We start from the raw sequence: 56,306 nt of genomic DNA, 5'->3' as shown, positions 1-56,306 counted from the left end.
GACCGAACGGTCCGGGGGCGCCCCTGTGTCGTGCGCGGTGGACGCGGCGGTCAGAGACGGACCTGCACGGCGCGCGCCAGCCGGTCGTGCAGGCCGCGGCCGTCGCGGTCCCAGATGAGCGCCGGGACGACCAGGGCCAGCAGCAGGGTACGGATCACGACCCGGCCGAAGCCGAGGCGGCCACCGTCCTCCGCGATCACCCGGAGCCCCACGATCCGCTTGCCGGGGGTGAAGCCGACGGTGCCGACGGTCAGGACGGCCAGGACCACGAAGAGCCCCAGGGTCCAGTTGCCCGCCGCGGCCAGGTCACCGCCCGTGATCAGCCCGTACGCGATCAGCTGGCAGCCGGTCCAGTCGATGGCCACGGCGCCCAGCCGGCGTCCGAACCGGGCGACGGAGCCGGGCCCAGCCTGGGGGAGGCCGAGCCGCTGACCCGGGTAGCCGAAGTCGACGCCCATGTCCTCGGCGGCCGCGCGGGGGCCCGAGAGCCACGATCCGATTGCTTGCCTGTTGTCCACCCGAACACGGTACCCGTGCGGCTCCACGGCGCTTCCGCGGGACCCTGGTTAACTTGTGCGAAACAAATGGGTCATGCTTGAGAAATCCCGTCTGCTTATGGTCGGGTCAGCGTGCGACACCGCACTGACGCACCACGAGCTATAAAACCCGTCCCTGCCCCGGGGCCGGGAGTAGGAGGAGTTGGATGTTCCAGAACGCCGACGAAGTGAAGCAGTACATCGAGGAGAACGACGTCAAGTTCGTTGACGTCCGCTTCTGCGACCTGCCTGGTGTGATGCAGCACTTCACCATCCCGGGGCGCGCGTTCGACCCGAACGAGGAGCTGGCCTTCGACGGCTCCTCGATCCGCGGCTTCCAGGCGATCCACGAGTCCGACATGGCGCTGCGCGCCGACATCTCCACCGCGCGCCTGGACCCGTTCCGCAAGGACAAGACGCTCAACATCAACTTCTTCATCCACGACCCGATCACGGGCGAGGCGTACAGCCGCGACCCGCGCAACATCGCGAAGAAGGCCGAGGCGTACCTCGCCTCCACCGGCATCGCCGACACCGCGTACTTCGGCCCCGAGGCCGAGTTCTACGTGTTCGACAGCGTGCGCTTCGCGACCACCGCGAACGAGAGCTTCTACCACATCGACTCCGAGGCCGGCGCCTGGAACACCGGGTCCGAGGAGAACAATCGCGGCTACAAGGTCCGCTACAAGGGCGGCTACTTCCCCGTCGCCCCGGTCGACCACTTCGCCGACCTGCGCGCCGAGATCTCCCTCGAACTGGACGCCCAGGGCCTCCAGGTCGAGCGCCAGCACCACGAGGTCGGCACCGGTGGCCAGGCCGAGATCAACTACAAGTTCAACACGCTGCTCGCCGCGGCCGACGACCTGATGCTCTTCAAGTACATCGTGAAGAACGTCGCCTGGCGCAACGGCAAGACCGCGACGTTCATGCCGAAGCCGATCTTCGGCGACAACGGCTCGGGCATGCACGTGCACCAGTCGCTGTGGGCCAACGGCGACCCGCTGTTCTACGACGAGACCGGCTACGCGGGCCTCTCGGACACCGCCCGCTACTACATCGGCGGCATCCTCAAGCACGCCCCGTCGCTGCTGGCGTTCACCAACCCGACGGTGAACTCCTACCACCGCCTGGTGCCGGGCTTCGAGGCGCCGGTCAACATGGTGTATTCGCAGCGCAACCGCTCCGCCGCCATGCGCATCCCGATCACGGGCTCGAACCCGAAGGCCAAGCGCGTCGAGTTCCGCGCCCCGGACCCGTCGTCCAACCCGTACCTCGCCTTCGCGGCGCTGCTGCTCGCGGGCCTCGACGGCGTCAAGAACAAGATCGAGCCGATGGAGCCGATCGACAAGGACCTCTACGAGCTCTCGCCCGACGAGCACGCGAGCGTCCCGCAGGTCCCGACCAGCCTCGAGGACGTGCTCAAGGCCCTGGAAGCCGACCACGAGTACCTCCTGGCCGGCGGTGTCTTCACCCCGGACCTGATCGAGACGTGGATCGACTACAAGCGCACGCACGAGATCGCCCCGATCGCGCAGCGCCCGCACCCGCACGAGTTCGAGCTGTACTTCGACCTCTAGAAAATCCGGGTCGTGCCTGGTGAAAGGCCCCCCGCCGCTCTCTTCGGAGTGCGGCGGGGGGCCTTTCCGCTTTGACAGGGGGTGGGGACCGGGCGAGGGTTGAAATGACCTAAAAGCCTGATAAGCGAGATACGTGCGGAGGTGCATGAACATGCGCCGTAGGATCGTTGCGGCAGCCATGGCAGGGGCCGCGGGAATCGCGATGGGTGTGCTGCCCCTCGCCAGCGCCTCGGCTTCGACCGTCACCGGAGGGGGAGGCGGCGGCGGGAACGGTGGCTACGACTGCTACCGCTACCCCTCCCACCGCTCGGACGCCCGGTGGGACGCCTGTTGCAACCACGACTGGCGCGACCGGCCCAGCTGGTGCTGGGACCAGGGCGGTGTCGGCGGGTACAACGACAACTGGCGTGACTCCCACTGGAACGACTCCAACTGGCGCGACGACGCGAACTGGAACTCGGGCCGGTACGACTACGACTCCGGCCGTCACGACAGCGGGAACTGGAACAACGACAACGGGAACTGGAACAACGACCGCGGCGACTGGAACAACGGGGGCGGCGGTGGCGGCGGCAACTGGAACAACAACGACGGCGGCGGCTGGAACGGTGGCGGCGGCGGGGGCGGCGGCGACTGGAACAACGGCGGCGGCGGGGGCGGCGACGGCGGCAACTGGAACGGCGGCGGCGGCGGGGGCGGCGACGGCGGCGGCAACTGGGGCGGCGGCGACGGCGGCGGTGGGGGCGGCAACTGGGGCGGCGGCGGCGGAGGTGGCGGCGGGCGCTGACCTCAGCGCAGCAGCAGCGGCATAGCGCCCGTGAGGTCGCGCAGGCAGCGGACGGCGAGTTCGGCCGGAGAGCCGGGCCCCGAGACCGGGGCGTCGGTGGCCGACCACAGCTCCAGGGAGATGCGGATCGCGTCCGTTGCCGCCGCGGCGAGGAGCCGTACCCCCAGGGCGTCCGAGCCCGGGCCGGCCAGCCGGGCCACCACGGGGACCAGCTGCTCCTCGGAATCCTGGTTCACCCGGTACCAGACCGCCCTCAGCGCCTCGTCGGACTCCGCCGCGCGGAGCAGGCCGCGGGTGACCTCCAGGCCCTCCCCGACGGCCTGGGGGTCGTTCAGCGACCGGGTGACGGCCCGTTCCAGGGCCTCCCCGAGCGGAGTGCCGGGATCCTCCTCGGAGAGCAGGGCGCGCCAGGCGTCGCCGCCGCCCGCGAGCAGGGGGGCCACCGCCTCCTGCTTGTTGCGGAAGTACCGGTAGAACGTGCGCAGGGCCACCCCGGCGCGGTGGGCGATGTCCTCGGCGGTGGTGCCGTCCGGGCCGTGCTCGGCGAAGAGTTCGCAGGCGGCGCGGGCGATGTCGAGCTGGGTGGCGGCCTTGCGGCGCTCGGTCAGCGACTGGGCTCCGGGGCCGGCCTGGAAAGAGTACGGACGAGGGGATCTCACGGGGTGAAGCGTACCTGCCGCACGCCACGATGATTGCATTTCTTGTCACTATGGCAAAACGTGTCATCAGCTCGTACGCTCACCCCCATGAACCGTTACGAAGGACGTCGCGTCCTCATCACGGGCGGTGGCTCCGGCATCGGCCAGGCCACCGTCCACCGCATCCTCTCCGAGGGCGGCAGGGTCCACACGGTGGACGTCAACGAGGCCGGCCTGACGGCCACCGCCGACCGTGCCGCGGCCGACGGCCACACGGACCGCCTCACCACGGCCGTCCTCGACATATCCGACGAGAACGCGGTCCGGCGGGGCGTGGCCGCGGCGGCCGACGCCCTCGGCGGGATCGACGTCCTCGTGAACGCCGCCGGCATCCTGCGCTCCGCGCACACCCGGCACACCACGCTCGAACTGTGGAACACGGTCATCGGGATCAACCTGACCGGCACGTTCCTGATGATCCGCGAGGCCCTTCCGGCGCTGCTCGCGGGCGACCAGCCGGTCGTGGTGAACTTCAGCTCCACCTCCGCGTCCTTCGCCCACCCCTACATGACCGCCTACGCGGCCAGCAAGGGCGGCATCCAGTCCATGACCCACGCGCTGGCCGCCGAGTACAGCAAGCAGGGCCTGCGCTTCGTCTCCGTCGCACCCGGGTCCATCGAGAGCGGCATGACCACCGGGACCGGCCCCGGCCTGCCCGAGGACACCGACTGGTCCCTCTTCGCCAAGCTCGCCCCGGCCCTCGGCCAGGGCTTCGCCGGGCCGCAGACCGTGGCCGGCGTCGTCGCCATGCTCGGCTCGGAGGACGGCGCCTTCATCACCGGTACGGAGATCCGCATCGACGGCGGCACCCACTACTGACCCCCTGAGCACCCCGGCCGGCCCACCCGGCCGGCCACCCACCCTGATCGGCGCCGCCGGTCAGCCCCTGAAGCGGTCCCAGAGCCGGGGGAAGCGCTCCGCGAGCACGGCTTCGTCCTCGAAGTCCAGCGGGGTGCCCTCCGGCTCTGCCGGCTGGAGCGGGACCCCCAGTTCCGGCGTGACCGCACCGGTCAGCTGCTCGTACGCCTCGTCGGCCGCGTACCCCAGCTCCTCGCCGTCCCCGTCGATCTCCTCGTCGAACTCGCCCAGCAGCTCCGCCAGCTGGTCCGGGTCGTGCACCCCGCCCTCGAAGACCTCCCGGCCCTGCCCGATGAGCCAGCAGCGGAAGTAGTCGAAGGCGTCGTCGCTGGCCCCGTCGAGCAGGACCCAGGCGGCGCCCCACAGGTCCCAGGTATAGGCCCGGTTGTAGCGCGACTCGAAGTGCCGCGCGAAGTCCACGACGGAGTCGGGATCGAGTTGCGCCAGCCGCTCCACGAGCAGCTCGGCGTGCTCCTCGGGGTCGCCCTCGGCGGCCTCGCGGGTACGGTCGACGATCTCCCAGAACTCCGTCTCGTCCATCACGGCTCAAGCATCACGGCTCCGCCCCCGCGCCGCCACCGCGCACGGCGTGAAAAGGCCGGTGTCCGCCCCCCGGGAGGGTCGGACACCGGCCTCTTCACGACACGGTGTTCCTACGGCGCGCCACCGCGCCGGCCGCGCGGCCTCAGAGGCCGTAGCGCTCCCGGGCCTCCTTGACGGCGGACGCGGGCACCTCGCCGCGGCGGGCGAGCTGGGCCAGCGCGGCCACCACGATCGACTGGGCGTCGACACCGAAGTGGCGGCGGGCGCCCTCACGGGTGTCGGAGAGGCCGAAGCCGTCCGTGCCCAGCGAGGTCCAGTCCTGCTCCACCCACTGGCTGATCTGGTCCGGAACCTGGCGCATCCAGTCGGAGACGGCCAGCACCGGGCTGGTCACGCCCTCCAGCGCACGGGTCACGTACGGGGTGCGCACCTCGCCGCGCAGCAGCGCCTCGTCACACTCCAGCGCGTCGCGGCGCAGCTCGCCCCACGAGGTGGCGGACCAGACGTCGGCGGCCACGTTCCAGTCGGCGGCGAGGAGCTTCTGCGCCTCCAGCACCCAGTGGATCGCCGTACCGGAGGCCATCAGCTGGATCTTCGGGGAGCCGGCGGCCGGAGCCGCGTCCGCCAGGTCGGCCGCCGTGTTGAAGCGGTACAGGCCGCGCAGGATGCCTTCCTCGACGCCCTCGGGCATCGGGGGCTGCACCTTCGGCTCGTTGTAGACCGTCAGGTAGTAGAAGACGTCCTCAGGCTGCTCGCCGTACATCCGGCGCAGACCGTCCTTGACGATCACCGCGATCTCGTACGCGAAGGCCGGGTCGTAGTTGAGCGACGCCGGGTTCGTGGACGCGATCAGGTGCGAGTGGCCGTCCGCGTGCTGGAGGCCCTCACCGGTCAGCGTGGTGCGGCCGGCGGTGGCGCCGACGATGAAGCCCTTGCCGAGCTGGTCGGCGAGCTGCCACATCTGGTCGGCGGTGCGCTGCCAGCCGAACATCGAGTAGAAGATGTAGAAGGGGATCATCGGCTCGCCGTGCGTCGCGTACGACGTACAGGCGGCGATGAAGTCGGCCATGGCGCCGGCCTCGGTGATCCCCTCGTTGAGGATCTGGCCGTCCTTGGCTTCCTTGTAGTACATGAGCTGGTCGCGGTCGACCGGCTCGTACGTCTGGCCCAGCGGCGAGTAGATGCCGGCCGACGGGAAGAGGGACTCCATGCCGAAGGTGCGGGCCTCGTCGGGGACGATCGGCACCCAGCGCTTGCCGGTCTCCTTGTCCCGCATCAGGTCCTTGACGAGCCGGACGAAGGCCATGGTGGTGGCCATCTCCTGCTTGCCGGAGCCCTTGAGCAGCGGGGCGAAGGAGCGGTCGGGCGGAGCCGGCAGGGCGACCTGCTTGACCGTGCGGGCCGGGGCCGGACCGCCGAGCGCGGCGCGGCGCTCGTTCAGGTACCGGACCTCGGGGCTGTCCGCGCCCGGGTGGCCGTACGGGACCTGGCCGTCGACGAAGGCGCTGTCCGGGATCGGGAGGCCGAGCTTGTCGCGCATGCTCTTGAACTCGTCGATCGTCAGCTTCTTCATCTGGTGGTTCGCGTTCTTCGACTCGAACCCGGCACCCAGCGTGTAGCCCTTGACGGTCTGCGCGAGGATGACCGTCGGCGCGCCCTTGTGCTCCAGGGCGGCCTTGTACGCGGCGTACACCTTGCGGGGCTCGTGGCCGCCGCGGGAGGTGTGGAAGCACTCGGCGATCTTCGCGTCGGAGAGCAGGCCGCCCAGCTGCGTCAGCTCGGCGTCGGCGCCGAAGAAGTGCTGGCGGATGTAGGCCACGTCGCGGGTCGCGTACGTCTGGAACTGGGCGTCCGGTACCTCGCGCAGGCGGCGTACCAGGGCGCCCGTGGTGTCGAGCTGGAACAGCTCGTCCCAGGCGGAGCCCCACAGGGACTTGATGACGTTCCAGCCGGCGCCGCGGAACTGGGCTTCCAGCTCCTGGACGACGCGGAAGTTCGCGCGGACCGGACCGTCGAGGCGCTGCAGGTTGCAGTTGATGACGAAGGTCAGGTTGTCGAGCTGCTCGCGGGAGGCGAGGGCCAGGGCGGCGGTCGACTCGGGCTCGTCCATCTCGCCGTCGCCCAGGAAGGCCCAGACGTGCGAGTCGGCGGTGTCCTTGATGCTGCGGTTCTGCAGGTAGCGGTTGAAGCGCGCCTGGTAGATCGCGGACAGCGGGCCGAGGCCCATGGACACCGTCGGGAACTCCCACAGCCACGGCAGGCGCCGCGGGTGCGGGTAGGACGGCAGGCCGTTGCCGCCGGACTCCTGGCGGAAGTTGTCGAGCTGCTGCTCGGAGATCCGGCCGTCGAGGAAGGCGCGGGCGTAGATGCCGGGGGAGGCGTGGCCCTGGATGTAGAGCTGGTCGCCCGATCCGTCGGCCTCCTTCCCGCGGAAGAAGTGCTGGAAGCCGGTCTCGTAGAGCCACGCGGCGGAGGCGAAGGTGGCGATGTGGCCGCCGACGCCGTACTTGGAGCCGCGGGTGACCATGGCGGCCGCGTTCCAGCGGTTCCACGCGGTGATCCGGGCCTCCATCGCCTCGTCACCGGGGAACTCCGGCTCCGCGGCGGTGGGGATGGTGTTGACGTAATCCGTCTCCAGCAGCTTCGGCAGGGCGAGACCGGCGGCCTCGGCGTGCTGGAGCGTACGGCGGAGCAGGTATTCGGCGCGGCGCGTACCGGCGGCCTTGGCGACGGCGTCGAGGGAGGCCGCCCATTCGGCGGTCTCCTCGGTGTCGCGGTCCGGGAGCTGGTCGAGCTCGCTCGGAAGCTTTCCTACGGGGTCGGACATCGGTGTGCGCCGCCTTCCGGACAAAGGAGAGGTGGTGAAGAAATCCCTGACGGGCAGGACAGGGCTGGCGGACCTGGTTGAGGTCCGCGATGACTGTAAATCGCTGATCGATGATCGATCAAATGAAAGTGGCGAAGAAATGTCCATCTGACGAAAGTCGGCACCGCGTGCCATTAAATAAGGCACGCAGTGCCGGTCAAATAGGGGTGAAACGGGCGGCGCGCGGGGCCGGTCAGGCGCGCGGCGCACACCCCAGGACGTGCCGCTTCACCAGCAGGCCGATGTCCGGATCCTGGCCGCGGAACGCCTCGACGAGCGCCTCGTGCTCCTCCGCGTAGGACTTCTGGACCGTTCCCAGCCACCGGATGGACAGGGCCGTGAACACCTCGATGCCCAGGCTCTCCCAGGTGTGCAGCAGGACGCTGTTCCCGGCCGCCCGCACCATCTCCCGGTGGAACCCCACCGTGTGCCGCACCTGCGCGGTGCCGTCGTCGGCGCGGTCGGCCTCCCAGAGGGCCGCCACGTGCGGCTCCAGCGTCGAGCAGTCCGCCGCCAGCCGGGGCGCGGCCAGCTCGGCCGCGATCTGCTCCAGACCGGCCCGGACCGGATAGATCTCCTCCAGGTCCGCGGCCGAGAGGTTCCGTACGCGCACGCCCTTGTTCGGCGCCGACTCGATCAGCCGCAGGGTCTCCAGCTCGCGCAGGGCCTCCCGTACGGGCGTCTGGCTGACCTCCAGCTCCACCGCGATCCGGCGCTCGACGATCCGCTCGCCGGGCTTCCAGCGCCCGCTGACGATCCCCTCCACGATGTGCTCGCGGATCTGCTCGCGCAGCGAGTGCACGACGGGTGGGGTGATCATCGGGACTTCATCTCCTGGTGGCTGGCAGGGTCACGCGGGGCCTGATGCGTAGACAATACGGCGGCGCCCCCGTCCGGAAGTATTCCGGACGGGGGCGCCGACGGTGAGGCTGGTTACAAGCCGCCCGGTTACAGGCCGAGCTCGACCTCGAACTCGCCGGCCTCGAGGATCGCCTTGACGGCCGAGAGGTACCGGGCCGCGTCCGCGCCGTCCACCAGACGGTGGTCGTAGGACAGGGTCAGGTACGTCATGTCGCGGATGCCGATGTTGGTGCCCTCGGCGGTCTCGATGACCACCGGGCGCTTCACCGTGGCACCGATGCCCAGGATGGCGACCTGGTTCGGCGGCACGATGACCGTGTCGAAGAGCGCACCGCGCGAGCCGGTGTTGCTGATGGTGAAGGTCGCGCCCGACAGCTCGTCCGGCGTGATCTTGTTGCCGCGGACCTTGGAGGCCAGGTCGGCGGTCGCCTTGGAGATGCCCGCCAGGTTGAGGTCGCCCGCACCCTTGATGACCGGGGTCATCAGGCCCTTCTCGGAGTCGACGGCGATGCCGATGTTCTCCGAGTCGAAGTAGGTGATGGTGCCCTCGGCCTCGTTGATCCGGGCGTTGACGACCGCGTGGGCCTTCAGCGCCTGGGCGGCGGCCTTGACGAAGAACGGCATCGGGGACAGCTTGACGCCCTCACGGGCGAGGAAGCCGGCCTTGGCCTTCTCGCGCAGCTTCATGATCTTGGTGATGTCCACCTCGACCACGGAGCTGAGCTGCGCCTGCGAGTGCAGGGCCTTCATCATGTTCTCGCCGATGACCTTGCGCATGCGGGTCATCTTGACCGTCTGACCGCGCAGCTCGGACACCGCGGCGGCCGGGGCCTTCGCGGCGGGAGCGGCGGCGGCCGGAGCCGGTGCGGCGGCGGCCTTGGCGGCCTCGGCGGCGGCCAGGACGTCCTGCTTGCGGATGCGGCCACCGACACCGGTGCCCGAGACCGCGGACAGGTCGACGCCGGACTCCGTGGCGAGCTTGCGCACCAGCGGGGTCACGTACGCGCCCTCGTCACCGGCGGAGGCCGGAGCGGCGGGGGCGGCGGGCGCGACCGGAGCCGGGGCGGCCACGGGAGCCGGCGCGGCCACCGGGGCCGGCGCGGCCACCGGAGCGGCGGGCTGGACCGGAGCCGGAGCGGCCACGGGGGCCGGAGCGGCCACCGGAGCCGGAGCCGCCGGAGCGGCCGGAGCCGGAGCGGCGGCCTCGGCCGGAGCCGGGGCGGCCTCGGCCGGGGCGGCGGCCGGAGCCGCACCCGCGACGCCGATGACGGCGAGACGGGCGCCGACCTCGGCGGTCTCGTCCTCGCCGACCAGGATCTCCAGCAGTGTGCCGGCGACCGGCGCGGGGATCTCCGTGTCGACCTTGTCGGTGGAGACCTCGAGCAGCGGCTCGTCGGCCTCGACCGACTCGCCGACCTGCTTCAGCCAGCGGGTGACGGTGCCCTCGGTGACGGACTCGCCCAGGGCGGGGAGTACGACATCGGTGCCCTCGGCGGAACCGCCGCCGGCGGCCGCGTCGGCGGTCGGGGCCGGAGCCTCGGAGCCGGCCGGGACCTCGGTGGACGGGGCGGCCTGCGGGGCCTCGGCAGCCGGGGCCGGGGCCTCGGCGGCCGGAGCCGCGGCCGCGGGGGCCTCGGCCTCGGCCGGGGCGGCGGCCGGAGCCGCGTCGCCCGAACCGTCGTCGATGACGGCCAGCTCGGCGCCGACCTCGACGGTCTCGTCCTCGGCCACCTTGATGGAGGCGAGGATGCCGGACACGGGCGAGGGGATCTCGGTGTCGACCTTGTCGGTCGATACCTCGAGCAGCGGCTCGTCGGCCTCGACGCGCTCGCCCTCGGCCTTCAGCCAGCGGGTGACAGTGCCCTCGGTGACGCTCTCACCGAGCGCCGGAAGGGTTACGGAAACCGACATGGTTTCAGTTGCTCCTAACGGTGGGGTCTCCCCCAGCTCGAGCGGAGTCGAGAGCTTGGGGAAGTGCGGAAGTGGTCGTCGCGCCCGTGACGAATTAGTCGTGGGAGTGAAGCGGCTTGCCGGCGAGGGCCAGGTGGGCCTCGCCCATCGCTTCGTTCTGGGTCGGGTGCGCGTGGATGAGCTGCGCGACCTCGGCCGGCAGGGCCTCCCAGTTGTAAATGAGCTGGGCCTCGCCGACCTGCTCGCCCATCCGGTCACCGACCATGTGGACGCCGACCACGGCACCGTCCTTGACCTGGACGAGCTTGATCTCGCCCGCGGTCTTGAGGATCTTGCTCTTGCCGTTGCCCGCAAGGTTGTACTTCAGGGCCACGACCTTGTCCGCGCCGTAGATCTCCTTGGCCTTCGCCTCGGTGATGCCGACGGACGCGACCTCGGGGTGGCAGTACGTGACGCGCGGCACACCGTCGTAGTCGATCGGGACGGTCTTGAGACCGGCCAGACGCTCCGCTACCAGGATGCCCTCGGCGAAGCCGACGTGCGCGAGCTGGAGGGTCGGGACGAGGTCGCCCACGGCCGAGATGGTCGGCACGTTGGTCTGCATGTACTCGTCGACCAGGACGTAGCCGCGGTCCATCGCGACGCCCTGCTCCTCGTAGCCCAGGCCCTGGGAGACCGGCCCGCGGCCGATGGCGACCAGCAGCACCTCGGCCTCGAAGGTCTTGCCGTCTGCCAGCGTCACGCGGACGCCGTTCTCCGTGTACTCGGCCTTGTCGAAGAAGGTGCCGAGGTTGAACTTGATGCCGCGCTTGCGGAACGCGCGCTCCAGCAGCTTCGAGCTGTTCTCGTCCTCGACCGGCACGAGGTGCTTGAGGCCCTCGACGACGGTGACGTCGGTGCCGAAGGACTTCCACGCCGAGGCGAACTCGACGCCGATGACGCCGCCGCCCAGGACGATCGCGGACTCGGGCACGCGGTCCAGGACCAGCGCGTGGTCCGAGGAGATGATGCGGTTGCCGTCGATGTTCAGGCCCGGCAGCGACTTCGGCACGGAGCCGGTCGCCAGGAGCACGTGGCGGCCCTGGACACGCCGGCCGTTCACGTCGACGGAAGTCGGGGAGGAGAGGAGGCCCTCTCCCTCGATGTAGGTCACCTTGCGCGAGGCGACCAGGCCCTGCAGGCCCTTGTACAAGCCCGAGATGACCTCGTCCTTGTACTTGTGCACACCCGCGATGTCGATGCCCTCGAAGGAGGCCTTGACACCGAACTGAGCGGCTTCGCGCGCCTGGTCCGCGATCTCACCGGCGTGCAGCAGAGCCTTCGTGGGGATGCAGCCGTTGTGCAGGCAGGTGCCGCCGAGCTTGTTCTTCTCGATCAGCGCAACGTCGAGACCCAGCTGGGATGCGCGGAGCGCCGCGGCGTAACCGCCACTGCCACCGCCGAGGATCACTAGGTCGAAAACGGTGCTGGCGTCGTTCGCCACGTCACGTCCTCCATGCATGTGCGCCGGGCACCGGTCCTCTGTGACCGGGCGGCGGCTGGTAATCGGCCGCTGGTTTCGTCGGCCCTGTGGTGGGGGCCCTGTCCTGCCGAGAACCCATCTTCGCATTTGTCGGGGGAACGCGGGACGCCGGGCCCACCATGTGACCGGTCGTTCTGCCCGAGGCCACGGTTACCGGTGCGTAGAAACCTACGGATTTCGTCGTGGGCGCAACGCAGCCGGGCACACCACGGGCCTTGACCGGCTTTTCGATCAAGGCCCGGAGTGCGTCAGGTCTCACACGCGGCAGCCTCAGCCCAGGTCGCCCGTGGCCGTGCGCTCGGCCAGCCGCACCAGGGTGCGGACGGCGGAACCGGTGCCGCCCTTGGGGGTGTAGCCGTGCGGGGCGCCCTCGTGGAAGGCGGGGCCCGCGATGTCGAGGTGGGCCCAGGTGATGCCCTCGCCGACGAACTCCTGGAGGAAGAGGCCGGCCACCAGGCCGCCGCCCATCCGGACGCCCATGTTGGCGATGTCGGCGGTGGGGGAGTCCATGGACTTGCGCAGGTCCGCGGGGAGCGGCATCGGCCAGGACGCCTCGCCGACCTCTTCCGCGATCTCGTGGATCGAGGTGCGGAAGGCGTCGTCGTTCGCCATGATCCCGAAGGTGCGGTCGCCCAGGGCCATCACCATGGCGCCGGTCAGGGTCGCGACGTCGATGATCGCGTCCGGGTTGTCCTCGGAGGCCCTGGTCAGCGCGTCGCCCAGGACCAGGCGGCCCTCGGCGTCGGTGTTGAGGACCTCCACGGTCTTGCCGCTGTACATGCGCAGCACGTCACCGGGCTTGGTGGCGGAGCCGGACGGCATGTTCTCGGCGAGCGCGAGCCAGCCGGTGACGTTGACCTGGAGGCCCAGCTTCGCGGCCGCGACGACGGCGGCGAAGACGGCGGCGGCGCCGGCCATGTCGCACTTCATCGTCTCGTTGTGCCCGGCCGGCTTCAGCGAGATGCCGCCGGAGTCGTAGGTGATGCCCTTGCCGACGAAGGCCAGGGTCTTCTCCGCCTTGGCGTGGGTGTAGGAGAGCTTCACCAGGCGCGGGGGGTTCTCCGAGCCCTTGCCGACGCCCATGATGCCGCCGTAGCCGCCCTTGACGAGGGCCTTCTCGTCCAGGACCTGGACCTTGATGCCGTTCTCCTTCGCGGCCGCGGAGGCGACCGCGGCGAAGGCTTCGGGGGTCAGGTCGTTCGGCGGGGTGTTGACCAGGTCGCGGGCGATGTTGACCTCGGCCGCGACGATCGAGGCGCGCTCGGCGGCGGCCTTGTGGTCCTTGTCGCGCGGCTTGGCGCCGAGCAGGGCGATCTCCGCGAGCGGCAGCTTGGGGCCGGCGTTCTTGGAGCCCTTCTTCTCGCCGCCCTGGTAGGCGGTGAAGGCGTACGCGCCGAGCAGCGCGCCCTCGGCGACCGCGGTGACGGCGGACGCGTCGTCCAGGGGGAGCGCGAAGGCGGCCTTCTTGGCGCCGTGCAGGGCGCGGGCGGCGGCGCCGGCGGCGCGGCGCAGCACCTCCTCGTCGTACGACTCGTCCTCGTCCGGGAGGGTGCCGAGTCCGACCGCCAGCACGACCGGGACCTTGAAGCCGTCCGGGGCCGGGAGCTTGGTGATCTCCCCTTCGGAGCCCGAGGCCCCGAGCGCTTCGAGTACGGCGGCGAGCTTGCCCGCGTACGCGGTGTCCACGGCCTCGGCGCCCGCGGCGGCGAGGGGGCCCTTGGGGCCCTTCGCCACGCCGACCACGAGGGCGTCGGCGCGCAGCGTCGCCGCGCCGGCAGTGCTGAGAGTCAGAGCAGTCACGGTGGTGAGGTCTCGCTTCCGTATGTATGTGTGGGCCGAGTGGGTGGACGGCCATCCGTGGCGATCGTATTCGGGCCCGGTCGCCGCCGGAAATGAGCGTACGCGCCCGGACTCGTCCGCACGCCACTCGAAGGTTTGGCAAGTTGTTCGATCAAACGGCCAACTGGTTCACCCATCTGTGGACTCTGCTCCAGGTTTGCCTCGTAGACCTGACGAGGTCCGTAAGACTCGGCCCACTCTCGCAAGGGGACGCGGGGTTCCTTTGCATGATTTCCACAGTGCCTCCCCGGCCCGGCCGTCCGCCTGGGGCCGTTGTCGAGGGAGGCCTGCGGGGGGAAGGCCGAAATGGTCAACAAGAACCGGATGAACAGGGTCGCGGCCGTCATGGCGGCGGCAGCCCTGGTTTCCGTCGTACTACCCGTCGCGACCGCCACGGCGGCCGTGACACCACGCATCGACCTGAAGGTGCTGGTCGTCGACGACGGCGGCACCTCGGTCGAGGCGATCACCGCGGAGCTCCGCGACACCGGAGTCCCGTTCACCCGCGTGCAGCTGGGCAGCAGCGGCCGCCCGGTCATCAATGCGGCCTACCTCAGCGACACGGTCGACGGCCGTCCGCGCGCCAAGTTCCAGGGGGTGGTCCTGCCGAACGAGAACCCGTTCGGGGAGGGGTCGGCGGAGATGGCGGCCCTCGCCGCCTACGAGACGACGTACGGGATCCGCCAGGTCGACGCCTACACCTGGTCCCACCCGGGCGTGGGCCTGGAGTACACCGACAATGGCGGCTACGGCGGCCAGCTCGACGGCACCCAGGCCGCCGTCACCGCCGCCGGCAAGGCCGGACCGTTCGGTTACCTCGGCGGTCAGGTCGCCTTCGAGGACAACTCGCCCCTCGTCCCCGAGAGCTACGGGTTCATGGGCAAGCCGCGGGCCGGCTACACCAGTTACCTCGACGCCCCCGTCGGCTCCGGACGGGCCTCGCTCGTCGGCGAGTACACCCACGACGGGCGCAGCGAGCTGGTCGTCACCTTCGGCTACAACCAGTTCCAGCAGCAGTTCCGGCTGCTGGCCCGCGGGATCGTCGAATGGCTCACCCAGGGCGTCCACCTCGGCCAGAGCCGCAACTACTTCGCGGTCCACGTCGACGACGTCTTCGCCCCCGACGCCCGCTGGAGCAAGGAGCTGAACTGCACGCCCGGCGACTACGCCTGTCCGGGCGGCGAGGGCCAGGAGAGCACCATCCGGATGACCGCCGCCGACGCGCAGTACGCGGCGCAGTGGCAGACGGCCAAGGACTTCAAGCTCGACATGCTCTTCAACGCGGGCGCCGGCGAGGAGTGGAAGACCGCGAACGGCGGCGTCGACGCGATGACCGCCCAGCTCGTGGCCGACCGGGCCAAGTTCCGCTGGATGAACCACACGTACACGCACCCGTTCCTCGGCTGCGTCCAGGACGTCACCACCTCCCCCTGGACCTGCAAGAAGAACGCCCAGGGCGCCATCCAGTACATGAGCCGCGCGGAGATCTCCGCGCAGATCCGCGACAACAACAACTGGGCGGCCGCCAAGGGCATCACCACCGACCGTACCGAACTGGTCACCGGCGAGCACTCCGGACTCAAGACCAACCCGCAGCAGCCCCAGGACAACCCCAACCTGGCCGGAGCCCTCGCCGACAACGGCGTCAAGTGGGCCGGCAGCGACAACTCCCGGGAACCCGCGCAGCGTGCCGTCGGCGCCGCCCTGACCGTCCCGCGCCACCCGATGAACGTGTACTACAACACGGGCACCAACGCGGAGATGGCCGACGAGTACAACTGGATCTATGCCAGCCGCGCCCACGGCGGCAGCGGCATCTGCGAGGACAACCCGGCGACGTCCACCTGCCTCGCGGCCCCGGTCGACGCCGCCACCGGCTACCTGGACTACATCGTCCCCCAGGAGGCCCGGACCGCTCTGCGCCACGTCCTCACCAACGACCCGCGCCCGCACTACGTCCACCAGTCCAACCTCGCCGAGGACCGCACCCTCTACCCCGTCGTCAACCGGGTGCTCGACACCTACCGCACGCTCTACGCGCCGACCGCGCCGATCGTGAACCAGAGCATGAAGGACACCGGCGTCGAGCTCAGCCGTCGCGCGGCCTGGGACAAGGCGCTCGCGAACAACCAGGTCACCGCCTACCGCATCGGCACGGCCGTCACCGTCAAGACGCCCTCCGGAGTGGTCGCCCCGGTGACCGCCCCCACCGGCACCAAGAAGCAGATGCTCCTCGGCACCGCCGACTTCGGCACCGCCTACGCCGGCACCCGCTCCACCTGGACCTCGCCCGAGCTGCTCCAGAGCGCCGTCACGCTCAAGCTGCCCAGCTGACCGTCCCGCGACCCGTCACCCGTACCACCTAGCGCCGGCGCTCCGAACCCAAGGGCGCCGGCCCCTTTTCCGTCCTGGGGGGACACACCGCATGAGCCATGGGCGTCATGTCACCATGCTCACCGAAGGCACCTACCCGCACGTCCACGGGGGCGTCAGCACCTGGTGCGACCAGCTGGTGCGCGGCATGCCGGAGGTCGATTTCAACGTCATAGCCCTGACCGGCTCCGGACGGGAGCCGGTCACCTGGGAACTCCCGCGCAACGTCTACCGCCACATCGCCGTCCCGCTCTGGGGCCCTCCCTCCGGCCGCGGCCGCCGCACCACCCTGCGCGGCAAGGCCCACCGCCGCTTCACCCGGGTGTACGAAACCTTCCTGCTCTCCCTGCTCGACCCGGACCACGGCGGCTTCTCCGGAGCCCTGCGCGAACTGGCCCTCCTCGCCCGGGCCGGGAAACTCGCCCCGGCCCTGCGCTCCGAGTCCGTCCTGCGCCTCCTGATGACCGTCTGGACCCGCCCGGGCCTGACCACCGCCGAGGCCCGGCCCACCATCCACGACGCGCTGACCGCCACCGACCTGCTGGAACACGCGCTGCGCCCGCTCTCCGTACGGATACCGCCCGACAGCGTCGCGCACGCCGTCAGCAGCGGCCTCGCCACCCTCCCCGCGCTCGCCGCCAAGTACCTCGACGACGTGCCCTTCCTCCTGACCGAGCACGGCATCTACCTGCGCGAGCGCTACCTCGGCTACCGCACCGCCGAACAGCGCTGGCCCGTCAAGGCCCTCATGCTCGGCTTCTACCGCGAGCTCAACACCGAGGGCTACCGGCAGGCCGACCTGATCACCCCGTGCAACCAGTACAACCGCCGCTGGGAGGAGCGCGGGGGCGCCGACTCCGAGCGCATCCGGACCGTCTACAACGGCGTCGACCCGCACGCGTTCCCCGAGGCCGGGCCCGAGCCCGAGGTGCCCACCCTCAGCTGGTGCGGCCGCGTCGACCCGATCAAGGACCTCGAAACCCTCATCCGGGCCTACGCGTTCATGCGCGAGGAACTGCCCGAGCTGCGGCTGCGTCTCTTCGGCCCGGTCCCCGCCGGCTGCGAGGGCTACCGGCTCCGGCTGGAGGAGCTGGCCGCCGAACTCGGCGTGGACGACGGCATCACCTACGAGGGCCGCATCGACCAGGTGGCCCGGGCGTACGCGGCCGGTTCGGTCGTCATGCTCTCCTCCATCAGCGAGGGGTTCCCCTTCAGCATCATCGAGGCCATGTCCTGCGGCCGCACCACCGTCTCCACCGACGTCGGCGGGGTCCGCGAGGCCGTCGGCGACACCGGCCTCGTCGTACCGCCGCGCGAGCCGCAGACCATGGCCCGCGCCACCCTCGCCCTGCTCCGCGACGGTGAACGCCGCGCCGAGCTGGGCCGGATGGCCCGCAAGCGCGTGGTGGAGAAGTTCACCCTCCACCAGTCCGTGGACGGCTTCCGGCACATCTACCGGGAACTCGCCGGCCAGCCCGTCCTGCCCGTCCACGAGGGCGACGACTGGACCCAGCGGCTCGGCGACCCCTGGTACCGCGAACTCGCGGCCGACGGGAGCCTGTGGTGAGCGGATCCCTCTGGCTCAAGGCCCCCGGCACCGACGGCGGCTGGGTACCCGTCGGCTCCGCCGCCCGCCGCGGCCCGCGGCGGGCGGGCGGCACCCCCGGAGAGCCGGTCCCGGCCGGCCCCGGCGGGGCGCACGGCCCGGCGCTGGACACCCTCCCCGCCGTTCCCCGGCCGCGCCGCGGCATCCCGGCCGCCGACCCGATGGACGAACTCGCCGACCGGCTCGGCGTGTTCATCTCGGCGGCCGTGCACCCCGACGAGATCGCCGCCATCCTCGAATCCGACGGCATGACCGACGAGTACATCCGGCTCACCTACGGCCGCCCGGACTCCTTCGGTCTCGCCGAGGAGCTGTTCGCCCGGGTGCCCCGTGCCTACCCGGAACCCGCGGACGCCGCCGACCCCTGGAAGGTCTCCCTCACCGCCTGCCTGCTGCGCGGGGTGATCTTCGCGCTGCCCGGCCTGGCCTACGTACTGGGCGCGCCCCTCCTCGACGGCCCCAAGGACCGCCTGGGCCTGCCCGCCGGGACCCTGACCCTGCTCGCCGGCGCGCTCATCGGCTGGGTCTGGGACCAGACCCTGTCCCACCGGGCGTACTCCTGGCTCGGCCTCGGCGACCGGGCCGCCGCCGGACGGACCCTGCTCGTCGGAGCCCCCGCCGGGTCCCTGCTGGGCACCGCCGCCGCACTGGCCGTGCCCGGCGGGCCGCCGTTCTCGTACGCCTTCGCCGCGGGCCAGGCCCTCTACGTCGGCGCCGCCACCGTCCTGCTCGTCCTCGGCCGCGAGCGGGTGCTGCTCGCCGCGCTCGGCCCGATGGCCGCCGGCGCGGTCCTCGCCCTGTTCACGGACCTGCCCGTGCCGGTGCGCATGACCCTGCTCGCCGTGTCCCTCGCGGCCGCCTGCACCCTGGCCGTACGGGAACTGCCGCTCGCCGCCGGCCTGCGCGGCGCCCGGCGGCGCGTCCGGGGGTGGGCGGAGCGCCGCCCGGGCGCCGGCCCGGTGCGCTGGCAGATGCTGCGCGGCGCCGAGGAGGAGCACACCCCGCGCGGACCCCGGCTCGGGGACTCCGTGCCGTACGGGGTCTTCGGCCTCGGCACCGGCCTGCTCGTGTTGTACGCCGCCCTCGGCGAGGTACTGGCCGGCGGCCCGGCCGAAGCCGTCGCCGCCCCCTCGGCGGTGGCCCTCACCCTCAGCATGGGCCCCGCCGAATGGCTGCTCCACCGGTTCCGCAGCGGCAGCCTCGCCGGGCTCCGGGCGGCCCGCTCGCCCCTCGCGTTCTGGGGCCGGATGCTCACCACACTCGCCCAGTGCCTCGCCGCCTACCTGGTGGTGCTGCTGGCCCTGGGCGTGACCGGAACGCTGCTGTGGCCCGACGCCCCCGTCCTCACCGGCGTCCGGGTCGCCACCCTGCTGCTGCTCGGCACCGTGATGTGGACCGGGCTGCTCCTGCAGTCCTTCGGGGCGGTCCGGCCCGCCGCCGTGGTCTGCGCCTCGGCCGCGGTCGCCCAGAGCCTGGCGCTGCTGACCGGGTTCGGACAGCCCCGGATGGTGCAGCTGGTGGTCGCCGCCACGGCCGCCGCGGCCCTGGCCGTCCTGGTCTGCCTGCTCCTCGGCCGCGCCACGGCCCACCGCTGACCCGGGCGGCCGAACCCGGCCTGCCCCACCGCCCGCACCCGACCCGTCCGACCCGTCCGACCCGTCCGACCCGCGAGCCGTACGACGAGAAGAAGGACCCCATGCTGCTGGTGCCCCTGTACGAGCACCCCGCCGACCGCCCCGAGGACTGGGAGCGGGTCATCCGGTCCGCCCGACGGCTGCACTCCGTCGTCCTCAACCCCGACAGCGGACCCGGCGAGGCCCCCGACGAGCGGTTCGCCCTCGTCGCCGAGCGGCTGCGCGAGGCCGGGGTCCCCGTCCTGGGGTACGCCGACACCGACTACGGGCGCCGCCCGCACGCCGCCGTGGTCCAGGACCTGCTGCGCCACCGCGACTGGTACGGCACCGACGGGGCGTTCCTCGACCAGGCCGCCTCCGGCCCCGACCTGCTCGGGCACTACGGACGGCTCTCCGTCGCCGCCCGCGCCGCGGGCGCCCGCACCCTCGTCCTGAACCACGGGGTCCACCCCCACCCCGGCTACGCCACGCTCGCCGACCTCCTCGTCACCTTCGAAGGCCCCTGGGACGCCTACCAGGACGCCTCGCCCGTGCCACCGTGGACCGCCGACCACCCCGCCGAACGGTTCTGCCACCTCGTGTACGCCGTCCCGCCCGGCGCCCCCGCCGAACTCGCCGGGGAACTCGCCACCGAACGGGGCGCGGGGGTGCACTGCGCGGTTCCCGGAGGCGGCGCGCACCCGTGGGGGACCCTCCCGTACGCCCTGGAGGCGGCGGGATGAACCGTTTCCCCACCGGGCAGACGCGCCCGCGGGCCCGTCTGCTGCTGCTCGTACCCCTCCTGCTCCTCGCCGCGTGCACGAGCGCGCCGCAAGAGGACGACGAGGAGCCCTACCCGTGGCCCGGACAGGCGCCGGGGCAGCGGTGGCAGCCCCGGCCCGGGGTCGGCTGGCAGTGGCAGCTCACCGGGAAGCTCGACACCTCGGTGAACGCGCCGGTGTACGACGTCGACGGGTTCACCACGACGGCCCGGCAGGTCTCCGCGCTCAAGAAGGCCGGGCGCAAGACCATCTGCTACCTCTCGACCGGCGCCTGGGAGGACTTCCGGCCCGACGCCGACGCCTTCCCCGAGGAGCTGCTCGGCCAGGGCAACGGCTGGGAGGGCGAGCGCTGGCTGGACGTACGGCGGCTGGACGCGCTGGAACCGCTGATGGCGAAGCGGTTCGACATGTGCCGGGACAAGGGGTTCGACGCGGTGGAGCCCGACAACATGGACGCCTACCAGAACCCCTCCGGGTTCCCGCTCACCGCCGCCCACCAGCTGGCGTACAACCGGCTGATCGCGAAGCTCGCCCACGACCGGGGGCTGGCCGTCGGCCTGAAGAACGACCTCGACCAGATCCCGCAGCTCGTCGGGGAGTTCGACTTCGCCGTCAACGAGCAGTGCGCGCAGTACCGCGAATGCGACCGGCTGACCCCGTTCATCGAGGCCGGCAAGGCCGTCTTCCATGTCGAGTACGAGCTGCCGGCGGAGCGGTTCTGCGCGCGCTCCAGGGAGCTGGGTCTCAGCTCCCTGGAGAAGAAGTACGACCTGGACGCGTGGCGCGAAGCCTGCTGAGCCGCCCCTTTTTCGGCGGCTCGGTTCGCCTCCGGGGCGCCGAAGCCCGGCTCACGGGGCGCCCCTTCGGCTCACTCGCCTGGGCCGGGCCTCAGAGCGGGAGGACGGCGTGTACCCGGTAGCCGCCGCCGAACCGGGGCCCGGCGAAGCAGGACCCGCCCAGGGCGCCGGCCCGTTCGCGCATGCCGAGCAGCCCGTGGCCGCCGCCCGGATCGGCCGGCTCCGCGGCGGGGGCGGCGGCCGGGGAGCCGCCGTCGTCCAGAACGGTCACCTCCACCGAAGGCCCGATCCGCACCACGCTCACCTCGGCGCGGGCCTCCGGGCCGGCGTGCTTGCGCACGTTGGTCAGCGCCTCCTGGATGACCCGGTACGCCGCCAGGTCCACCGCGGCGGGCAGCGCGCCCGGATCGCGGTCCGCGGCCCCCGGGCCCAGCTGGACGATCACCTCGACCGGCAGGCCGGCGTTGCGGAAGGTGTCCACCAGCGCGTCCAGCACGGCCAGCCCGGGCGCGGGCTCGGTGGGCGCCTGCGGGTCGCCGGACTGGCGCAGCAGCCCCACCGTTGCCCGCAGCTCGTTCAGCGCCGAGCGGCTGGCGTCCCGTACGTGGGCCAGCGCCTCCTTGGCCTGGTCGGGGCGCTTGTCCATCACGTGGGCGGCCACCCCCGCCTGCACGTTGACCAGGGCGATGTGGTGGGCCACGACGTCGTGCAGGTCCCGGGCGATCCGCAGCCGCTCCTCGGCGACACGGCGCCGGGCCTCTTCCTCACGGGTCCGCTCGGCCCGTTCCGCCCGCTCCCGTATGGCGTCGATGAAGGCCCGGCGGCTGCGCACCGCGTCCCCGGCGGCGGCGGCCATCCCGGTCCAGGCGAAGATGCCGAGGTTCTCCTGCGCGTACCAGGGCAGCGGCCCGGCCAGCATGGCCACGCCCGTCAGGCCCGCCATGGTGAGCACGCCGATCCGCCAGGTCGTGGGCCGGTCGGTGCGGGCGGCCACCGTGAACAGCGCGATCACCGCGCACATGACGACGGGGGCCCGCGGCTCCCCGGTGGTCAGCTCCAGCAGCGACAGCGCGCAGGTCACGGCCAGCACGGTGCGCGGCCGCCGGCGCCGCAGCACCAGGATGGACGCGCCGAGCAGCATCAGCAGCAGGGACAGCGGCTCGGGGTCACGGGTGCCGAAGGTCGGCCCGTGGGGGCCGTGCGGATCGGCGTACGAGCCGACGACCATGGCGACGAACGCCCCGAACGCCAGCACGGCGTCGGTCGCGAGCGGATGGTCCCGCATCCACAGCCGGGTGGGCCCGAACGGCCCGGGGGGTGTCGTCACCCCGATACGGTACGGCCTGCCGGACCGGGACCGGCACCGGTCACGACACCCCCTAGCGGGTGTCCACGGGCGGCGGGCGCCGGAGCGGAGGGACCGGGGAGCGTTCCGGGCCCCAGGCGGCCCGGACCAGGCACACCGCCATGACGGCCGCGATGGCGGCGAGGTGCTCCTTTCCGGCGAGGTTGTCCTTGACCAGGACCTCACCGATCATCACCAGGACCACCAGGGCGCCGGTCAGGTAGGCCCGGTAGCGCCAGCACACGTAGATGGCGAGCCCCACCACCGCCGCCGAGGGGCCGGTGTCGTTGACGATGCGGTCGGACACCGGCAGGCCGAAGGGGTGGTCCGGGCTGAGGGAGAGCCCGATCCGCGCGTACGTGGTGCCGGCGAGGGTGGCGACGTAGCCGACGAGCAGCGTGCGCCACCAGCCGACGCAGATCTCCGAGATCCCGAACACGAGCAGGATCTGCGCGAGCGCCCCCCACACCGGCAGGTCCAGGGCGGGCACGAACAGCGACAGGGGAGTGCGCAGCAGGGCGAGCCACAGCGGGTCGACCGCTTTGACGGACCCGAGGTTCTGGACGGGCTGGAAGCCCCAGGAGGTGTTCTGCACGATCTGGAAGACCGAGGTCAGACAGACCGCGCCGAGGGTCATCGGGACCGCCCGCCACTTCTCGTGGACGAGGGCGTCCCGGACGGTCCAGAACATGGGTCCCCCCTCGCGCCGGGCGAACCGGCGCGAGGGGGACGTGGTCCGCGCTGTCAACGGCGGGTCTCCAGGTGTCTGCGGTGCAGCCACTTCGGAAGGCCGGGGGCCTCCAGGAAGCCCTCGGCCCGGCCCGCCGCGATGCCGATCCGCAGCAGGTCCGAACTCTTCTCGAAGAGCATGAACCGCGGTTCCCAGATCGGCCGGTATTTGGCATTGGCCCGGTAGAGGGACTCGATCTGCCACCAGCGGGAGAAGAAGCTCAGCAGCGAGCGCCACAACCGCAGCACCGGACCGGCGCCGAGGCGGGACCCGCGCTCGAAGACGGACCGGAACATCGCGAAGTTCAGCGAGACCTGCGTGACCCCGATCTCCTTGGAGCGTTCCAGGAGTTCGATCACCATGAACTCCATCAGGCCGTTCTCGGAGTCCCGGTCGCGGCGCATCAGGTCCAGCGACAGGCCCTTCGGCCCCCACGGTACGAAGGACAGCACCGCCCGCAGGTCACCGTTGCCGTCGGTGCACTCCAGCATCACGCACTGGCCGTCGCCGGGATCACCCAGCCGGCCCAGCGCCATCGAGAAGCCGCGCTCGGTCGCGCCGTCGCGCCAGTCGTCGGCGCGCAGCAGCAGTACGTCCATCTCCTCGGCCGGGATGTCGGCGTGGCGGCGGATGCGGACCGTGTACCCGGCCCGCTTCACACGGTTGTACGCCTGCCGGACGGTCCGCATGGCGCGGCCGTCCAGGGTGAACTCGGCGGTCTCCACGATCGCCTCGTCGCCCAGCTCCAGCGCGTCGAGGCCGTGCCGGGCGTAGATCTGGCCGGCCTCCTCGCTCGCGCCCATCACGGCGGGGACCCAGCCGTGCTCGCGGGCCTCGGCCAGCCACGGCTCGATGGCGCCCGGCCACGCCTCGGGGTCGCCGATCGGGTCGCCCGAGGCCAGCGAGACGCCGCCGACGACGCGGTAGGTGACGGCGGCCTTGCCCGTGGGGGACCAGATGACGGACTTCTCGCGGCGCAGCGCGAAGTAGCCGAGCGAGTCGCGGTCGCCCTGCCGGGCGAGCAGGGCGCGCAGCCGTTCCTCGTCCTCCTCGGAGAGCGGGTCGACGACGCGGCGGGAGCGGAACGCGGCGAACAGCACGGCGAGGAGCAGCAGCATCGACATCACGTTGACGACGACGTCCACCCAGCCGGGCGTGGTGATCGCGCGCGAGGCCTGGGCGTCGGGCGCCAGGGTGATCAGCCGCATCACCCCGTACCGCCAGCGGGCCAGGAACGTGGCCTCGGAGCTGTCCGGGTCGGTGTTCGTGACGCCGACGAGCAGCGCCGCGACCAGCGAGGTGACGAGCAGGCCGACGGCGGCGACGACCGTGGCCAGCGCCGGATTGGAGCGGTCGCCACGGGCGTAGAACTCCCGGCGGCCCAGCCACAGGGAGCCGACGAACGCGGCGGTCAGGCCGAGGGACACCCAGTTCTGGGCGTGGTCCCGGAACTCCGGGTAGCACAGGCTCAGCTCGCCCTGCGTGCACGGTGCGAACGCCGCGGTGGCGAAGGCCAGCAGCAGCGCTCCGCCCAGCACCAGGTTCAGGATCCACGCGGCCCGCTTGCGGCGGCCCATCGTGACCGCCAGCAGCAGCGAGAACAGCCCGGAGGCGAAGCCCGCCGTGAGGAGGTACGGGGTGTAGAAGTCCTCGGTGTTGTGCCGCCGCAGGTCCTGCCCGAGCGAAAGCCACACCGCGCTGAGGAAGTTGACGAAGGTGACGACGCGCAGATACCAGACGGCGAACGCCGCGCCCCGTCGTGAGCGCGCGGTCCCCCGGCCGGTCTCCCGGCCGCCGCCCGCCCCCTTGCCGGCGGTGTCGCCGCCGGCCTCTTTCCTTCCGGATGCCGAGCCCGGTGCCTGTGACGCGCCGCGGTCGGTCTCTACGCTGGTCAAACGGACCTCTCCCATAAAAAGCGATCATATGGGGCGCCACTGGCCAGGAACGGGCCGTACCGGGGCCGCGGCCTGGTCAGGGCCGCGAACCCCGGCGGCTCACACCGTCGGTTCCTGCGCCGCCCCTCCCCGGACCTCGTCCGGGGACGCCCCCGCCGGGAGTTCCGCCGCGAGTGCGGCGGCCGCCTGGACCAGGGGGAGGGCCAGCAGCGCCCCGGTTCCCTCGCCCACTGTGACGCCGTGGTCGAGTACAGGGTTGAGTGCCATGCGGTCCAGTGCCTTCGCCTGGCCCGGCTCGCCGCTCGCCTGACCGGCCAGCCACCAGTCCGGAGCCCGGAACGCGGCCCGCTGGGCCACCAGTCCGCAGGCCGCCGAGACGACACCGTCGAGGATCACCGGGGTCCGGCGCACGGCGCACTGGAGCAGAAAGCCGGTGATCGCGGCCACGTCGGCGCCGCCCACGGCCCCCAGCAGCGCGACCTGGTCGCCGAGGACCGGCCGGGCCCGGCGCAGCGCGTCGCGGATCGCCGCGCACTTGCGCATCCAGGCGAGGTCGTCGATCGGCGCGCCGCCGCGGCCGGTGACCACGGAGGCGTCGGTTCCGCACAGGGCGGCGACGAGGGTGGCGGCCACCGTGGTGCCGCCGACGCTGAGGTCCCCGAGGACGACCAGGTCCGTTCCCGAATCGGCCTCCTCGTCGGCGATCCGCATCCCGAGGCGCAGCGCGTCACGGGCCTCCTCGACGGTCAGCGCGTCCTCCACGTCGATCCGGCCGCTGCCGCGCCGCACGCGGTGCTTCACCACGTCCTCGGGGAGCAGGCCGGGGTCGCAGTCCAGCCCGGCGTCGACGATCCGTACGGTCGCCCCGAACCGGCGGGCCAGCACGGCGACGGGGCTGGCCCCGTCGAGCACGGCCCGCACCAGCTCGTGGGCGCTCCCGGCGGGCCGGGCGGAGACGCCCTCGGCGGCGATCCCGTGGTCGGCGGCGAACAGCACGACGCGGGGCCGCTCGATCGGCTTGACCGGCACCTGCCCCTGCGCGGCGGCGAGCCACTCGGCCAGCTCGTCGAGCCGGCCCAGCGCGCCGGGCGGCACGGCCAGCCGTTCACGGCGTTCCTCGGCATCACGCCGGACGCCCCCGTCGGGGCGCTCGATCAGATCGGAGAAGTCGTCGAGATTCAGCGTGGTCATCTGCCAGAGAGTACAGCCGGTGAGGCCCTCCCCTTGGGGGCGCGGTGAGGATCGGTCAGGTCCCGCCGGCCGGCTCAGTCCTTCAGCACCAGCACCTGTCCGGCGACCACCAGCAGGACGTGCTCGCACTCGGCGGCGACCGCGGTGTTGAGGCGGCCCAGTTCGTCGCGGAAGCGCCGCCCGGAGGCCGTCGCGGGGACGATTCCCGACCCCACCTCGTTGCTGACCAGCACCACCGGCCGCCGGGCCGCACGGACCGCCCGCGCCAACTCCGCCGAGCGGTCGTGCAGGTGCCGGCGGCCGCCCTGGGCCCACACCTCGTCGTCCCAGGCCCCGGCCCGGTCCATCGCGTCGGTGAGCCACAGCGCCAGGCAGTCCACGAGCAGCGGCGGCCCGGTCTCGGCCAGCAGCGGGACCAGGTCGCAGGTCTCCACCGTCCGCCAGGTCGCCGGCCGGCGCTCCCGGTGCAGGCCGACGCGGTGGGCCCACTCGGCGTCCCCGTCCCGGGTGCCGCCGGTGGCCGCGTAGACCACCCCGGGGAAGCCCTCCAGGCGCCGCTCCGCCTCGAAGGACTTGCCCGAGCGGGCCCCGCCCAGCACCAGCGTCCGGCGCGGCGGGGCCGGTGCCGCGTGGTACTCGCCGGCGATCACCGTGGTCCCGTCCGCCACCGCCCGGGCCCCGGCGGCCGCGCAGCGCCGCTCCAGTTCCCGGCCCGGCGGGGTGTCGTGGTCCAGGTGCACCGCGATCACGTCCGTGGCCGTGCCGACCGCGCCGCTCGCCCGCAGCCTCGCCAGCGCCTCGGGCCGTCCGAGCACGTCCGCGAGGACCATGTCGTACGGGCGCTGCCCGGTCGTCCCGTTGGTTCCGGCCGGGGCCCCGCCGGGCGGCAGGTACAGCAGCCTGCTGCCGTCCGGGCCCGTCACCTCGTACCCGGTGCCGGGCGCGTCCATGGGCACCGCCCGCACCCGGTGCCCCGAGATCACCGCCAGCTCCCGGCCGTCCGGCACCCGCCCGGCGGCCGGCAGCCCGGGCGGCAGCTCCACCGGCGGGCCGTCGTGCGGGTGGGTCAGCAGGACCTGCCGTACGCCGGCCAGGGAATGCCCGGCCCGGGCGCCCGCCAGCACGGCCCCCGGGGTCAGGTCCAGCAGTAGGGCGCCGTCCACGAGGACGGCCGTGGCCGCGCGGGACCAGGGGCCGACGGAGAGCGCGCAGGCCGCGCAGGGGCAGCCGGGGCGGGGCAGACCCTCGGGTGTGCCGGTGCCGAGCAGAGTGAGTTCCACAGGATGATCCTCCCGCGTCGCCGGGAGAGCTGCGCGCCCGGTTACTCTGCGGGCACACTCAAGGCGAGAAGCGCGCGAACAGCGGACAGCGGACGAGCAACGGAGGCGGACATGGCGTGGACGTGGCGGTTCGAGACGGCCGACGGCAGCGAGGCGAGCCCGTCGGTGGTGCCGGAGGAGTTCACCACGCAGGGCGACGCGGAGTCCTGGATCGGGGAGTACTGGAAGGACCTGCTGGAGGGCGGCACCGAGCAGGTCAAGCTGTCCGACGACAGCGGGACCGAGCTGTACACGATGAGCCTGCGCGCGGCGCTCGACGCCTAGCGGTTCTCCTCCGGGAGCGGTCGCCCGCTCCCGGAGGGCCCGCGGCCCGGTCGGCCGGGGGCCCGTCGAGCCGCAGGCGCCGAGGTCCGGCCGTGCGGCGGGTCAGCCCCGTACGCCGCACAGGTGCAGCAGCGCCGCGACCCCGCGGTAGGGGTCGGTGCGCCCGGCGCGGTCCTCGGCGGCCAGCAGCCGCTCCAGCTCCTCGTCGGGCGGGAGGGTCTCGCCGGCCTCGGTCCCGTCGGTGAAGACGCGCACCCCGTACCAGGACTGGAGCGGCGCCCCGATGCCCGACAGCGTGGCCGTCAGCCCGGCGAGCCGGTCGGCGCGCACGTCGAGGCCCAGCCGGTTCGTGTAGTCGAGGCTCTCGAAGGCACTCAGCGCCCCCGCCCAGTCGCCGCTCAGCCCGGGCCGCATGGCGAGCGCGTCGCCGTTGCGCACGAGCAGGGACAGCAGGCCGCCGGGGGCCAGCATCCGGGCCAGCCCGGCGAGCATGGCGTCCGCCTCGGGCACATACATCAGCACGCCGTGGCACAGCACCACGTCGAAGCTGCCCGGCAGGAAGTGGGCACCGGTCTCCCGGCCGTCGCCCTCCATGAGGCGGACCCGGTCGCGGATCCCGGCGGGCTCCTCGGCCAGCACCTCGCGGGCGACGGTCAGCATCCCGGGGTCCTGCTCCAGACCGGTCACCTTGTGTCCGGCGCGGGCCAGGCGCAGGGCCTGCGTGCCCTGGCCCATGCCGACGTCGAGGACGCGCAGCCGCTGCCCGACCGGGAAGCGCTGCGCGATCTGCTCCTCCACCTGCCGGCCGACGAGTTCCTGGCGCACCGCGTTGCGCAGCCCGCCCAGGCCCTCGAGCCATATGCGGGCACCGCCCGAGAAGCCCTCGCCCGCAGCCGTGGCTCCGGGCGCCACTGAACTCAGGGCCGTTCCCCGCGCTTGACCTGCGGCTTGGGCAGGCGGAGCCGGCGCATCTGGAGGGTGCGCATGAGGCCGTACGCGACGGCGCCGCGGCGCGGCTCGTCCGGGAAGCGCTCGTTCAGCGACTTGCGGAGGCGGAAGACGAGGCCGACGGAGTCGACGATGATCAGCGCGATCACGCCGAGCCACAGCATCAGCGCGATGTTCTGGATCGAGGGGACCCGCACCATGCTCAACACCAGGATGATCACTGCCAGCGGCAGGAACATCTCGGCGACCGAGAAGCGGGAGTCCACGTAGTCGCGGACGAACCGGCGGACCGGGCCCTTGTCACGGACGGGCAGGTAACGCTCGTCGCCATTGGCCAGAGCCTCGCGCTGCTTCGCCATCTCTACACGGCGGCGCTCACGGGCTCGCTTGGCATCCTCCTTGCGATTGCCGGTCGAGGCCACCACGGCCTTGCGCTGCGACTGGGCCACAGCACGCTTCGGCGTAGGGCGGCCCTTCGGGGCCTGCGGGTTACGGGGCTGCGAGAGGTCGGCGCTCACCTTGTCGGTGGCGGCGGCCTTCTCTTCCTTGGAGGAGCGGCTACCAAACACAAAACCCAAGCCTACGTGGTTGCGGGCACCCGCCCCACCCCGCTGGGGAACGATCCGGCAACGGCGGGCGTCTTCCAGTTGCACGGTCCGTCCGGTGGGCCCCTCTCCTGGGATCACCTACTTCTTACGCCTGACAGGGCGCGGGTGTAGTCGTCCTGGAGGAGGAGCGCATCCGTGCTCGAACAGTGCGGTAATGGAGACAGGGCCCGTACTGTGGGTCTTGTCGGTGACCTTGAGCGAAGTCCGTCAGAAGGGGGCGCGCGAAGCCCATGAGCGGTGTCATGAAGCGTATGGGGATGATCTTCCGCGCGAAGGCGAACAAGGCCCTTGACCGGGCCGAGGACCCGCGCGAAACCCTCGACTACTCGTACCAGAAGCAGCTGGAGCTGCTTCAGAAGGTACGCCGCGGAGTCGCCGACGTGGCGACCTCCCGCAAGCGCCTGGAGCTGCAGCTGAACCAGCTGCAGGGCCAGTCGGCCAAGCTGGAGGACCAGGGCCGCAAGGCGCTGGCCCTGGGCCGCGAGGACCTGGCCCGCGAGGCCCTGGCCCGCCGCTCCTCCCTCCAGCAGCAGGTCAGCGACCTGGAGGTGCAGCACCAGACCCTCCAGGGCGAGGAGGAGAAGCTGACCCTCGCCGCACAGCGCCTCCAGGCCAAGGTGGACGCGTTCCGGACGAAGAAGGAGACCATCAAGGCCACCTACACCGCGGCCCAGGCGCAGACCCGGATCGCGGAGTCCTTCTCCGGCATCTCCGAGGAGATGAGCGACGTCGGCCTGGCCATCCAGCGGGCCGAGGACAAGACCGCCCAGCTCCAGGCCCGCGCCGGCGCGATCGACGAGCTGCTGGCCTCCGGCGCGCTCGACGACCGCAGCGGCCTCGGCTCCAAGGACGACATCCAGGCCGAGCTGGACCGCCTCTCGGGCGGTACGGACGTGGAGCTCGAACTCCAGCGGATGAAGGCCGAGCTGGCGGGCGGCACGTCCGCGCAGCAGCCGGCCATCGAGGGCGGCGGCGCCCCGGGGACCGCCCAGCCGCCGCGGACCCAGCACCGGTTCGACAAGCAGTAGGACGGGGCCCGTCATGATTGTCCGCATCATGGGGGAGGGCCAGGTGGAGATGGCCGACCGCCACTTCACCGAGCTCAACAGGCTGGACGACGAGCTGCTCGCGGAGATGCAGCGTGGCGACGAGGAGGGCTTCCGGCGCACGCTGGGCGCGCTCCTCGAAGCGGTACGGCGCCTGGGCGAACCACTGCCCGACGAGACGCTGCAGCCGTCCGAGCTGATCCTGCCCGGGCCGGACGCCGGCCTGGACCAGGTCAGGGCGATGCTCGCCGACGACGGCCTGATCCCGGGCTGAGTCCCGAGACCGGCCGGCGCCACGGGCCCGCCCCCCCGCAACGGGGGCGGGCCCGCCGTCGTGTGGTGCGCCGGTCCCGCCGGTGTGCCGGCTCAGCTTCCCGGCGGCTTCTCCGGCGCCGCGGCGACGGCGCGCTCCTCGTCGGGGGTGCCGCCGATGAAGTTCTCGAACCGCCGGCGCGGCGTCGACCACCGCCGGTCGTGGTGGAAGGCGCGCAGCGCCGCCTTGGCGCGGGCGCGGGGGCGCTTCCCGTAGAACCGCTTCGCGTACGGGGAGTCCGGCCGGGCGAGGCGGACCGCGCCGATGAGTGCCACGAAGGGGATGACGGTCCCGAAGAACGCGGTACGGGCCTTGCCCTTCCACAGGGCGATCAGCGCGAGGAAGAAGTTCGTGGCCGTGTTCATGACCACGAGCCCGCGGCTCTGCCGCTCCTCGGGGGTGAGGTCGTTCACCCCGAACGGCACGAACCCGCCGAGGACCAGCGCCACGAGGGCGGCCGTCAGCACCACGATCTCCACGCTCTTGCGGCCCTGCTCGCTCCAGTAGACGTCGTCGAGGTGCAGGATCAGGGCGAACTCGTCCAGGACCAGGCCCGCCCCCAGGCCGAAGATGACCGCCGAGAGGGCCGCGCCGAAACTGTGCCGGGCGCTGGCGACCGCCCCGAAGCCGCCGATGATCACCAGGATGACGCCCGGCACCACGTGGTGGATGTGCATCCCGCCCGGGGTGACGTTCTTGAACGGTCCCCGTCCCGCCCTGATCAGCCGGGTGATCACGCGGGTGATCAGGAAGGACATGACGAACGAGAGCAGCGCCAGCAGCAGGGGCAGCTTCCCCGGCTCCATGATGTTGCGATACCACCACTGACCCATCGCATCCGCTCCCTCTCCGGCCGGATACGAGATGGCCGGATACCGATTTTGCCCGTAATGGGTAACTTACCGCCCGGCGCCGACCGGTAGCGTTCGCGCCGATGAAAGATTTGTTCGATGACCCGCCCATGGCGCCGCCGCCGGAACGCGCCTCGCTGCGCGACGGCCTCCGCTTCGCGTTCGGCACGCTCACCGTGCTGCCCGCCCGCATCACCCGCTGGGACCGGCCCGCCGCCCGGACCGGCATGGCCTGCGCCCCGCTCGCCGGACTGGCCGTCGGCCTGCTCGCGGCCGTCCCGGGCGCGCTGCTGCTGGTGTGCGGCGGGGGGCCGCTGCTCGCCGCGGCCGTGACCGTCGCCGTACCGGCCGCCCTCACCCGGGGGCTGCACCTCGACGGGCTCGCCGACACCGCGGACGGGCTGGGCAGCGCCAAACCCGCCGAGGACGCGCTGCGCGTCATGAAGCAGTCCGACATCGGCCCCTTCGGCGTCGTGGCCCTGCTGCTCGTGCTGCTCGTCCAGGTCGCCGCCCTGGCCGACGCCTACGCCGACAGCTGGGTCCGCGGCTCCCTCGCCGCCGTCACCGCAGCCGTGGCCGCCCGCCTCGCCATGACCCTCGCCGCCCGCGACGGCGTACCGCCCGCCCGCCCCGGGGGCCTCGGCGCCGCCGTCGCCGGGGCGGTACCGCGCGGCGTGGCCGCCGTGCTCGCCGCGCTCACCGTGCTGCTCGCCGCCGCCTGCGCCCTCCCGCTCGGCCTGCCGTCCGCCGTCGCGCACGCGGCCGCGGTGCTGGCCGCCCTCGGCGCGGCGGAGCTGCTGCTGCGGCGCTGCGTACGGCGCTTCGACGGGGTCACCGGGGACGTCTTCGGCGCCGTGGCCGAGGTCGCGGCGACCGCGGCCCTGGTGGTGCTGGCCCTGGGCTGACCGGCCGGGGCGCCCGCGGACCCGGCGTCCGCGCGCCCGCACGTACGCTCACCCCGTGGACCACACTCCGACGGAACCGACCGCCGACGCGCCCATCCGCGTCCTGCTCGCCGACGACCAGGCACTGCTGCGCAGCGCCTTCAGGGTGCTCGTGGACTCCGAACCCGACATGGTGGTCGTCGGCGAGGCGGCGGACGGCGCCGGGGCCTTCGAGGCCGCCCGGCGCGAACGCCCCGACGTCGTCCTCATGGACATCCGCATGCCCGGCACCGACGGGCTCGCCGCCACCCGCATGATCAGCGCGGATCCGGAACTGGCCGCCGTGCGCGTCGTCATGCTGACGACCTTCGAGGTCGACGAGTACGTGGTCGCGGCCCTGCGCGCCGGTGCCTCCGGCTTCCTCGGCAAGGGCGCCGAGCCCGACGAACTGCTCAACGCCATCCGCGTCGCCGCCGCGGGCGACGCGCTGCTCTCCCCGGCCGCCACCCGGGGGCTCATCGCCACCTTCCTGGCCCAGGGCGGCGGCGCCGACACCCCCGCCACCGGGTCCGCGCACTCCGAGCGCCTCGCCGCGCTCACCGGCCGCGAGCGCGAGGTCCTCGTCCTCGTCGCCTCGGGACTGTCCAACGACGGGATCGCCGGCCGGCTGGAGGTCAGCCCGCTCACCGTCAAGACCCACGTCAACCGGGCCATGGCCAAACTCGGCGCCCGCGACCGCGCCCAGTTGGTGGTCATCGCCTACGAATCGGGCCTGGTCCGCCCGCGCACCGACTAGCGCGCGGCCGACCGCAGTAGTACGGCGTACTGCGGGCGCGGTATGCCGCACATAAGGACGGCACCTGCGAGCGACGCAGCCCGCTCCGGGCATGGGAAAGGCTGGGGAGCCACGCCTCCACCACTGCAGAGAGATCCCATCCATGTCCTGGCTGTCCCGCTTCAGCCTCGCCCAAAGGCCGTTGATCGGCCTCGTGTCGCTCGTGGCGCTCCTCTTCGGCGCCATAGCCGTCCCGCAGCTCAAGCAGCAGCTGCTGCCGTCCATCGAACTGCCGATGGTGTCCGTGCTCGCGCCGTACCAGGGCGCTTCGCCCGACGTGGTGGAGAAGCAGGTCGTCGAACCGATCGAGGCCATGCTGGGGGGCGTCGACGGCATCACCGGCATCACGTCCACCGCCAGCGAGGGCAACGCCCTCGTCATGGCCACCTTCGACTACGGCGACAGCGGCACCAAGCAACTCGTCGCCGACGTCCAGCAGGCCGTCAACCGGGCCCGCGTCCGGCTGCCCGCCGAGGTCGACCCGCAGGTCGTCGCCGGTTCCACCGACGACATCCCGACCGTCATCCTGGCCGTCACCTCCGACAAGGACCAGCAGGCGCTCGCCGACCGGCTGGAGGGATCCGTCGTCCCCGTCCTGTCGGACATCGAGGGCGTCGGCCAGGTCACCGTGGACGGGGTCCAGGACCTCCAGGTCACCGTCACCCCCGACGACGCCAGGCTCGCGGCCGCGGGCCTCGACGGCGCCGCGCTCGCCCAGGGCCTCCAGGCGGGCGGCGCGACCGTCCCGGCCGGCTCCTTCGACGAACAGGGCAAGAACCGCACCGTCCGCGTCGGCTCCGGCTACACCTCCCTCGCCCAGCTGGAGGACCTGCGCCTGAGCCCCGGCCCGGGCAAGCCCGCGGTCCGTCTCGCCGACGTGGCCACGGTGAAGCAGGAGCCCGCCAGGGCCGCCTCGATCACCCGCACCAACGGCAAGCCCAGCCTCGCCCTCGTCCTCACCATGGACAAGGACGGCAGCGCCGTCGCCATCTCGGACGCGGTCAAGGACAAGCTGCCCGAACTGCGCTCCACCCTCGGCGCCGGAGCCGAGCTGACCGTCGTCAGCGACCAGGGCCCGGCCGTCGCCAAATCGATCTCCAGCCTCACCACCGAGGGCCTGCTCGGCCTGGTCTTCGCGGTGATCGTGATCCTGGTCTTCCTCGCCTCGGTGCGCTCGACGCTGGTCACCGCGGTCTCCATCCCGCTCTCGGTCGTCCTCGCGCTCATCGTGCTGTGGACCCGCGACCTGTCGCTCAACATGCTCACCCTGGGCGCGCTCACCATCGCCATCGGCCGCGTCGTCGACGACTCGATCGTGGTCCTGGAGAACATCAAGCGCCACCTCGGCTACGGCGAGGAACGCGAGAGCGCCATCATCACCGCGGTCAGGGAAGTGGCCGGCGCGGTCACCTCCTCCACGCTCACCACCGTCGCCGTCTTCCTGCCGATCGGCCTGGTCGGCGGCATGATCGGCGAGCTGTTCGGCTCCTTCTCGCTGACCGTCACCGCGGCCCTGCTGGCCTCGCTGCTCGTCTCCCTCACCGTCGTGCCGGTGCTCTCGTACTGGTTCCTCCGCGCGCCGAAGGGCGTCACGGCCGGGGACGCGGAGAGCGCCGCCAAGGCCCGCCGCGAGGCGGAGGAGAAGGAGGCGCGCAGCCGCCTCCAGCGGTTCTACGTACGCGTCCTGGGCTTCGCCACCCGGCGCCGGCTCACCAGCGTGGCCATCGCGGTGGTCGTGCTCGTCGCCACCTTCGGGATGACCCCCCTGCTGAAGACCAACTTCTTCGACCAGGGCGAGCAGGACGTCCTGACGATCAAGCAGGAGCTCCCCCCGGGCACCTCGCTGGCCGCCTCCGACGAGGCGAGCCGCACGGTGGAGACGGTCCTGGCCTCGGTCAAGGGCGTCAAGAGCCACCAGGTGACCGTCGGTTCCTCCGGCTTCCTCGCCGCCTTCGGTGGCGGCACCGGCTCCAACCAGGCGTCCTTCCAGGTCTCGCTGAAGGACGCCGGCGACGCCGCCGCCGTGAAGAAGGACATCGAGGGCGCCCTCGCCGGGCTCGACGGCATCGGCGAGACCCGGATCACGGCCGGCGACGGCTTCGGCAGCCAGAACCTCAGCGTGGTCGTGAAGGCCGGCGACGGCGCGGTCCTGGCCAAGGCCGCCGAGCAGGTCCGCGCGGAGGTGGCCACCCTCAAGGACGTCACCGACGTGCAGAGCGACCTGTCCCAGTCCGTACCCCGGATCTCGGTGACCGCCACCCCCAAGGCCGCCGAAGCGGGCCTGAACCAGGCCGCGCTGGGCGCGATCGTCGCGCAGGCCGTACGGGGCAACCCGGCGGGCAAGGCCGTACTGGACGACACCGAGCGGGACATCGTCATCAAGTCCGCGGTGCCGGCCACCACCCTGGCCGAACTCCAGGCCCTCCCGGTCGGCCCGGTCAGGCTCGGCGACATCGCCGAGGTCAAGGAGGTCCCCGGCCCGGTCGGCATGACCCGGATCGACGGCGCCCGCGCCGCCACCATCACCGCCAAGCCGGCCGGCGACAACACGGGCGCGGTCAGCAGCACGCTCCAGGCCAAGATCAAGGCACTGGACCTGCCCGACGGAGCCACGGCGTCCATCGGCGGCGTCTCCGAGGACCAGGACGAGGCATTCGCCTCGCTGGGCCTGGCCATGTTCGCCGCCATCGCGATCGTGTTCATGCTGCTGGTCGCCACCTTCCGGTCGCTGGTCCAGCCGCTGATCCTGCTGGTCTCCATCCCGTTCGCGGCGACCGGCGCCCTCGGCCTGCTGATCGTCACGGGCACCCCCATGGGCGTCCCGGCGATGATCGGCATGCTGATGCTCATCGGCATCGTGGTGACCAACGCGATCGTCCTGATCGACCTGGTCAACCAGTACCGCGCCCAGGGTCTGGGCGTCGTCGAGGCGGTCGTCGAGGGCGGACGGCACCGGCTGCGCCCGATCCTGATGACGGCCCTCGCGACGATCTTCGCCCTGCTCCCGATGGCGCTGGGCGTCACCGGCGAGGGTGGCTTCATCTCGCAGCCGCTCGCGGTCGTGGTGATCGGCGGCCTGGTCAGCTCGACCCTGCTGACGCTGCTCCTGGTGCCGACCCTCTACACGATGGTCGAGCTCCGCAAGGAGCGCCGGGCCGCGCGGCGCGGCGCTCGCCGCGCCGCCGGGCTGTCGGTGGTCCCCCCGGCCCGGGAGGAGTCCCCGGCCGACGCCTGACCGGCCCGCCGTACGCACGCCCGAGGGGCGGACCCACTGCGGACATCACCAACGGTGTCCACGGCGGGGCCGCCCCTCGGATCGTGCGCGGTCCGGGCCCGGGGGCCCGGACTCCGTACCGCTCCGTCCTACGCGCCTACGCGAGCGCGAGCATCCGCTCCAGCGCGAGCTTCGCGAAGCTCTCCGTCTCCTTGTCGACCTGGATCCGGTTCACGAGGTTGCCCTCGGCCAGGGACTCCAGGGTCCACACGAGGTGGGGGAGGTCGATGCGGTTCATCGTCGAGCAGAAGCAGACCGTCTTGTCGAGGAAGACGACTTCCTTGTCCTCGGCGGCGAAACGGTTCGCCAGGCGCCGGACCAGGTTCAGTTCGGTGCCGATGGCCCACTTGGAGCCGGCCGGGGCCGCCTCCAGCGCCTTGATGATGTACTCCGTCGAGCCGACCTGGTCCGCGGCCGCAACGACCTCGTGCTTGCACTCGGGGTGGACCAGGACGTTCACGCCGGGGATGCGGGCGCGCACGTCGTTGACCGACTCGACCGAGAACCGGCCGTGGACCGAGCAGTGCCCGCGCCACAGGATCATCTTGGCGTCGCGGAGCTGCTCGACGGTCAGGCCGCCGTTCGGCTTGTGCGGGTTGTAGAGCACGCAGTCGTCCAGGGACATGCCCATGTCGCGGACGGCCGTGTTGCGCCCCAGGTGCTGGTCCGGGAGGAAGAGGACCTTCTCACCCTGCTCGAAGGCCCAGTCCAGGGCCTTCTTCGCGTTGGACGAAGTGCAGATCGTGCCGCCGTGCTTGCCGGTGAAGGCTTTGATGTCGGCGGAGGAGTTCATGTACGAGACGGGCACCGTACGGCCGGCGACACCCGCCTCCGTCAGGACGTCCCAGCACTCCGCGACCTGTTCGGCGGTGGCCATGTCGGCCATCGAGCAGCCGGCGGCCAGGTCGGGAAGGACCACCTTCTGGTCGTCCGAGGTCAGGATGTCCGCGGACTCGGCCATGAAGTGGACGCCGCAGAAGACGATGTACTCGGCCTCCGGCCGGGCGGCCGCGTCCTTGGCGAGCTTGAAGGAGTCGCCGGTGACGTCGGCGAACTCGATGACCTCGTCACGCTGGTAGTGGTGGCCGAGGATGAAGACCTTGTTCCCGAGCTTCTCCTTGGCCGCGCGGGCGCGCGCCACGAGGTTCGGGTCCGACGGAGAGGGCAGGTCACCGGGGCATTCCACCCCGCGCTCGCTCTTCGGGTCGGCTTCGCGGCCGAGCAGCAGCAGGGCAAGCGGCGTCGGCTGGACGTCCAAAGGCTGGGCGGTGGTCACGACACGCACCCTTTCTGTTCTGCGACGAAGGACTTCGGGACTGCTGAGGCTTCGCTTCGACTTCTCGTCTATTTGACGCTATCTATCATAACCGCTTCACGTCAGTTTGACGATGCCGATAGTGTCAATGTGACGAATTAGCCCGCGGCTCGGCCCGCGGCTCGGCCCGCGGCTCCGCGGATCCCGCCCCCGCGCCCGGTGTGCGAGCATGAATGTCTGGAACAAGCGTCGGGTCCGGAATGAAACAGGGGCCCCGCTCGTTGCCACCGACGGCAAGAGTCCGACGTTTCCCCGCCTCAGGCGGGGGCCGCCCACTTCGGGAGTGAATGCAGATGTCCGTACAGGACGACAAGACCACCGTGAGCGACGGCATCCTCCTGTCCGACGCCGCCGCGGAAAAGGTCAGGACCCTCCTGGGCCAGGAAGGCCGCGAAGACCTGGCGCTGCGCGTCGCCGTCCAGCCCGGCGGCTGCTCCGGCCTGCGCTACCAGCTCTTCTTCGACGAGCGCTCGCTCGACGGCGACGTGGTCAAGGACTTCGACGGAGTGAAGGTCGTCACCGACCGCATGAGCTCCCCGTACCTGCACGGTGCCTCCATCGACTTCGTCGACACCATCGAGAAGCAGGGCTTCACGATCGACAACCCGAACGCCACCGGCTCCTGCGCCTGCGGCGACTCGTTCAGCTAGGCGGCCCGGACACCCCGCGTACGACGAGGGCCCGCCACCGGTCACACCGACCGGTGGCGGGCCCTCGTCGCGTACCGCGGCGGCCCTACTGGCGGGGCAGCGGCTTGCCCGTCGTCGCGTCGAGCACCTCCCGGTCACCCAGCGGCTGCTGGAGCGTGACCGTCAGCGCCGACTCCTGCGCGATCATGATGCAGGCCTGACCCGGCTTGTCCGGGGTGTCCGTGATCTTCACCAGGACCGATGCGGCCTGCTCGCGCGCCTCCACGGCGTACGTGCTGCACGGGCTGCCCCAGAAGTTCACGGTCAGCTTCCGGTCCGCCTCCGCGTACGAGAACCCGGGCACGGTCCGGCCGTCCTTCGGCCCCGGGGTGCTCTCCGGGGCCGCGGCCGGCTCCGTCACCGTGCGGCCGGGGCCGCCGTCCTTGCCCGCCACCTCGAAGTGCCAGGCCGGGACCAGGCCCCGCGCGCCGTCCACCGTCCCCGGGGCCAGCCCGAGTACCGCGCCCTTGACCGTCTCCGTACGCGGCGGCTTCACCGGCCGCGGCTCCGGCTTGCACGGCAGCCGCTCCGCGGTCCCGGCCCCGCCCTCCGGCTCCAGCGGCACCGCGGTCGCGCAGGTGCTCGGCGCCGGGCCGGCGCCGTCCGGGCCGCCCGACCGGGCGTTCAGCCGGGCCAGCGCCTCCACGGCGCCCGTCACCGGCTGCTCGGCCGCCCGTACGGGCACCTTCAGCTCGCCGCCGCCCGACACGACCGACCCGTCGCCGCCCACGCCCACCCGGGTGGACCAGCCCTGCGTGGGCAGGCCGTCGACCACCGGGTCGGCGGCCACCACCCGTACCGAACCCTGTGTCAGGCGCGCGTCCGCTTTCGCCCCCGCCTGGCCCGCGGCGGCCAGTACCGGAGCCGCGGCGGCCTTGGCGGCCTCCTCCGGGACCGGCTGACCGGAGGTCCCGGCGCCGGCGTCGGCGCCGCTCCCGCCGGCTCCCGGGAGGGTCGCGGGGCCGCAGGTGTCCCGGCCGCGCACGCAGTCGTCCCCGACACCGCTGCCGGAGCCCGGGTCCCGGCCCTGGAAGCGGGAGAAGTTCCACGTACCGGGGGCCGTACGGGTCACCGTGAGCCGGGGCCCGGAGCCGTCCGCGCTCTCCCCGGCCAGCCAGGAGTCCCCGGTCAGCCTCGGGGCGCCGGTGATGCCGAGGGCCGCCGCGAGACGGGACACCTCCTCGGCGCTGACCTCACCGGACGCGGCGAACGCCGGCGCCGTCGCCGGGGCCTGCGGGAGCTTCACGTCCGCCCGGTAGACCACCCCGCCGCCGGACGGGTCGGGCTCACCGGGCGCGATGCCCGGGCCCGAGGGGCTCCCGGCCCCGCGGGGCGCGGACGCCACCGTGTCGGCCGTACGGCCTTCCGCGGCGCCGTCGCCGTGGGCGGTGGACGCCCAGTACGCCGTACCGCCGCCCGCGAGCAGGACGGCGGCCGCGATCGAGCCGATGGCCCAGGCCGGCCGCCGCCGTGCGCCGCGTGATGTGTCGGGTTCTTCGCTGGTCACCGCATCGCTCCTTCACCCGTCCGTCGTGCTGATGCGGGTGTGACGGAACAGACGCGCGAGCGGTTCCCCGCGCCCGCCATCGCCCTACTGGTCCCCGTACGCGGCGGTGGCGGCGATGAGACGGGCCGAGGACGGCGGGACGCTGATCCCGTGGAGATCCGAGGGCGTCACCCGGACCGGCCGGGGACCCGCCGCAACCGCCCAGTGCGGCGCCATCCGGGCGCAGTCGCCCAGCAATCCGGCGAAACCGGACTGCCGCGAACCTTCCGCGCCGCGCGCGTCGGCGGTGTACTCGGGGGAGGCGAAACCGTCGGTGTAGGTCATGGGGGCACCGTAGGCACCACGGCTCCCGTGAAGAAAGACCTACTACGGGGTAGTTTCGGCCGGTCGGCCCAGCGCCCTCGACCGGGTAGTTTTGACTGTCCCCTTGCCGTCCTCAGCAGGAGCGTCCACGCCGTGCGCATCGCAGTCACCGGCTCCATCGCCACTGACCACCTCATGACCTTCCCCGGCCGTTTCGCCGACCAGCTGGTCGCGGACCAGCTGCACACGGTCTCCCTCTCCTTCCTCGTCGACAACCTCGACGTCCGGCGGGGCGGTGTCGGCCCGAACATCTGCTTCGGCATGGGGCAGCTCGGCAGCCGCCCGGTCCTGGTCGGCGCCGCCGGCTACGACTTCGACGAGTACCGCGCCTGGCTGGACCGGCACGGCGTCGACACCGAGTCCGTCCGCATCTCCGAAGTGCTGCACACCGCGCGCTTCGTCTGCACCACGGACGCCGACCACAACCAGATCGGCTCCTTCTACACCGGTGCGATGAGCGAGGCCCGCCTGATCGAGCTGAAGGCCGTCGCCGACCGGGTGGGCGGCCTCGACCTCGTCCTGATCGGCGCGGACGACCCCGAGGCGATGCTGCGCCACACCGAGGAGTGCCGGACGCGCGGGATCCCGTTCGCCGCGGACTTCTCGCAGCAGATCGCCCGCATGGACGGCGACAACATCCGCACCCTCATGGACGGCGCCACCTTCCTCTTCTCGAACGAGTACGAGAAGGGCCTCATCGAGTCGAAGTCGGGCTGGACCGCCGAAGAGATCCTCGCCAAGGTCGGCACCCGCGTCACCACCCTCGGCTCCAACGGCGTGCGCATCGAGCGCGCCGGCGAGGACCCGATCGTGGTCGGCTGCGCCCAGGAGAACGCGAAGGTCGACCCGACCGGCGTCGGCGACGCGTTCCGCGCCGGGTTCCTGACCGGGCTCGGCTGGGGCGTCGGCCTGGAGCGGGCCGCCCAGGTCGGCTGCATGCTGGCGACGCTGGTCATCGAGACCCTCGGCACCCAGGAGTACACCCTGGCCCGGGCGCACTTCATGGAGCGCTTCACCAAGGCCTACGGTGACGAGGCCGCCGCCGAGGTCCGGGCACACCTGGCCTAGTCGCGGCCGCCGTACCCGGCCGGGCCCCGTCGCTTCCCCGCGGCGGGGCCCGGCCGCGTTCCGGCCGCGTCCCGGCCGCGTCCCGGCCCGGAGCCGCCGGGTTCCCACCGGGTCACCTCCGGGTTGCCGCCGGGTTCAGACCAGGCGCCGGACCGTGTACGCCACGCCCGCGGGGCGCCGCGCCTCACCCAGATAGGCGTGCCCCCGCATCCCGCACCACGCCGGGATGTCCAGCCGGGCCACCTCGTCGTCCGACAGGACCGTCACGGTCCCGCCCACCGGAACCGTGCCGATGGCCCGGGCCAGCTCGATGACCGGCTGGGGACACCGCAGCCCGAGCGCGTCCAGCTCGACGGAGTCCGCCACCGGCGCCACCGCCGGGGCCTCGCGCACGCCCAGCTTCTCGCGTACGCCCGCCACCGCGCCCGGCAGCACCTCCAGGAAGCCGTTGACCTCCTCCGCCGTGGTGCCCACGGGCAGGGACACCCGTACGTTCCCCTCCGACAGCACCCCCATCGCCCGCAGCACGTGACTGGGGGTCAGCGTGGAGCTGGTGCACGAGGAACCCGAGGAGACCGAGTAGCCGGCCCGGTCCAGCTCGTGCAGCAGGCTCTCGCCGTCGACGTACAGGCAGGAGAACGTGACCAGGTGGGGGAGCCGGCGGTCCGCGTCGCCGGCCACCTCCACGTCCGGCACCAGCCGGACCACCCGCCGCCGGATCCGGTCGGTCAGGACCCGCAGCCGGGCGGACTCCGCCTGCGCCTCCGCCCGCACCGCCCGCAACGAGGCCGCCGCCGCCACGATCGCGGGCAGGTTGGCGAAGCCGGGGGAGCGGCCCGACTCCCGTTCGTCCGCCGGGTGTTGCGGGGAGAACCGGACTCCCTTGCGCACGGCCAGCAGCCCCACCCCCGGCGGGCCGCCCCACTTGTGCGCGCTGGCCGCGAGCACCGACCAGCCGCCCTCCACCGGCCCCCAGCCCAGCGACTGCGCCGCGTCCACGAGCAGCGGCACCCCGGCCGCCGCGCACACCTCGGCGACCTCGGCCACCGGCTGGACCGTGCCGACCTCGTGGTTGGCCGACTGGAGGCAGGCCAGCGCGGTGGAGGCGCCCAGCGCCGCGCGGTAGCCGGCCGCCGTCACCGCGCCCAGCCGGTCCACCGGGACCTCGGTGACCGAGCCGCCCGCCGCCTCGTGCGCCGCCGCCGCATGGAGTACAGAACTGTGTTCGACCGCCGACACCACCAGATGGCCCCCGACGCGCCGGCGGCCCGCGAGGACCCCGGCGACCCCCGTGTGAACCGCGTGCGTCCCCGAAGGAGTGAACACGAGCTCGTCCGCCCGGCACCCCACGGCCTCCGCCGCCGCCTCCCGCGCCGCGTCCAGCAACAGCCTGGCGCGCCTGCCCTCCCGGTACAGGCGGGCCGGATCGGCCCAGCCCTCGTCGAGGGAGGCCCGCAACGCCTGCCGGGCCACGGGATGCAGGGGGGCGGCGGACGCGCTGTCGAAGTACGGCATCCGGCCACGCTAACCGGAGGCCGGAGGGAGCCGAGGTCAGGGGCCGTCAGATGTCCTCCGCAGGCGCCTCCTCAGGGCCATTCGCACCGTCCCCCGGACGGCGGAACCACCCCTTCGGGGTCAGTAGCGGCGCGTTGGGCACCCTCCCCGCGCGACCCCAAATAGCGTCCAGTAGGGTTTGGTCCGCATAAACATCCAAACCCCTGCCTGCGTCAGGGCCGGCGACCGACCCGAACACGGCCGCGGCCGGCCGCGCGGGCCGAGACTCTCGGGAAGGCGCTACGTGAGTCCCTACGGCTCCGACCGCTCGCCGCGGCGCCCGATGCGGCGGAAGCTGCTGCAGGCGCTGACTGCGGGCGTGGTCCTGGCGACCGCCACTGGTTGCTCGTATACATGGAAAGACTTCCCCCGCCTCGGAATGCCGACTCCGGTAACCGAGGAGGCACCGCGCATCCTCTCCCTGTGGCAGGGATCCTGGGCGGCCGCGCTCATCACGGGCGTCCTGGTGTGGGGCCTGATCATCTGGAGCGTCATCTTCCACCGGCGCAGCCGGACGAAGATCGAGGTTCCGGCGCAGACCCGGTACAACATGCCCATCGAGGCGCTGTACACCGTGGTCCCGCTGATCATCGTCTCCGTGCTCTTCTACTTCACCGCGCGTGACGAGTCGAAGCTCCTCGCCCTCACCCCCAAGCCGGCGCACACGATCAACGTGGTCGGCTTCCAGTGGAGCTGGGGCTTCAACTACGTCGAGGACGTCGACGGCGACGCCAACACCCCCAGGCCGAGGGCGCTGCCCAAGGCGGAGGGTGCGAACGAGGCCGAGCCGCAGACGATGACGCAGGTCCCCAAGGAGCTCGCCTCCATCCCGGACCGCTTCACCAAGGACTTCCCGGCCGGCGCCGAAGGCGTCTACCAGAAGGGCGTCCCCGGCGACCGCAACCCGCAGACGGGGAACCCGGGGCCGACCCTCTTCCTGCCCAAGGGCGAGAAGGTCCGCTTCATCCTGTCGTCCAACGACGTCATCCACTCCTTCTGGGTGGTCCCGTTCCTGTTCAAGCAGGACGTCATCCCGGGCCACACCAACGTCTTCGAGGTCACCCCGACCCAAGAAGGCACCTTCATGGGCAAGTGTGCCGAGCTCTGCGGCGTCGACCACTCCCGGATGCTCTTCAACGTCAAGGTGGTCTCGCCCGAGAAGTACCGGGCGCACCTGAAGGAGCTTGCGGAGAAGGGGCAGACCGGTTTCCTCCCGGCCGGCATCAAGCAGACCGACCCGGCCCGGAACGCGGAGACGAATAAACTGTGAGCATCCTCAACGAATCCCAGGGTGCCGCCGCAGCTGACTCGTACGAGAACGAGCTGCCGGTACGGCGCAAGCAGCCGGGCAACGTGGTCATCAAGTGGCTCACCACCACCGACCACAAGACCATCGGCACGATGTACCTGGTCACGTCGTTCGTGTTCTTCATCATCGGCGGGATCATGGCGCTCTTCATGCGCGCCGAGCTGGCCCGTCCGGGCACGCAGATCATGTCGAACGAACAGTTCAACCAGGCGTTCACGATGCACGGCACGATCATGCTGCTGATGTTCGCGACGCCGCTGTTCGCCGGATTCGCGAACTGGATCATGCCGCTGCAGATCGGCGCGCCCGACGTGGCGTTCCCGCGGCTGAACATGTTCGCGTACTGGCTGTACCTCTTCGGCTCGACCATCGCGGTGGCCGGCTTCGCGACGCCGAACGGCGCCGCCGACTTCGGCTGGTTCGCCTACTCCCCGCTGTCGGACGCCGTCCGCTCGCCGGGCATCGGCGCCGACATGTGGATCATGGGTCTGGCCTTCTCGGGCTTCGGCACGATCCTCGGCTCGGTCAACTTCATCACCACGATCATCTGCATGCGCGCCCCCGGCATGACGATGTTCCGCATGCCGATCTTCACCTGGAACGTCCTGCTGACCGGTGTCCTGGTCCTGCTGGCCTTCCCGGTGCTCGCCGCCGCGCTCTTCGCGCTGGAGGCGGACCGCAAGTTCGGTGCGCACGTCTTCGACGCGGCCAACGGCGGCGCCCTACTGTGGCAACACCTCTTCTGGTTCTTCGGGCACCCAGAGGTGTACATCATCGCGCTGCCGTTCTTCGGCATCATCTCCGAGGTCATCCCGGTCTTCTCCCGCAAGCCGATGTTCGGTTACATCGGTCTGATCGGTGCGACGATCGCGATCGCCGGCCTCTCGGTGACGGTGTGGGCCCACCACATGTACGTCACCGGCGGTGTGCTGCTGCCGTTCTTCTCCTTCATGACCTTCCTGATCGCGGTACCGACCGGCGTGAAGTTCTTCAACTGGATCGGCACCATGTGGAAGGGCTCGCTGTCCTTCGAGACACCGATGCTCTGGGCCGTCGGCTTCCTGATCACCTTCACCTTCGGTGGTCTGACCGGCGTCATCCTGGCCTCGCCCCCGATGGACTTCCACGTCTCCGACTCGTACTTCGTCGTCGCGCACTTCCACTACGTCATCTTCGGCACCGTGGTCTTCGCGATGTTCTCCGGCTTCCACTTCTGGTGGCCGAAGTTCACGGGCAAGATGCTGGACGAGCGCCTCGGCAAGATCACCTTCTGGACGCTGTTCATCGGCTTCCACGGCACCTTCCTGGTGCAGCACTGGCTCGGCACCGAGGGCATGGCGCGTCGTTACGCGGACTACCTCGACGCCGACGGCTTCACCGCGCTGAACACGATCTCCACGATCAGCTCGTTCCTGCTCGGCCTGTCGATGCTGCCCTTCATGTACAACGTCTGGAAGACGGCGAAGTACGGGAAGAAGATCGAGGTCGACGATCCCTGGGGTTACGGCCGTTCACTCGAGTGGGCCACGTCCTGCCCGCCGCCGCGGCACAACTTCCTCACCCTGCCGCGGATCCGTTCCGAGTCCCCGGCGTTCGACCTGCACCACCCGGAAATCGCGGCCCTCGACCACCTCGAGGATCACCACGGCGTCGGTGCCGCTGCCGTCACCGGTGGCAAGGAGGCCGGCAAGTGAAGATCCAGGGCAAGATGTTCCTCTGGCTCTCCTTCTTCATCCTGATCATGGCCGTCGTGTACGGCGTGTGGTCGAAGGAGCCCGTGGGCACCACCGCGCTCTTCCTGGCCTTCGGGCTGAGCGTGATGATCGGCTACTACCTGGCCTTCACGGCCAAGCGCGTCGACGAGATGGCCCAGGACAACCTGGAGGCCGACGTCGCCGACGAGGCCGGCGAGCTGGGGTTCTTCGCCCCGCACAGCTGGCAGCCGCTCTCGCTGGCCATCGGTGGCGCGCTCGCCTTCTGCGGCGTCATCTTCGGCTGGTGGCTCATGTACTTCTCGGCACCGGTCATCCTGATCGGCCTGTGGGGCTGGGTGTACGAGTACTACCGCGGTGAGAACCAGAACCAGTAGCGGCACCCTCACGACGGCGTCGTGAGGCACCTGGGGCCCGGACACCTCTTCGGAGGGGTCCGGGCCCCTCGTTTGCAGTCATCCCGCGCGCCGTAATTGTCATATCTTCATAGCGTTAGCTCCATGAACCACTCACCGCGTCTTTGGACGGTAGTCGGCTGCTCCCTGCTGGTCGCGTCCCTCGGGGCCGGGGCCACCGCGTGCGGATCGGGCGGCGACGATCCGCTGTCCGCCCGCCCGTACGACGCGGGCGACCAGATCGCCTTCAACCAGGCCCCCGGCGGCCGCCCCGTGGACCCCGACAAGCCCCTCGAGGTCACCGCGAAGGGGGGTGAGGGGCGCATCACCGACGTGACCGTCGTGGACACCCACGGCCGCCGCCTCGCGGGCGAGCTCTCCGCCAAGGGGGACCGCTGGCACAACACCGCCCCGATGGCCGCCGGCGTCCGCTACACGGTCACCGTGAGCACCGAGAACGCCAAGGGCGCTCCGGGGCAGCGCACGGCCGCTTTCGAGACCACCCCGGGCAAAGGCGTCCTCACGGTCGAATTCGGCCCGGAGGAGGGCAAGTACGGCGTCGGACAGCCCCTCACGGCCGAACTCAGCGAACCCGTCAAGGACAAGGACGCCCGCGCCGTCATCGAACGGGGGCTCGCCGTGGACGTCCCCTCCGGCGTGGAGGGCGCCTGGCACTGGGTCGACGACAAGAAGCTCCACTACCGCCCTAAGGAGTACTGGCCCGCCAACACGACCGTCTCCGTACGGAGCAACCTGGAGGGCGTCAGGATCTCCGACCACCTCTACGGCGCCGCGGCCAAGCCGCTGAAGCTGGAGATCGGCGACCGCGTCGAGGTCACCACCGACGCCTCCTCGCACTACCTCACGTTCCGGCGCAACGGCGAAGTGATCAACAGCATTCCGGTGACCACCGGCAAGCCCGGCTTCTCCACCCGCAACGGAGTGAAGGTGGTGCTCGGCAAGCAGTACTTCGTCCAGATGCGCGGGGACACCGTCGGCATCGGCGGCAGCGAGTACTACAACCTGCCCGTCTACTACGCCACGCGCGTCACCTGGAGTGGTGAATACGTCCACGCCGCGCCGTGGTCCGTCGGGTCCCAGGGCTACGCGAACGTCAGCCACGGCTGCACGGGCATGAGCACCGGCAACGCCGCCTGGTTCTACGAGAACATCACCGAGGGCGACATCGTCAAGGTGATCAACAGCATCGGCGACGACATGGACATCTTCGGCAACGGCTTCGGCGACTGGAACATGGACTGGAAGGACTGGCGCCAGGGCAGCGCCCTCCTGAAGGGCACCCAGGAAGGCCGCACCGCGGTCGACCAGGCCCGCCTGCGGCCGACCGTCTAGCCTCCGGCGGCTCCCGCCCGGCTCACCCGCCCGCCCGGCTCACCCGCCCGGCTCACCCGCACGTGCGGATCCCCGGTCCCAGAGGACCGGGGATGTCCCACGGACGGGTGAGCCGCGGCCCCGTACGGCGCGGTGGCCCTCAGGCGGCGGACGAGGCCAGACGGGCCCGCAGGAGGCCCGCCAGGGCGTCCGCGAACGCGACCGGGTCCACCGGAAGGGTCACTGCGGCCTCCGCGCGGCTCCAGGTGGCCAGCCAGGCGTCCTGGGGGCGCCCCATGAGCAGCAGCACCGGGGGGCACCGGAAGATCTCGTCCTTGATCTGCCGGCACACACCCATGCCTCCGGCCGGAACCGCCTCGCCGTCCAGCACGCACACGTCGATGCCGCCCGCGTCCAGCGCCGCCAGGACCGCCGGAAGCGTCGCGCACTCCAGGAACTCCACCGGCGGCAGGTCCGCGGCCGGCCTGCGCCCCGCTGCCAGCCGCACCTGCTCCCGGGTCCCCGAGTCGTCGCTGTAGACCAGAACCCGCGCAGTCGCCCGCATTTCGTTCCTCCACGTGTCACGTGAATCACGTTGATGTTCATGGGGTATCCCCGGCGGAGCCAGGGGAACGGATGCTACTCCTCCCGACGTGCGGTCAGCATCGGTTCGGACAGGCTCGCGAGCGGCCTCCGGAGGGCGATCTGATGGGCCGTTCGGGCCTTGCACACCCCTCGGACACTCCGAACGGCACCCCCCGGGGTGAGGGCGGGATAAGCGACCGACATAATGTCGGTCGTGGCGACAGCAACGACAGTAGATACCGGGCACGCGCACCCGACGGTCAACAGGCCGAACCTCGTCAGCGTCGGAACCATCATCTGGTTGAGTTCCGAGCTGATGTTCTTCGCGGCCCTCTTCGCGATGTACTTCACCCTGCGATCCGTGACAGGCACCGAGTACTGGACAGAGCAGGCTTCGGCCTTGAATCTGCCCTTCTCGGCGACGAACACGACGATCCTGGTGCTTTCCTCGCTCACCTGCCAGCTTGGTGTGTTCGCAGCCGAGCGCGGTGACGTGAAGAAGCTCCGGACGTGGTTCATCATCACGTTCGTCATGGGTGCGATCTTCATTGGCGGCCAGGTGTTCGAGTACACCGAGCTGGTCATGCACGAGGGCATGAGCCTCTCGTCCGGTCCGTACGGCTCGGTCTTCTACCTGACCACCGGCTTCCACGGGCTGCACGTGACGGGCGGTCTCATCGCCTTCCTGCTGGTCCTCGGCCGGACGTACGCGGCCAAGAGGTTCACCCACGAACAGGCCACGTCGGCCATCGTCGTGTCCTACTACTGGCACTTCGTCGATGTCGTCTGGATCGGCCTCTTCGCCACGATCTACCTGATCAAGTAGCGAGTACGTCACCGGGCACGACCCGGCACTCCATCCAGACACACCGACGCAGAAGATCCTGACACCGGGGTAATCCGTGAAAAAGCTCTCCGCACGACGACGCCATCCGCTGGCGGCGGTTGTCGTTCTACTCTTCGCGCTGGCGGCCACCGGGGGGCTGTACGCCGCCTTCGCCCCCGCGGGCAAGGCGCAGGCCGATGAAACCGCCCAGTCCCTCGCCATCGAGGAGGGCAAGAAGCTCTACGCCGTCGGCTGCGCAAGCTGCCACGGAACCGGCGGTCAGGGTTCCTCTGACGGCCCGAGCCTGGTCGGCGTCGGCTCCGCGGCCGTCGACTTCCAGGTGAGCACGGGCCGCATGCCCGCGCAGCAGCCCGGCGCCCAGGTGCCGAAGAAGCCCGCGATCTACTCCCAGGAGCAGATCGACCAGCTGGCCGCGTACATCGCCTCCCTCGGGGCCGGCCCGATCACGCCGACCGGCAGGCAGTACGACCCGGCGGGCGCCGACATCGCCAACGGTGGTGTGCTCTTCCGCAACAACTGCGCGCAGTGCCACAACTTCACCGGCGAGGGCGGCGCGCTGACGAACGGCAAGTACGCCCCGAACCTCGAGGACGTCTCGCCGAAGCACATCTACGAGGCCATGCTCACCGGCCCGCAGAACATGCCCTCCTTCCCGGACAGCACCATGCCGGAGAAGCAGAAGAAGGACATCATCGCGTACCTCCAGAACGTGAACGGCGATAAGTCGACGAACCCCGGTGGGCTCAAGCTCGGTGGCCTCGGCCCCGTCTCCGAGGGACTGTTCGGCTGGATCTTCGGTCTGGGTGCGCTGATCGCTGTCGCCGTCTGGGTCGCGGCCCACACCGCTAAGGCCAAGAAGTCATGAGTAGCCAAGAGATTCCCGAAGAGAAGCACCTGCCGAGCGAGCAGGGCGACGCGCACCACGGTGGCGTCGCGGTCGCGGACGACCCGTTCGCCGACCCGGGCCTTCCGGTCCACAAGCCCCGTATCCAGGACATCGACGAGCGGGCGGCGAGGCGTTCCGAGCGCACCGTCGCGTTCCTGTTCACGCTCTCGATGCTGGCCACGATCGGCTTCATCGCGTCCTACGTGATCTTCCCGGTAGACAAGATCGTCTACATCTTCCCCATCGGGAAGGTGAGCGCGCTCAACTTCTCGCTGGGCATGACGCTGGGCACGGCGCTCTTCTGCATCGGCGCGGGCGCGGTCCACTGGGCCCGCACCCTGATGTCCGACGTCGAGGTCGCCGCCGAGCGCCACGAGATCGCGGCTCCGCCGGAGGTCAAGGCGCAGGTCCTGCAGGACTTCGCCGACGGCGCCCGCGAGTCCGGCATCGGCCGCCGCCCGCTGATCCGGAACACGATGCTCGGCGCGCTGGCCATGCTGCCGCTCTCCGCCGTCGTGATCATGCGCGACCTGGGGCCCCTGCCCGAGGACAAGCTGCGCAAGACCATCTGGGCCAAGGGCAAGCTGCTGATCAACGACAACACGGACGAGCCGCTGCGTCCCGAGGACGTCCTGGTCGGTTCGCTGACGTTCGCCCGGCCGGAGGGCCTGGACGAGCACCAGCACGACTTCCAGACGCAGATCGCCAAGGCCGCCCTGATGATCGTCCGCATTCAGCCGGACGACATCAAGGACAAGCAGGAGCTGGAGTGGTCCCACGACGGGATCGTGGCCTACTCCAAGATCTGCACCCACGTCGGCTGCCCGATCAGCCTGTACGAGCAGCAGACGCACCACGTGCTCTGCCCGTGCCACCAGTCCACCTTCGACCTCTCCGACGGCGCCCGAGTCATCTTCGGCCCGGCCGGTCACGCGCTTCCGCAGCTGCGGATCGGCGTGAATGACGAAGGCTTCCTCGAAGCGCTCGGCGACTTCGAAGAGCCCGTCGGTCCTGCCTTCTGGGAGCGCGGATGAGCACTGCCACTACGAATTCATCACCCGCGGGCGCGGCGGGCAAGCCGGAGCGCAAAGCCCCGGCCGGCGAGCGCGTGGCCGACTGGGCGGACGGCCGCCTGGGCATCTACGGCCTCGCCAAGGCCAACATGCGCAAGATCTTCCCGGACCACTGGTCCTTCATGCTGGGTGAGATCTGCCTCTACAGCTTCATCATCATCATCCTCACGGGTGTGTACCTGACGCTGTTCTTCCACCCGAGCATGAACGAAGTCGAGTACCACGGCTCGTACGTGCCGATGCAGGGCGTCCTGATGTCCGAGGCGTTCGCCTCGACGCTGGACATCAGCTTCGACGTCCGCGGCGGTCTGCTGATCCGCCAGATCCACCACTGGGCCGCGCTGATCTTCGTCGCGGCGATGCTCGTGCACATGATGCGCGTGTTCTTCACCGGCGCGTTCCGCAAGCCGCGCGAGGTGAACTGGGTCTTCGGCTTCCTGCTGCTGGTCCTCGGCATGTTCACCGGATTCACCGGCTACTCGCTGCCGGACGACCTGCTGTCGGGTACCGGTGTGCGCTTCATGCAGGGCGCCATCCTGTCCGTCCCGGTCGTCGGCACGTACCTGTCGATGTTCCTGTTCGGCGGGGAGTTCCCCGGCGGCGACTTCGTCGCGCGGTTCTACTCGGTGCACATCCTGCTGCTGCCCGGCATCATGATGGGCCTGCTCGTGGCGCACCTGATCCTGGTCTTCTACCACAAGCACACCCAGTTCGCGGGTCCCGGCAAGACGAACAACAACGTCGTCGGCATGCCGCTGCTGCCCGTCTACATGGCGAAGGCCGGAGGCTTCTTCTTCCTGGTCTTCGGTGTGATCGCGGCCATCTCGGGCATCGCGTCGATCAACCCGATCTGGGCGCTCGGCCCGTACCGCCCGGACCACGTGTCCACCGGTGCGCAGCCGGACTGGTACATGGGCTTCTCCGAGGGGCTGATCCGTGCCATGCCCGGCTGGGAGATCAACCTGTGGGGCCACACGCTCGTCCTGGGCGTGTTCATCCCGCTGGTGATCTTCCCGCTGGTGCTGGCCGCCATCGCGGTGTACCCGTTCATCGAGTCCTGGGTCACCAAGGACAAGCGCGAGCACCACATCCTGGACCGCCCGCGCAACGTCCCGACCCGGACGGGCTTCGGTGTCGCCTGGCTCACGTGGTACGTGATCCTGCTGATCGCCGGTGGAAACGACATGTTCGCGCAGTACTTCCACCTGTCGATCAACTCGATCACCTGGTTCGCGCGGATCGGCTTCTTCGTCGGACCGGTCATCGCCTTCGTGATCACCAAGCGCATCTGCCTCGGCCTCCAGCGCCGGGACCGCGACAAGGTGCTGCACGGTCGCGAGACCGGCATCATCAAGCGCCTCCCGCACGGTGAGTTCGTCGAGATCCACGAGCCGCTCTCGCAGGGTCAGCTGCACAAGCTCACCTCGCACACGCAGTACAAGCCGGCCGAGATCGGCCCGACGGTCGACGAGAACGGTGTCGAGCGCAAGGTGGGTGCCCTGGAGAAGCTGCGCGTCAAGCTCAGCAAGGGGTACTACGCCGAGGACAGCCAGATTCCGAAGCCCACGGTGGAGGAGTACAAGGAGATCCAGAGCGGCCACGGCCACCACTGATTCCCCGTACCACGTTGTGAGGGACTGATTTCGGTCAGTCCTGGTGTCGCCACGGTGAGAGCCCCGTCCATTGTCCGGACGGGGCTCTTCGCCGTAACCGGGGCTGGATAGGCTGGAGCCCTTCCGATCGACGTGGAATCCCACCAGCAGCAGGAGCGGACCATGAACGTGGTGACCCCGGCAGGCGGCGACAGCGCGGCGGCCCGTGGCTGGCCGGGCGTTCTCGACGCCCTGCTGACCGGCCAGGACCTGCGCGCCGACGACACCGCCTGGGCCATGGACCGGATCATGCGCGGCGAGGCCACCGACGCCCAGATCGCCGGTTTCGCCGTCGCGCTGCGGGCGAAGGGCGAGACGGTCGCCGAGATCACCGGCCTCGTGCGGACCATGTACGAGCACGCCAACCTGATCGAGGTGCCCGGCCGGACGGTCGACATCGTCGGCACCGGCGGCGACGGGGCCAAGACGGTGAACATCTCGACGATGTCGGCGATCGTGGTGGCCGGAACCGGCGCCAAGGTGGTCAAGCACGGGAACCGGGCCGCGTCCTCCGCGAGCGGGTCCTCGGATGTCCTGGAGAAGCTCGGCGTCAACCTCGACCTCACCCCGGCGCGGGTGGCCGAGGTCGCCGAGGAGGCCGGCATCACCTTCTGCTTCGCGGTGAAGTTCCACCCGGCGCTGCGGCACGTGGCGGCCGCCCGCAAGGAGCTGGGCATCCGCACCACCTTCAACTTCCTCGGCCCGCTGACCAACCCGGCGAAGGTACGGGCCCAGGCCACCGGCGTGGCCGACGCCCGGATGGCCCCGATCGTCGCCGGAGTCCTCGCCGAACGCGGCTCGTCCGCCCTGGTCTTTCGCGGTGACGACGGCCTCGACGAGCTGACCACGACCGCGACCTCGCGCGTCTGGTGGGTCCGGGACGGCACGGTCGCCGAGCAGACGTTCGACCCGCGTGACGTGGGCATCGGCCTGGTGGACGTGTCCGCGCTGCGCGGCGAGGACGCCTCGTACAACGCGGACGTCGCCCGCCGCCTGCTGGCCGGCGAGACGGGCCCGGTGCGCGAGGCGGTCCTGCTCAACTCGGCGGCGGCCCTGGTGGCCCTCGACCCCGGTACGGGCACGCTGGAGGAGCAGATCCGGACCGGCATCGCCCGTGCGGCCGAGGGCATCGACTCGGGCGCGGCCCGCGCGGCCCTGGAGCGCTGGGTGGCGGCGAGCAACCTGTAGCGGCCGCAGCGGCGCCGTCCGGCTGATCGTTTCGCGCCAAGACCCCGGTCCAGCATGCGGACCGGGGTCCCCCGCGCAAGAGATCATGTGGCAGGATGCTGCCCAGGTCACGAGTGACAGCGTTTAGGCCCCGGCTTGCTGTCCGGCAACCCTCCTTCCGTGGCGGGGTGCCCCGGGTGATGACCAGGCCGTAGGCAGCGAGGTCTACGGCAAGCGCGGATCCCTCGACACCAGGGGTCCTGGTCTCTCGAGGAGCGTTTTCCGTGAGCAAGCGAATGCGATAGGGCGAATCCGCCCCTTCTTCACCCCTCGGAACAGGGACACCTCCGTGTACCCGGTTCGCTCCGAGGACCTTCCCGTACCCCGGACGGCCGCAGCGCCCTACCCGCGTACGGGCACACCGAAGCCATTCACCCCTGCCTGCCGGGAGATACCGCCATGTCCGCATCCCTGAACGCCGCCGCCATCCCCGCCGCCGTTGCCGTCGACCCCGCCTGTGCCGAACCGCTGCAGGTCCTCGGCCGGGACGTCACCGTCCCGCTCGTCACCGGCGGCGAGGTCACCTACGCGGCCCTCGACTACGCGGCCAGCGCCCCCGCCCTCCAGCGGGTCTGGGACGACGTGGCGGCCTACGCCCCGTACTACGGCAGCGTGCACCGCGGCGCCGGCTACCTGTCCCAGCTCTCCACCGACCTGTTCGAGCAGAGCCGGGTCACCGTCGCCGAGTTCCTCGACTGCCGCCCCTCGGACCAGGTGGTCTTCACCCGGTCCACCACCGACTCGCTGAACCTGCTGGCCGCCGCGCTCCCGGCCGGCTGCCAGGTCTTCGTCTTCGAGACCGAGCACCACGCCTCGCTGCTCCCGTGGACCGACGCCCGCGTCACCTACCTCAACGCCCCCCGCACCCCCGGCGAGGCCGTCGCCACCCTGGAGCGGGCGCTCGCCGGCCGTGACCCGTACGGTCCGGCCCTGGTCTGTGTCACCGGCGCCTCCAACGTCACCGGTGAGCTGTGGCCGGTCAAGGAGCTCGCCGCCGCCGCGCACGCCCACGGCGCGCGGATCGTCCTGGACGCCGCCCAGCTGGCCCCGCACCACCCCGTGTCCGTCCAGGAGCTGGACGTGGACTGGATCGCCTTCTCCGGACACAAGCTGTACGCGCCCTTCGGCTCGGGCGTGCTCGCCGGCCGCGCGGACTGGCTGCAGGAGGCCGACCCGTACCTGGCGGGCGGCGGCGCCTCCCGCAAGGTGGCCCGGCGCGAGGACGGCGGCGTGGACGTCGAGTGGCACACCACCGCGGCCCGCCACGAGGCCGGCTCCCCGAACGTCATCGGCGTCTACTCCATCGCCTCCGCCTGCAAGGCGCTGACGGAGGCCGGCTTCGACAGCCTGGTCGCCCGCGAACGGCACCTCATCGCGAAGGTCCGCGAGGGCCTGGCCGAGGTGCCCGCGGTGCGGGTCCTGTCCCTGTTCGGCGACGACGCCCCGCGCGTCGGCGTCATCTCCTTCGTGGTCGACGGCTGGAACAGCTCGCACTTCGCCGCCGCGCTGTCGGCGGAGTACGGGATCGGCGTGCGCGACGGGCTGTTCTGCGCCCACCCGCTGGTCCGCACCCTGCTGGGCAGCGAGCCGCAGGCCCAGGGGGAGTGTGGTGCGCCGGAGGCGGCGCCGGGCGAGCGCTCGCTGAACGCCATCCGCGTCAGCTTCGGCGCCGGCACCCCCGACGAGCACGTCGAGCGCTTCGTGCGGGCGGTGCGGGAGCTGGTCGCGGACGGCGCCAAGTGGCAGTACCGCACGGAAGAGGGCCGCTGCGTCCCGGCGGTCTGACGGGGCTCTGGCCCGGTCCCGTCAGGCTGCTGACCGGCGGCCGGCTGACCGGGGCTCGGGTGGGGCGGGGCGGTGGGGCGGGGCCCCTCCGGAGGGTCTCCTCGGCTCGCGCACGCAGGCACTGCTGCGTTCGCGCGGCGTGGTTGCGCGCTCGTCCTGCGGGGACCCTCCGGAGTGTCCCCGCCGCGCCGGGCGGCCGTCCGCGGCGGGGAGTGGGGGCCAGGACGAAGGAACCGCCCTGGTCACGACCACAACGGTAGAGGAGAAACCCATGAGTTCCGCCGAGAAGTGGACTTCCGATCACCTCCTGTCGC

The 56,306-nt window shown here is 71.5% G+C and carries 47 protein-coding genes and 1 riboswitch; of the genes, 26 read left to right on the top strand and 21 right to left on the bottom strand.

Going from position 1 to position 56,306, the window contains the following annotated elements:
- Positions 1–50: 50 nt before the first annotated feature.
- On the bottom strand, positions 51–518 hold the full coding sequence (locus ABT106_RS11270; protein WP_351275336.1) for an RDD family protein: 468 nt from the start codon (positions 516–518) through the stop codon (positions 51–53).
- Positions 519–703: 185 nt separating this feature from the next.
- Here ABT106_RS11270 and glnA point away from each other — a divergent pair, with 185 nt between their 5' ends.
- Together glnA and ABT106_RS11260 are read left to right on the top strand one after the other, a co-directional pair.
- A complete protein-coding gene (glnA, locus tag ABT106_RS11265) occupies positions 704–2,113 on the top strand; it encodes a type I glutamate--ammonia ligase (RefSeq protein ID WP_267720807.1) in 1,410 nt (469 codons plus the stop codon).
- Between the two features lie 178 nt (positions 2,114–2,291).
- Positions 2,292–2,900: a hypothetical protein gene (locus ABT106_RS11260; protein ID WP_351275334.1), complete on the top strand. Its 609-nt coding sequence runs from the start codon at positions 2,292–2,294 to the stop codon at positions 2,898–2,900.
- 2 nt (positions 2,901–2,902) lie between these two features.
- Here ABT106_RS11260 and ABT106_RS11255 read toward each other — a convergent pair whose 3' ends face one another.
- A complete protein-coding gene (locus ABT106_RS11255) occupies positions 2,903–3,559 on the bottom strand; it encodes a TetR/AcrR family transcriptional regulator (protein ID WP_351275332.1) in 657 nt (218 codons plus the stop codon).
- 87 nt (positions 3,560–3,646) lie between these two features.
- On the opposite strand from ABT106_RS11255, the gene ABT106_RS11250 reads away from it, so the two are divergent.
- Positions 3,647–4,417, top strand: a complete 771-nt coding sequence (locus tag ABT106_RS11250) for an SDR family NAD(P)-dependent oxidoreductase (RefSeq protein ID WP_351275330.1) — start codon at positions 3,647–3,649, stop codon at positions 4,415–4,417.
- 60 nt (positions 4,418–4,477) lie between these two features.
- Here ABT106_RS11250 and ABT106_RS11245 read toward each other — a convergent pair whose 3' ends face one another.
- The 6 genes from ABT106_RS11245 to ABT106_RS11220 form a co-directional block, all read right to left on the bottom strand.
- Positions 4,478–4,999, bottom strand: coding sequence for a DUF4240 domain-containing protein (locus tag ABT106_RS11245; RefSeq protein ID WP_267720811.1), 522 nt, complete (start codon positions 4,997–4,999; stop codon positions 4,478–4,480).
- Positions 5,000–5,141: 142 nt separating this feature from the next.
- Complete coding sequence (aceE, locus tag ABT106_RS11240; protein WP_351275328.1) at positions 5,142–7,826, bottom strand: pyruvate dehydrogenase (acetyl-transferring), homodimeric type; 2,685 nt, start codon at positions 7,824–7,826, stop codon at positions 5,142–5,144.
- A gap of 232 nt (positions 7,827–8,058) precedes the next feature.
- Positions 8,059–8,682 carry a GntR family transcriptional regulator gene (locus tag ABT106_RS11235; RefSeq protein ID WP_351275346.1) on the bottom strand — a complete coding sequence of 208 codons (624 nt, stop codon included), beginning with the start codon at positions 8,680–8,682 and terminating at the stop codon, positions 8,059–8,061.
- A gap of 131 nt (positions 8,683–8,813) precedes the next feature.
- A complete protein-coding gene (gene sucB, locus ABT106_RS11230) occupies positions 8,814–10,637 on the bottom strand; it encodes a 2-oxoglutarate dehydrogenase, E2 component, dihydrolipoamide succinyltransferase (protein ID WP_351275326.1) in 1,824 nt (607 codons plus the stop codon).
- Positions 10,638–10,731: 94 nt separating this feature from the next.
- A complete protein-coding gene (lpdA, locus tag ABT106_RS11225) occupies positions 10,732–12,120 on the bottom strand; it encodes a dihydrolipoyl dehydrogenase (protein ID WP_351275324.1) in 1,389 nt (462 codons plus the stop codon).
- Positions 12,121–12,429: 309 nt separating this feature from the next.
- On the bottom strand, positions 12,430–13,959 hold the full coding sequence (locus ABT106_RS11220) for a leucyl aminopeptidase (RefSeq protein WP_351275322.1): 1,530 nt from the start codon (positions 13,957–13,959) through the stop codon (positions 12,430–12,432).
- Positions 13,960–14,304: 345 nt separating this feature from the next.
- On the opposite strand from ABT106_RS11220, the gene ABT106_RS11215 reads away from it, so the two are divergent.
- The 5 genes from ABT106_RS11215 (at position 14,305) to ABT106_RS11195 (ending at position 21,169) form a co-directional block, all read left to right on the top strand.
- Positions 14,305–16,332 (top strand): hypothetical protein, encoded by a 2,028-nt coding sequence (locus ABT106_RS11215; protein WP_351275320.1) that lies wholly within the window; start codon positions 14,305–14,307, stop codon positions 16,330–16,332.
- A 91-nt stretch (positions 16,333–16,423) separates the two neighbouring features.
- Positions 16,424–17,938 (top strand): GT4 family glycosyltransferase PelF, encoded by a 1,515-nt coding sequence (gene pelF / locus ABT106_RS11210; protein WP_351275318.1) that lies wholly within the window; start codon positions 16,424–16,426, stop codon positions 17,936–17,938.
- Positions 17,935–19,572, top strand: a complete 1,638-nt coding sequence (locus ABT106_RS11205) for a hypothetical protein (RefSeq protein WP_351275316.1) — start codon at positions 17,935–17,937, stop codon at positions 19,570–19,572. The genes pelF and ABT106_RS11205 overlap by 4 nt, the downstream gene beginning before the upstream one ends.
- A gap of 101 nt (positions 19,573–19,673) precedes the next feature.
- On the top strand, positions 19,674–20,333 hold the full coding sequence (locus ABT106_RS11200) for a spherulation-specific family 4 protein (protein ID WP_351275314.1): 660 nt from the start codon (positions 19,674–19,676) through the stop codon (positions 20,331–20,333).
- Entirely contained in the window at positions 20,330–21,169 is an 840-nt protein-coding gene (locus tag ABT106_RS11195; protein ID WP_351275312.1) for an endo alpha-1,4 polygalactosaminidase, read from the top strand. Before ABT106_RS11200 ends, ABT106_RS11195 begins: the two co-directional genes overlap by 4 nt.
- 91 nt (positions 21,170–21,260) lie before the next feature.
- On the opposite strand, the gene ABT106_RS11190 is transcribed toward ABT106_RS11195, so the two are convergent.
- The 5 genes from ABT106_RS11190 to ABT106_RS11170 all read right to left on the bottom strand — a co-directional run bounded on the left by ABT106_RS11190 (position 21,261) and on the right by ABT106_RS11170 (position 27,610).
- On the bottom strand, positions 21,261–22,454 hold the full coding sequence (locus ABT106_RS11190) for a sensor histidine kinase (protein WP_351275344.1): 1,194 nt from the start codon (positions 22,452–22,454) through the stop codon (positions 21,261–21,263).
- 94 nt (positions 22,455–22,548) lie between these two features.
- A complete protein-coding gene (locus ABT106_RS11185; RefSeq protein ID WP_351275310.1) occupies positions 22,549–23,205 on the bottom strand; it encodes a hypothetical protein in 657 nt (218 codons plus the stop codon).
- Positions 23,206–23,258: 53 nt separating this feature from the next.
- Positions 23,259–25,154, bottom strand: a complete 1,896-nt coding sequence (locus tag ABT106_RS11180) for a phosphatidylglycerol lysyltransferase domain-containing protein (RefSeq protein WP_351275308.1) — start codon at positions 25,152–25,154, stop codon at positions 23,259–23,261.
- 84 nt (positions 25,155–25,238) lie between these two features.
- Positions 25,239–26,321, bottom strand: a complete 1,083-nt coding sequence (gene cobT / locus ABT106_RS11175; RefSeq protein ID WP_351275342.1) for a nicotinate-nucleotide--dimethylbenzimidazole phosphoribosyltransferase — start codon at positions 26,319–26,321, stop codon at positions 25,239–25,241.
- 83 nt (positions 26,322–26,404) lie between these two features.
- A complete protein-coding gene (locus ABT106_RS11170; RefSeq protein WP_351275306.1) occupies positions 26,405–27,610 on the bottom strand; it encodes a bifunctional adenosylcobinamide kinase/adenosylcobinamide-phosphate guanylyltransferase in 1,206 nt (401 codons plus the stop codon).
- Positions 27,611–27,721: 111 nt separating this feature from the next.
- Here ABT106_RS11170 and ABT106_RS11165 point away from each other — a divergent pair, with 111 nt between their 5' ends.
- A complete protein-coding gene (locus ABT106_RS11165) occupies positions 27,722–27,934 on the top strand; it encodes a hypothetical protein (protein ID WP_267720825.1) in 213 nt (70 codons plus the stop codon).
- A gap of 102 nt (positions 27,935–28,036) precedes the next feature.
- Here the strand turns inward: ABT106_RS11165 and ABT106_RS11160 are convergent, their stop codons facing one another.
- Together ABT106_RS11160 and ABT106_RS11155 are read right to left on the bottom strand one after the other, a co-directional pair.
- The gene (locus tag ABT106_RS11160) at positions 28,037–28,795 is read right to left on the bottom strand and encodes a class I SAM-dependent methyltransferase (RefSeq protein WP_502979304.1); all 759 of its coding nucleotides are present in this window, start codon (positions 28,793–28,795) and stop codon (positions 28,037–28,039) included.
- Positions 28,796–28,851: 56 nt separating this feature from the next.
- A complete protein-coding gene (locus tag ABT106_RS11155; protein ID WP_351275304.1) occupies positions 28,852–29,460 on the bottom strand; it encodes a DUF3043 domain-containing protein in 609 nt (202 codons plus the stop codon).
- A gap of 260 nt (positions 29,461–29,720) precedes the next feature.
- Here ABT106_RS11155 and ABT106_RS11150 point away from each other — a divergent pair, with 260 nt between their 5' ends.
- Together ABT106_RS11150 and pspAA are read left to right on the top strand one after the other, a co-directional pair.
- On the top strand, positions 29,721–30,518 hold the full coding sequence (locus ABT106_RS11150; RefSeq protein ID WP_351275302.1) for a PspA/IM30 family protein: 798 nt from the start codon (positions 29,721–29,723) through the stop codon (positions 30,516–30,518).
- Positions 30,519–30,531: 13 nt separating this feature from the next.
- On the top strand, positions 30,532–30,810 hold the full coding sequence (pspAA, locus tag ABT106_RS11145; RefSeq protein ID WP_351275300.1) for a PspA-associated protein PspAA: 279 nt from the start codon (positions 30,532–30,534) through the stop codon (positions 30,808–30,810).
- Between the two features lie 92 nt (positions 30,811–30,902).
- Here the strand turns inward: pspAA and ABT106_RS11140 are convergent, their stop codons facing one another.
- Positions 30,903–31,682: a hypothetical protein gene (locus ABT106_RS11140; RefSeq protein WP_351275298.1), complete on the bottom strand. Its 780-nt coding sequence runs from the start codon at positions 31,680–31,682 to the stop codon at positions 30,903–30,905.
- 128 nt (positions 31,683–31,810) lie between these two features.
- Between ABT106_RS11140 and ABT106_RS11135 the strand changes: the two genes are divergently transcribed.
- The 3 genes from ABT106_RS11135 (at position 31,811) to ABT106_RS11125 (ending at position 36,654) form a co-directional block, all read left to right on the top strand.
- Positions 31,811–32,605: an adenosylcobinamide-GDP ribazoletransferase gene (locus ABT106_RS11135; protein WP_351275296.1), complete on the top strand. Its 795-nt coding sequence runs from the start codon at positions 31,811–31,813 to the stop codon at positions 32,603–32,605.
- 55 nt (positions 32,606–32,660) lie between these two features.
- The gene (locus ABT106_RS11130) at positions 32,661–33,380 is read left to right on the top strand and encodes a response regulator (protein WP_351275294.1); all 720 of its coding nucleotides are present in this window, start codon (positions 32,661–32,663) and stop codon (positions 33,378–33,380) included.
- A 142-nt stretch (positions 33,381–33,522) separates the two neighbouring features.
- Positions 33,523–36,654 carry an efflux RND transporter permease subunit gene (locus ABT106_RS11125; protein ID WP_351275292.1) on the top strand — a complete coding sequence of 1,044 codons (3,132 nt, stop codon included), beginning with the start codon at positions 33,523–33,525 and terminating at the stop codon, positions 36,652–36,654.
- A gap of 136 nt (positions 36,655–36,790) precedes the next feature.
- Here the strand turns inward: ABT106_RS11125 and nadA are convergent, their stop codons facing one another.
- Positions 36,791–37,978 (bottom strand): quinolinate synthase NadA, encoded by a 1,188-nt coding sequence (nadA, locus tag ABT106_RS11120; protein ID WP_351275290.1) that lies wholly within the window; start codon positions 37,976–37,978, stop codon positions 36,791–36,793.
- Between the two features lie 323 nt (positions 37,979–38,301).
- Between nadA and ABT106_RS11115 the strand changes: the two genes are divergently transcribed.
- Positions 38,302–38,658: a HesB/IscA family protein gene (locus ABT106_RS11115; RefSeq protein ID WP_267720836.1), complete on the top strand. Its 357-nt coding sequence runs from the start codon at positions 38,302–38,304 to the stop codon at positions 38,656–38,658.
- 85 nt (positions 38,659–38,743) lie between these two features.
- Here ABT106_RS11115 and ABT106_RS11110 read toward each other — a convergent pair whose 3' ends face one another.
- Together ABT106_RS11110 and ABT106_RS11105 are read right to left on the bottom strand one after the other, a co-directional pair.
- Positions 38,744–40,204: a hypothetical protein gene (locus ABT106_RS11110; RefSeq protein WP_351275288.1), complete on the bottom strand. Its 1,461-nt coding sequence runs from the start codon at positions 40,202–40,204 to the stop codon at positions 38,744–38,746.
- 84 nt (positions 40,205–40,288) lie between these two features.
- A complete protein-coding gene (locus tag ABT106_RS11105; protein ID WP_351275286.1) occupies positions 40,289–40,528 on the bottom strand; it encodes a hypothetical protein in 240 nt (79 codons plus the stop codon).
- Between the two features lie 132 nt (positions 40,529–40,660).
- On the opposite strand from ABT106_RS11105, the gene ABT106_RS11100 reads away from it, so the two are divergent.
- The gene (locus ABT106_RS11100; RefSeq protein WP_351275284.1) at positions 40,661–41,635 is read left to right on the top strand and encodes a carbohydrate kinase family protein; all 975 of its coding nucleotides are present in this window, start codon (positions 40,661–40,663) and stop codon (positions 41,633–41,635) included.
- Positions 41,636–41,770: 135 nt separating this feature from the next.
- Here the strand turns inward: ABT106_RS11100 and ABT106_RS11095 are convergent, their stop codons facing one another.
- Positions 41,771–43,150 carry a cysteine desulfurase/sulfurtransferase TusA family protein gene (locus tag ABT106_RS11095; protein WP_351275282.1) on the bottom strand — a complete coding sequence of 460 codons (1,380 nt, stop codon included), beginning with the start codon at positions 43,148–43,150 and terminating at the stop codon, positions 41,771–41,773.
- Positions 43,151–43,433: 283 nt separating this feature from the next.
- On the opposite strand from ABT106_RS11095, the gene ctaC reads away from it, so the two are divergent.
- The 4 genes from ctaC to ABT106_RS11075 all read left to right on the top strand — a co-directional run bounded on the left by ctaC (position 43,434) and on the right by ABT106_RS11075 (position 47,958).
- Positions 43,434–44,459 (top strand): aa3-type cytochrome oxidase subunit II, encoded by a 1,026-nt coding sequence (gene ctaC / locus ABT106_RS11090; protein ID WP_351275280.1) that lies wholly within the window; start codon positions 43,434–43,436, stop codon positions 44,457–44,459.
- On the top strand, positions 44,456–46,192 hold the full coding sequence (ctaD, locus tag ABT106_RS11085; RefSeq protein WP_351275278.1) for an aa3-type cytochrome oxidase subunit I: 1,737 nt from the start codon (positions 44,456–44,458) through the stop codon (positions 46,190–46,192). Before ctaC ends, ctaD begins: the two co-directional genes overlap by 4 nt.
- On the top strand, positions 46,189–46,587 hold the full coding sequence (locus ABT106_RS11080; protein ID WP_267720843.1) for a cytochrome c oxidase subunit 4: 399 nt from the start codon (positions 46,189–46,191) through the stop codon (positions 46,585–46,587). The genes ctaD and ABT106_RS11080 overlap by 4 nt, the downstream gene beginning before the upstream one ends.
- Before the next feature lie 123 nt (positions 46,588–46,710).
- Positions 46,711–47,958: a L,D-transpeptidase gene (locus ABT106_RS11075; RefSeq protein ID WP_351275276.1), complete on the top strand. Its 1,248-nt coding sequence runs from the start codon at positions 46,711–46,713 to the stop codon at positions 47,956–47,958.
- A gap of 139 nt (positions 47,959–48,097) precedes the next feature.
- Here ABT106_RS11075 and ABT106_RS11070 read toward each other — a convergent pair whose 3' ends face one another.
- A complete protein-coding gene (locus ABT106_RS11070; RefSeq protein WP_351275274.1) occupies positions 48,098–48,502 on the bottom strand; it encodes a DNA-binding transcriptional response regulator in 405 nt (134 codons plus the stop codon).
- A gap of 225 nt (positions 48,503–48,727) precedes the next feature.
- Here ABT106_RS11070 and ctaE point away from each other — a divergent pair, with 225 nt between their 5' ends.
- The 6 genes from ctaE to ABT106_RS11040 all read left to right on the top strand — a co-directional run bounded on the left by ctaE (position 48,728) and on the right by ABT106_RS11040 (position 55,992).
- Positions 48,728–49,348: an aa3-type cytochrome oxidase subunit III gene (gene ctaE / locus ABT106_RS11065; RefSeq protein WP_267720846.1), complete on the top strand. Its 621-nt coding sequence runs from the start codon at positions 48,728–48,730 to the stop codon at positions 49,346–49,348.
- Between the two features lie 76 nt (positions 49,349–49,424).
- Positions 49,425–50,234: a cytochrome bc1 complex diheme cytochrome c subunit gene (gene qcrC / locus ABT106_RS11060; protein WP_351275272.1), complete on the top strand. Its 810-nt coding sequence runs from the start codon at positions 49,425–49,427 to the stop codon at positions 50,232–50,234.
- Positions 50,231–51,289: a cytochrome bc1 complex Rieske iron-sulfur subunit gene (gene qcrA / locus ABT106_RS11055; protein WP_351275270.1), complete on the top strand. Its 1,059-nt coding sequence runs from the start codon at positions 50,231–50,233 to the stop codon at positions 51,287–51,289. Before qcrC ends, qcrA begins: the two co-directional genes overlap by 4 nt.
- Positions 51,286–52,941, top strand: coding sequence for a cytochrome bc1 complex cytochrome b subunit (qcrB, locus tag ABT106_RS11050; protein WP_351275268.1), 1,656 nt, complete (start codon positions 51,286–51,288; stop codon positions 52,939–52,941). The genes qcrA and qcrB overlap by 4 nt, the downstream gene beginning before the upstream one ends.
- A 162-nt stretch (positions 52,942–53,103) precedes the next feature.
- Positions 53,104–54,168, top strand: coding sequence for an anthranilate phosphoribosyltransferase (gene trpD / locus ABT106_RS11045; protein WP_351275338.1), 1,065 nt, complete (start codon positions 53,104–53,106; stop codon positions 54,166–54,168).
- Between the two features lie 105 nt (positions 54,169–54,273).
- Positions 54,274–54,390, top strand: a riboswitch (SAM riboswitch).
- A gap of 216 nt (positions 54,391–54,606) precedes the next feature.
- On the top strand, positions 54,607–55,992 hold the full coding sequence (locus ABT106_RS11040) for an aminotransferase class V-fold PLP-dependent enzyme (RefSeq protein ID WP_351275266.1): 1,386 nt from the start codon (positions 54,607–54,609) through the stop codon (positions 55,990–55,992).
- Positions 55,993–56,306 lie beyond the last annotated feature (314 nt).

It is taken from the genome of Streptomyces sp. NPDC002044 (genome assembly GCF_040296725.1).
Classification (GTDB): Bacteria; Actinomycetota; Actinomycetes; order Streptomycetales; family Streptomycetaceae; genus Streptomyces; species Streptomyces antarcticus.
This window is presented reverse-complemented; position numbering and strand designations above follow the sequence as displayed.

Excerpts from the sequence above, each read along its gene's own strand:
- glnA (WP_267720807.1), top strand. The coding sequence starts at position 704 with ATGTTCCAGAACGCCGACGAAGTGAAGCAGTACATCGAGGAGAACGAC.
- ABT106_RS11260 (WP_351275334.1), top strand. The coding sequence starts at position 2,292 with ATGGCAGGGGCCGCGGGAATCGCGATGGGTGTGCTGCCCCTCGCCAGC.
- ABT106_RS11250 (WP_351275330.1), top strand. The coding sequence starts at position 3,647 with ATGAACCGTTACGAAGGACGTCGCGTCCTCATCACGGGCGGTGGCTCC.
- aceE (WP_351275328.1), bottom strand. The coding sequence starts at position 7,826 with ATGTCCGACCCCGTAGGAAAGCTTCCGAGCGAGCTCGACCAGCTCCCG.
- sucB (WP_351275326.1), bottom strand. The coding sequence starts at position 10,637 with ATGTCGGTTTCCGTAACCCTTCCGGCGCTCGGTGAGAGCGTCACCGAG.
- ABT106_RS11215 (WP_351275320.1), top strand. The coding sequence starts at position 14,305 with ATGGTCAACAAGAACCGGATGAACAGGGTCGCGGCCGTCATGGCGGCG.
- pelF (WP_351275318.1), top strand. The coding sequence starts at position 16,424 with ATGAGCCATGGGCGTCATGTCACCATGCTCACCGAAGGCACCTACCCG.
- ABT106_RS11200 (WP_351275314.1), top strand. The coding sequence starts at position 19,674 with ATGCTGCTGGTGCCCCTGTACGAGCACCCCGCCGACCGCCCCGAGGAC.
- ABT106_RS11195 (WP_351275312.1), top strand. The coding sequence starts at position 20,330 with ATGAACCGTTTCCCCACCGGGCAGACGCGCCCGCGGGCCCGTCTGCTG.
- ABT106_RS11190 (WP_351275344.1), bottom strand. The coding sequence starts at position 22,454 with ATGCGGGACCATCCGCTCGCGACCGACGCCGTGCTGGCGTTCGGGGCG.
- ABT106_RS11185 (WP_351275310.1), bottom strand. The coding sequence starts at position 23,205 with ATGTTCTGGACCGTCCGGGACGCCCTCGTCCACGAGAAGTGGCGGGCG.
- ABT106_RS11180 (WP_351275308.1), bottom strand. The coding sequence starts at position 25,154 with ATGGGAGAGGTCCGTTTGACCAGCGTAGAGACCGACCGCGGCGCGTCA.
- ABT106_RS11165 (WP_267720825.1), top strand. The coding sequence starts at position 27,722 with ATGGCGTGGACGTGGCGGTTCGAGACGGCCGACGGCAGCGAGGCGAGC.
- ABT106_RS11150 (WP_351275302.1), top strand. The coding sequence starts at position 29,721 with ATGAGCGGTGTCATGAAGCGTATGGGGATGATCTTCCGCGCGAAGGCG.
- pspAA (WP_351275300.1), top strand. The coding sequence starts at position 30,532 with ATGATTGTCCGCATCATGGGGGAGGGCCAGGTGGAGATGGCCGACCGC.
- ABT106_RS11140 (WP_351275298.1), bottom strand. The coding sequence starts at position 31,682 with ATGGGTCAGTGGTGGTATCGCAACATCATGGAGCCGGGGAAGCTGCCC.
- ABT106_RS11135 (WP_351275296.1), top strand. The coding sequence starts at position 31,811 with ATGGCGCCGCCGCCGGAACGCGCCTCGCTGCGCGACGGCCTCCGCTTC.
- ABT106_RS11125 (WP_351275292.1), top strand. The coding sequence starts at position 33,523 with ATGTCCTGGCTGTCCCGCTTCAGCCTCGCCCAAAGGCCGTTGATCGGC.
- ABT106_RS11115 (WP_267720836.1), top strand. The coding sequence starts at position 38,302 with ATGTCCGTACAGGACGACAAGACCACCGTGAGCGACGGCATCCTCCTG.
- ABT106_RS11105 (WP_351275286.1), bottom strand. The coding sequence starts at position 40,528 with ATGACCTACACCGACGGTTTCGCCTCCCCCGAGTACACCGCCGACGCG.
- ABT106_RS11095 (WP_351275282.1), bottom strand. The coding sequence starts at position 43,150 with ATGCCGTACTTCGACAGCGCGTCCGCCGCCCCCCTGCATCCCGTGGCC.
- ABT106_RS11075 (WP_351275276.1), top strand. The coding sequence starts at position 46,711 with ATGAACCACTCACCGCGTCTTTGGACGGTAGTCGGCTGCTCCCTGCTG.
- ABT106_RS11070 (WP_351275274.1), bottom strand. The coding sequence starts at position 48,502 with ATGCGGGCGACTGCGCGGGTTCTGGTCTACAGCGACGACTCGGGGACC.
- ctaE (WP_267720846.1), top strand. The coding sequence starts at position 48,728 with ATGTCGGTCGTGGCGACAGCAACGACAGTAGATACCGGGCACGCGCAC.
- qcrA (WP_351275270.1), top strand. The coding sequence starts at position 50,231 with ATGAGTAGCCAAGAGATTCCCGAAGAGAAGCACCTGCCGAGCGAGCAG.
- qcrB (WP_351275268.1), top strand. The coding sequence starts at position 51,286 with ATGAGCACTGCCACTACGAATTCATCACCCGCGGGCGCGGCGGGCAAG.
- trpD (WP_351275338.1), top strand. The coding sequence starts at position 53,104 with ATGAACGTGGTGACCCCGGCAGGCGGCGACAGCGCGGCGGCCCGTGGC.
- ABT106_RS11040 (WP_351275266.1), top strand. The coding sequence starts at position 54,607 with ATGTCCGCATCCCTGAACGCCGCCGCCATCCCCGCCGCCGTTGCCGTC.